47 protein-coding genes and 1 pseudogene (1 of these 48 only partly in view) are annotated in these 57,432 nt (G+C 74.4%); 15 read left to right on the top strand and 33 right to left on the bottom strand.

Features of this window, described 5'->3' with window-relative positions:
* From ACWDBB_RS22990 to ACWDBB_RS22970, 5 genes and pseudogenes are all read right to left on the bottom strand, one after another.
* Positions 1–303, bottom strand: partial view of a SigB/SigF/SigG family RNA polymerase sigma factor gene (locus ACWDBB_RS22990; protein ID WP_449791387.1) — the 5' end (the start) only. It extends 633 nt beyond the left edge of the window; only the first 303 of its 936 coding nucleotides appear in the window; it begins with the start codon at positions 301–303; its stop codon lies off the left edge, out of view.
* Positions 304–583: 280 nt separating this feature from the next.
* Positions 584–844 carry a hypothetical protein gene (locus ACWDBB_RS22985; protein WP_449791386.1) on the bottom strand — a complete coding sequence of 87 codons (261 nt, stop codon included), beginning with the start codon at positions 842–844 and terminating at the stop codon, positions 584–586.
* 167 nt (positions 845–1,011) lie between these two features.
* On the bottom strand, positions 1,012–2,016 hold the full coding sequence (locus tag ACWDBB_RS22980) for an SDR family NAD(P)-dependent oxidoreductase (protein WP_449791385.1): 1,005 nt from the start codon (positions 2,014–2,016) through the stop codon (positions 1,012–1,014).
* Positions 2,017–2,082: 66 nt separating this feature from the next.
* A complete protein-coding gene (locus ACWDBB_RS22975; protein ID WP_449791384.1) occupies positions 2,083–3,267 on the bottom strand; it encodes an alcohol dehydrogenase catalytic domain-containing protein in 1,185 nt (394 codons plus the stop codon).
* A 637-nt stretch (positions 3,268–3,904) separates the two neighbouring features.
* Positions 3,905–4,123: pseudogene (locus ACWDBB_RS22970) on the bottom strand (hypothetical protein); the annotation flags it as partial.
* A 416-nt stretch (positions 4,124–4,539) separates the two neighbouring features.
* Between ACWDBB_RS22970 and ACWDBB_RS22965 the strand changes: the two are divergent.
* The 3 genes from ACWDBB_RS22965 to ACWDBB_RS22955 all read left to right on the top strand — a co-directional run bounded on the left by ACWDBB_RS22965 (position 4,540) and on the right by ACWDBB_RS22955 (position 6,376).
* Positions 4,540–5,487, top strand: coding sequence for an SDR family NAD(P)-dependent oxidoreductase (locus tag ACWDBB_RS22965; RefSeq protein WP_449791383.1), 948 nt, complete (start codon positions 4,540–4,542; stop codon positions 5,485–5,487).
* 153 nt (positions 5,488–5,640) lie between these two features.
* Positions 5,641–5,853, top strand: a complete 213-nt coding sequence (locus tag ACWDBB_RS22960) for a hypothetical protein (RefSeq protein WP_449791382.1) — start codon at positions 5,641–5,643, stop codon at positions 5,851–5,853.
* A gap of 43 nt (positions 5,854–5,896) precedes the next feature.
* Positions 5,897–6,376 carry a DUF5709 domain-containing protein gene (locus ACWDBB_RS22955; protein WP_449791381.1) on the top strand — a complete coding sequence of 160 codons (480 nt, stop codon included), beginning with the start codon at positions 5,897–5,899 and terminating at the stop codon, positions 6,374–6,376.
* 129 nt (positions 6,377–6,505) lie between these two features.
* Here the strand turns inward: ACWDBB_RS22955 and ACWDBB_RS22950 are convergent, their stop codons facing one another.
* Positions 6,506–6,964, bottom strand: coding sequence for a MarR family winged helix-turn-helix transcriptional regulator (locus ACWDBB_RS22950; protein ID WP_449791380.1), 459 nt, complete (start codon positions 6,962–6,964; stop codon positions 6,506–6,508).
* A gap of 102 nt (positions 6,965–7,066) precedes the next feature.
* Between ACWDBB_RS22950 and ACWDBB_RS22945 the strand changes: the two genes are divergently transcribed.
* Positions 7,067–8,338, top strand: a complete 1,272-nt coding sequence (locus ACWDBB_RS22945; protein ID WP_449791379.1) for an alpha/beta hydrolase — start codon at positions 7,067–7,069, stop codon at positions 8,336–8,338.
* Positions 8,339–8,611: 273 nt separating this feature from the next.
* On the opposite strand, the gene ACWDBB_RS22940 is transcribed toward ACWDBB_RS22945, so the two are convergent.
* The 3 genes from ACWDBB_RS22940 to ACWDBB_RS22930 form a co-directional block, all read right to left on the bottom strand.
* Complete coding sequence (locus ACWDBB_RS22940; protein WP_449791378.1) at positions 8,612–10,105, bottom strand: SDR family oxidoreductase; 1,494 nt, start codon at positions 10,103–10,105, stop codon at positions 8,612–8,614.
* A gap of 411 nt (positions 10,106–10,516) precedes the next feature.
* Positions 10,517–11,380 (bottom strand): serine hydrolase, encoded by an 864-nt coding sequence (locus ACWDBB_RS22935; protein ID WP_449791422.1) that lies wholly within the window; start codon positions 11,378–11,380, stop codon positions 10,517–10,519.
* Between the two features lie 101 nt (positions 11,381–11,481).
* The gene (locus ACWDBB_RS22930) at positions 11,482–12,429 is read right to left on the bottom strand and encodes a LysR family transcriptional regulator (protein WP_449791377.1); all 948 of its coding nucleotides are present in this window, start codon (positions 12,427–12,429) and stop codon (positions 11,482–11,484) included.
* Between the two features lie 140 nt (positions 12,430–12,569).
* On the opposite strand from ACWDBB_RS22930, the gene bla reads away from it, so the two are divergent.
* Positions 12,570–13,529 (top strand): class A beta-lactamase, encoded by a 960-nt coding sequence (gene bla, locus ACWDBB_RS22925; RefSeq protein WP_449791376.1) that lies wholly within the window; start codon positions 12,570–12,572, stop codon positions 13,527–13,529.
* Positions 13,530–14,033: 504 nt separating this feature from the next.
* Here the strand turns inward: bla and ACWDBB_RS22920 are convergent.
* Positions 14,034–14,792: a hypothetical protein gene (locus tag ACWDBB_RS22920; protein WP_449791375.1), complete on the bottom strand. Its 759-nt coding sequence runs from the start codon at positions 14,790–14,792 to the stop codon at positions 14,034–14,036.
* 182 nt (positions 14,793–14,974) lie between these two features.
* Here ACWDBB_RS22920 and ACWDBB_RS22915 point away from each other — a divergent pair, with 182 nt between their 5' ends.
* Positions 14,975–15,475: an HIT family protein gene (locus tag ACWDBB_RS22915; protein ID WP_449791421.1), complete on the top strand. Its 501-nt coding sequence runs from the start codon at positions 14,975–14,977 to the stop codon at positions 15,473–15,475.
* 113 nt (positions 15,476–15,588) lie between these two features.
* On the opposite strand, the gene ACWDBB_RS22910 is transcribed toward ACWDBB_RS22915, so the two are convergent.
* Positions 15,589–18,951: a hypothetical protein gene (locus ACWDBB_RS22910; protein ID WP_449791374.1), complete on the bottom strand. Its 3,363-nt coding sequence runs from the start codon at positions 18,949–18,951 to the stop codon at positions 15,589–15,591.
* A gap of 172 nt (positions 18,952–19,123) precedes the next feature.
* Here ACWDBB_RS22910 and ACWDBB_RS22905 point away from each other — a divergent pair, with 172 nt between their 5' ends.
* Positions 19,124–19,738, top strand: coding sequence for a TetR/AcrR family transcriptional regulator (locus ACWDBB_RS22905; protein ID WP_449791373.1), 615 nt, complete (start codon positions 19,124–19,126; stop codon positions 19,736–19,738).
* A gap of 50 nt (positions 19,739–19,788) precedes the next feature.
* Here the strand turns inward: ACWDBB_RS22905 and ACWDBB_RS22900 are convergent, their stop codons facing one another.
* Together ACWDBB_RS22900 and ACWDBB_RS22895 are read right to left on the bottom strand one after the other, a co-directional pair.
* Entirely contained in the window at positions 19,789–20,019 is a 231-nt protein-coding gene (locus ACWDBB_RS22900) for a ferredoxin (RefSeq protein ID WP_449791372.1), read from the bottom strand.
* The gene (locus ACWDBB_RS22895) at positions 20,016–21,224 is read right to left on the bottom strand and encodes a cytochrome P450 (RefSeq protein ID WP_449791371.1); all 1,209 of its coding nucleotides are present in this window, start codon (positions 21,222–21,224) and stop codon (positions 20,016–20,018) included. The genes ACWDBB_RS22900 and ACWDBB_RS22895 overlap by 4 nt, the downstream gene beginning before the upstream one ends.
* Before the next feature lie 356 nt (positions 21,225–21,580).
* On the opposite strand from ACWDBB_RS22895, the gene ACWDBB_RS22890 reads away from it, so the two are divergent.
* A complete protein-coding gene (locus ACWDBB_RS22890) occupies positions 21,581–22,141 on the top strand; it encodes a hemerythrin domain-containing protein (RefSeq protein WP_449791370.1) in 561 nt (186 codons plus the stop codon).
* Between the two features lie 200 nt (positions 22,142–22,341).
* Entirely contained in the window at positions 22,342–22,866 is a 525-nt protein-coding gene (locus tag ACWDBB_RS22885; protein WP_449791369.1) for a hypothetical protein, read from the top strand.
* Between the two features lie 128 nt (positions 22,867–22,994).
* On the opposite strand, the gene ACWDBB_RS22880 is transcribed toward ACWDBB_RS22885, so the two are convergent.
* The 4 genes from ACWDBB_RS22880 to ACWDBB_RS22865 form a co-directional block, all read right to left on the bottom strand.
* Complete coding sequence (locus ACWDBB_RS22880; protein WP_449791420.1) at positions 22,995–24,173, bottom strand: cytochrome P450 family protein; 1,179 nt, start codon at positions 24,171–24,173, stop codon at positions 22,995–22,997.
* Positions 24,174–24,595: 422 nt separating this feature from the next.
* Positions 24,596–26,704: a xanthine dehydrogenase family protein molybdopterin-binding subunit gene (locus ACWDBB_RS22875; RefSeq protein WP_449791368.1), complete on the bottom strand. Its 2,109-nt coding sequence runs from the start codon at positions 26,702–26,704 to the stop codon at positions 24,596–24,598.
* Positions 26,701–27,705, bottom strand: a complete 1,005-nt coding sequence (locus ACWDBB_RS22870) for an FAD binding domain-containing protein (RefSeq protein ID WP_449791367.1) — start codon at positions 27,703–27,705, stop codon at positions 26,701–26,703. The genes ACWDBB_RS22875 and ACWDBB_RS22870 overlap by 4 nt, the downstream gene beginning before the upstream one ends.
* Positions 27,702–28,256 carry a (2Fe-2S)-binding protein gene (locus ACWDBB_RS22865; RefSeq protein WP_449791366.1) on the bottom strand — a complete coding sequence of 185 codons (555 nt, stop codon included), beginning with the start codon at positions 28,254–28,256 and terminating at the stop codon, positions 27,702–27,704. The genes ACWDBB_RS22870 and ACWDBB_RS22865 overlap by 4 nt, the downstream gene beginning before the upstream one ends.
* Positions 28,257–29,061: 805 nt before the next feature.
* Here ACWDBB_RS22865 and ACWDBB_RS22860 point away from each other — a divergent pair.
* Entirely contained in the window at positions 29,062–29,982 is a 921-nt protein-coding gene (locus tag ACWDBB_RS22860) for a Rieske 2Fe-2S domain-containing protein (RefSeq protein ID WP_449791365.1), read from the top strand.
* 218 nt (positions 29,983–30,200) lie between these two features.
* Here ACWDBB_RS22860 and ACWDBB_RS22855 read toward each other — a convergent pair whose 3' ends face one another.
* The 7 genes from ACWDBB_RS22855 to ACWDBB_RS22825 form a co-directional block, all read right to left on the bottom strand.
* Positions 30,201–30,743 carry a hypothetical protein gene (locus ACWDBB_RS22855; protein WP_449791364.1) on the bottom strand — a complete coding sequence of 181 codons (543 nt, stop codon included), beginning with the start codon at positions 30,741–30,743 and terminating at the stop codon, positions 30,201–30,203.
* Entirely contained in the window at positions 30,740–31,333 is a 594-nt protein-coding gene (locus tag ACWDBB_RS22850; RefSeq protein ID WP_449791363.1) for a hypothetical protein, read from the bottom strand. The genes ACWDBB_RS22855 and ACWDBB_RS22850 overlap by 4 nt, the downstream gene beginning before the upstream one ends.
* Before the next feature lie 398 nt (positions 31,334–31,731).
* On the bottom strand, positions 31,732–34,005 hold the full coding sequence (locus ACWDBB_RS22845; RefSeq protein ID WP_449791362.1) for a helicase C-terminal domain-containing protein: 2,274 nt from the start codon (positions 34,003–34,005) through the stop codon (positions 31,732–31,734).
* 342 nt (positions 34,006–34,347) lie between these two features.
* Positions 34,348–35,121 (bottom strand): SDR family NAD(P)-dependent oxidoreductase, encoded by a 774-nt coding sequence (locus ACWDBB_RS22840; RefSeq protein ID WP_449791361.1) that lies wholly within the window; start codon positions 35,119–35,121, stop codon positions 34,348–34,350.
* A gap of 167 nt (positions 35,122–35,288) precedes the next feature.
* The gene (locus ACWDBB_RS22835) at positions 35,289–37,190 is read right to left on the bottom strand and encodes a gamma-glutamyltransferase family protein (RefSeq protein WP_449791360.1); all 1,902 of its coding nucleotides are present in this window, start codon (positions 37,188–37,190) and stop codon (positions 35,289–35,291) included.
* A 157-nt stretch (positions 37,191–37,347) separates the two neighbouring features.
* Positions 37,348–37,536, bottom strand: a complete 189-nt coding sequence (locus ACWDBB_RS22830; RefSeq protein ID WP_449791359.1) for a hypothetical protein — start codon at positions 37,534–37,536, stop codon at positions 37,348–37,350.
* Positions 37,537–37,570: 34 nt separating this feature from the next.
* Positions 37,571–37,909 carry a VOC family protein gene (locus ACWDBB_RS22825; RefSeq protein ID WP_449791358.1) on the bottom strand — a complete coding sequence of 113 codons (339 nt, stop codon included), beginning with the start codon at positions 37,907–37,909 and terminating at the stop codon, positions 37,571–37,573.
* Between the two features lie 88 nt (positions 37,910–37,997).
* Between ACWDBB_RS22825 and ACWDBB_RS22820 the strand changes: the two genes are divergently transcribed.
* Complete coding sequence (locus ACWDBB_RS22820; protein WP_449791357.1) at positions 37,998–38,276, top strand: ArsR/SmtB family transcription factor; 279 nt, start codon at positions 37,998–38,000, stop codon at positions 38,274–38,276.
* Positions 38,277–38,477: 201 nt separating this feature from the next.
* Positions 38,478–39,155, top strand: a complete 678-nt coding sequence (locus ACWDBB_RS22815; RefSeq protein ID WP_449791419.1) for a CatB-related O-acetyltransferase — start codon at positions 38,478–38,480, stop codon at positions 39,153–39,155.
* 104 nt (positions 39,156–39,259) lie between these two features.
* Here the strand turns inward: ACWDBB_RS22815 and ACWDBB_RS22810 are convergent, their stop codons facing one another.
* From ACWDBB_RS22810 to ACWDBB_RS22795, 4 genes are read right to left on the bottom strand one after another with little or no spacing between them, the layout of a single operon-like run.
* A complete protein-coding gene (locus ACWDBB_RS22810; protein ID WP_449791356.1) occupies positions 39,260–39,760 on the bottom strand; it encodes a universal stress protein in 501 nt (166 codons plus the stop codon).
* Positions 39,761–39,810: 50 nt separating this feature from the next.
* Complete coding sequence (gene adhP / locus ACWDBB_RS22805; RefSeq protein WP_449791355.1) at positions 39,811–40,824, bottom strand: alcohol dehydrogenase AdhP; 1,014 nt, start codon at positions 40,822–40,824, stop codon at positions 39,811–39,813.
* Positions 40,821–41,564: a thioesterase domain-containing protein gene (locus tag ACWDBB_RS22800; RefSeq protein WP_449791354.1), complete on the bottom strand. Its 744-nt coding sequence runs from the start codon at positions 41,562–41,564 to the stop codon at positions 40,821–40,823. The genes adhP and ACWDBB_RS22800 overlap by 4 nt, the downstream gene beginning before the upstream one ends.
* Entirely contained in the window at positions 41,525–43,105 is a 1,581-nt protein-coding gene (locus ACWDBB_RS22795) for an SDR family NAD(P)-dependent oxidoreductase (protein ID WP_449791353.1), read from the bottom strand. Before ACWDBB_RS22795 ends, ACWDBB_RS22800 begins: the two co-directional genes overlap by 40 nt.
* A gap of 29 nt (positions 43,106–43,134) precedes the next feature.
* Here ACWDBB_RS22795 and ACWDBB_RS22790 point away from each other — a divergent pair, with 29 nt between their 5' ends.
* Positions 43,135–43,641: a pyridoxamine 5'-phosphate oxidase family protein gene (locus tag ACWDBB_RS22790; protein WP_449791418.1), complete on the top strand. Its 507-nt coding sequence runs from the start codon at positions 43,135–43,137 to the stop codon at positions 43,639–43,641.
* Entirely contained in the window at positions 43,638–44,204 is a 567-nt protein-coding gene (locus ACWDBB_RS22785) for an HAD family hydrolase (protein ID WP_449791352.1), read from the top strand. The genes ACWDBB_RS22790 and ACWDBB_RS22785 overlap by 4 nt, the downstream gene beginning before the upstream one ends.
* A 201-nt stretch (positions 44,205–44,405) precedes the next feature.
* On the opposite strand, the gene ACWDBB_RS22780 is transcribed toward ACWDBB_RS22785, so the two are convergent.
* The 4 genes from ACWDBB_RS22780 to ACWDBB_RS22765 all read right to left on the bottom strand — a co-directional run bounded on the left by ACWDBB_RS22780 (position 44,406) and on the right by ACWDBB_RS22765 (position 52,187).
* Complete coding sequence (locus ACWDBB_RS22780) at positions 44,406–48,755, bottom strand: hypothetical protein (RefSeq protein WP_449791351.1); 4,350 nt, start codon at positions 48,753–48,755, stop codon at positions 44,406–44,408.
* Positions 48,756–48,812: 57 nt separating this feature from the next.
* Entirely contained in the window at positions 48,813–50,348 is a 1,536-nt protein-coding gene (locus ACWDBB_RS22775) for a lipase/acyltransferase domain-containing protein (RefSeq protein WP_449791350.1), read from the bottom strand.
* Between the two features lie 276 nt (positions 50,349–50,624).
* Entirely contained in the window at positions 50,625–51,044 is a 420-nt protein-coding gene (locus ACWDBB_RS22770; RefSeq protein WP_449791349.1) for a VOC family protein, read from the bottom strand.
* 447 nt (positions 51,045–51,491) lie between these two features.
* Entirely contained in the window at positions 51,492–52,187 is a 696-nt protein-coding gene (locus tag ACWDBB_RS22765; RefSeq protein WP_449791348.1) for an alpha/beta hydrolase, read from the bottom strand.
* A 471-nt stretch (positions 52,188–52,658) separates the two neighbouring features.
* On the opposite strand from ACWDBB_RS22765, the gene ACWDBB_RS22760 reads away from it, so the two are divergent.
* Entirely contained in the window at positions 52,659–55,052 is a 2,394-nt protein-coding gene (locus ACWDBB_RS22760) for a virginiamycin B lyase family protein (RefSeq protein ID WP_449791347.1), read from the top strand.
* Between the two features lie 157 nt (positions 55,053–55,209).
* On the opposite strand, the gene ACWDBB_RS22755 is transcribed toward ACWDBB_RS22760, so the two are convergent.
* Complete coding sequence (locus ACWDBB_RS22755; protein ID WP_449791417.1) at positions 55,210–57,018, bottom strand: S8 family peptidase; 1,809 nt, start codon at positions 57,016–57,018, stop codon at positions 55,210–55,212.
* Positions 57,019–57,432: the final 414 nt, after the last annotated feature.

Below are 57,432 nucleotides of genomic sequence, written 5' to 3'. Positions count from 1 at the left end.
GTCCTCCATGTCCTCGGCGCGGTGCCGGAACCGGGCCGCGATGAAACGCACCAGCGGCATGTTCAGCTCGATGATCGTGCCGCGGACGTAGCTGTAGGCGTGGCTCTCCCGGGCCAGCCCGGCCAGCCGCTCGAACAGGGCGTCGCTCAGCTCCCTGGCCTCGGACTTCCCCATGCGGCGCAGTGCGGCCGCCGTCGGCCGTCCCGGCAGGTCCGCCGGCAGCCCCGCGGGCACGGCTTCCCTGTCGGTGGTTTCCCTGTCGGTGGTTTCCAGGTGGATGGACACGTGATCGCTCCTGGGCATCGGGGTGAACGCCCGGCGACGTGTGCTGGAGCCGCACCTCGTGCGCCCCGGGCCTCTTCCCCCAGGACCTGTGCCTGGCTTCTTCAAGCGCGGTCCCGGTGCACCCCAACCGGGGTGCGGGACGACCGGACCGTCGACACGGTCGCCACAGGAGGGTTGTACCCGACATACGACATTGAATTCACGTTTAGCCTGTCTTGTTGCATTTCATCCCGAGTGCACGCACTCGCACCACCGCTCCGGAACGAACACGCCGGCCGGCGCCGGTGCGCCCGGGACCTCAGGCCAGGTCGACGACGAAGCCGCTGCGGGGCCGGGCGATCACGCGGCTGAGCGCGATGGTGGGGTCCTGGTCGGGCACCGTGTAGTCGAGCCGTGCCAGCCGCGGCGCGAGGAGTTCCTGCAGGGCGACCACGACCTCCTCGCCCGGGCAGCGGTGGCCGGTGGCCGCGTCGCCGCCGCCCTGCGGGATCAGATGCTGCGGATCCGGTGGTGCGTCGAGGAAGCGCTGGGGGCGGAAGTCGTAGGGACCGCGTGTCACCCGGATGCGCGTGCGCGTGTCACGGGCTCGGCGCGCGGTGCCCGAGCCCGGCTACGCCCCCTTTCGGAGGGCTGGGGCTCCACGCTGTGGACGGCGGAAGCGGACCCGCGTCCTCACCGGCGACTCACCGCCGAGGCATCAGGGTCGCGCATTGCCGGCGGGCGGGGTCACCGGTCGGGTCGCGGCTCGTTGAACCGCCGTCCGGCCCGGTCGCCGAGTACGGTGACCCAGGCCGGGAGCCGAGCGGATCCGGCGGCTCGGCTGCCGACCACCCCGTGCGCCGGATCGGCGCCGGGGCCGGGGAGGAGGCGGGCGACCAGACCCATCAGTCGGGCGGTCGTCGCCGGAGCCAGGCCCTGCACGCGGGCACCGATCTTGGCCGCCGGGGTGAGGACGAGTTCCGGTCGGCCGCGGTCGGCCGCGCGCACGATCGCTCGGGCGGCGCGCTCGGCGTCCATCGACAGCAGCGGCAGGCCGGCCGCGGCGGCGAACCAGGAGTACTCGGCCCCGGGGCGACCGTGGAACCGGGCTGCCGTGTGCGAGCCCGTCCGCATCAGGCCCGGGATCACGGTGGTCACCCGCACACCGTCGGCCGCCAGCTCGGCCCGAAGGCCCTGGGAGAGCCCGGTGGCGGCGAACTTCGCGGCCACGTACGGCAACAGGTGCGGAGCCGGGACGCGGCCACCGACCGAGGTGACGTTCACCAGCGTCCCCTCGTGGGCCCGCAGGTCGGGCAGCGCGGCGGTCGTCAGACGCAGCGGGGCGAACAGCATGGTCTCCATGGCCTCGCGGAAGTCCTCCTCGCGCAGGGCCTGGAAGGGGCCGACCTGGATGACACCGGCGTTGTTGACGAGGATCTCGACCGGCCCGAAGCGTTCGTGCGTGGCGGCCAGGAGGCGCCGGGGCGCATCGGAGTCGTTCAGGTCGCAGGCACAGGCGGCGACGGCGGCTCCCTCGTCGCGCAGGTACCGTTCGGCCCGGGCCAGTTCGGCCGGGTCGCGGGCGCAGAGCATGACCCGGCAGCCACGGCGGACCAGTTCGCGCGCGATGAGCAGGCCCAGGCCCCGGGACGCGCCGGTGACGACGGCGGTGCGGTCGGCGGTGCGGGCCGTCCTGGCGCCGCCACGTCCTCGGTCCGGCGGGCGGTGGTGCTCGTGTCGGCGGTACTCCACGGGGAACTCCTTCCGGGTTCGCGAGCGTGGCGTCTTCGGGACGCCGTCGGGCCCGGTCCTGGCTCGTCAGGGCCGGAAGAGCACCTTCACCGCGCCGTCCTGCTTCTGCTGGAACATCTCGTAGGCGCGCGGCGCCTCCGTCAGCGGCAGGTGGTGGCTGGCGAAGCCGTCGACGCCGAGCGGATCGCCGTCCAGGAGCAGCGGGAGGATGTCGGGCACCCAACGGTGGACGTTGGCCTGGCCCATGCGCAGTTGGATCTGTTTGTCGAACATCGTCAGCAGCGGCAGCGGGTCGGTCATGCCGCCGTAGACGCCGGACAGGGAGATGGTGCCGCCACGCCGGACGATGTCGATCGCCAGGTGCAGTGCGTGCAGGCGGTCGACGCCGACGTGCTCCATGAGGGAGGCGGCGAGCCGGTTGGGGAGCAGCGTGGTCATCCGCTGGGCGAGTGCGGCCGCGGGCGAGCCGTGCGCTTCCATGCCGACGGCGTCGATCACCGCGTGGGGGCCGCGGCCGTCGGTGAGGTCGCGGATGACGTCGGCGAGGTCCTTGCCGTGCTCCTCGAGGTCGAGCGCGGTGACCCCGTGGGCGCGGGCGCGTTCCAGGCGTTCCGGCACCAGGTCGACGCCGATCACCCGGGACACGCCGAGGTGGGCGGCGATCCGCGCGGACATGTCGCCGATCGGTCCGAGTCCGAGGACGACGAGGCTGCCGCCCTCGGGGACGTCGGCGTACTTCACGGCCTGCCACGCGGTGGGGAGGACGTCGGAGAGGAACACGAAGCGGTCGTCCGGCGGCCCGTCGGGCACCTTGATCGGCAAGGTGTTGCCGAACGGCACCCGGAGCAGCTCGGCCTGTCCTCCCGGGACCCGACCGTAGAGCTTCGTGTAGCCGAACAGCGCTGCGCCGGTGCCGAATTCACGGACCTGGGTCGTCTCGCACTGGGAGTGCAGGCCCTGTCGGCAGGTGAAGCAGGTGCCGCAGGACACGTTGAAGGGGACGACGACCCGGTCTCCCGGTGCGAGCGCCGTGACCTCGCGGCCGGTGTCGCGCACGATGCCCATGGGTTCGTGTCCGAGGATGTCGCCCTCCTCCAGGAACGGTCCCAGCACCTCGTACAGGTGCAGATCGGAACCGCACAGGCCGCTGGAGGTCACTTCCACGACCACGTCGGTCGGGTCCTCCACCACCGGGTCCGGCACCGTGTCGATGCGCACATCCCGTTTGCCGTGCCAGGTCAGGGCCTTCATCACGTCACCTCGCCTTGCTCTTGTTCCGGACGGGCGCCCGGGTCGCCGACGCGGGGCCCGGGGACGGCCGCGGCTGCTCCGACGGGAAGCAGGGTGGGCGCCGAGGGCACCGGGCTCGGCGCCCCAACGGATCAGGCGCCCACGTCCCGCGCCGCCGTCCACCGGCGGCTGCCCGGTCCCCGGCCGGGGAAACGGCGTACGGGCCCGGCGGGTGGCTTCGCGGCCGAAGCGGGGGTCGGGCAGACGGTCGGGCAGGCTCCGGGGCTCGGTCCGCGAGGCCCCGGACCGACGCCGCGGACCGGGCTGCCGCTCCTGGACGACCGGCCGAGGCCGGACGGGGTTCGCCCGGCCGGGCGGCGGCGCCCGCCCTGCACCCCGGGCACGGCGACGGGTACGGAAGGCCGGGCCACCACGGCAGCCCGCCCTGCACCGTCCGCGATGCCTACGGGGTCGTCGGGTCCTGCGGCAGATCACCCGCACGGCTCTCGGACGCCGGTGTGTCACCGGTCCGGCTCCCTCCGTCGGCCGGGAGGTCGCCGGCGTTCCCGCCGGCACCCCCGAGTGCGTCCCCGGCGGTGCGCACCGGAGTGCCCGCGGCGGCGACGCGGTCCGAGTCACCGCGGGCCCCCGCCGGGGCCAGGCGGGCCGCGAGCAGCTCCTTGCCCAGCTCGGCACCCTTGCGGCTGTCCGCCTGCGCCTTGCGGAAGAGCTCCACCACCTCGTCGTCGCCGTCGCGTTCGGCGTCCCGCAGGTAGCTCTCCAGTCGCAGCGCGTTCTTGAGGCACGCCTCGACGTACCAGATCAGGTTGTAGTCCTTGTCCTTGGTTCCGGTGATGTGACCGGTCTCCTCGCCCATGGTTCCGGCGCTCCTTCCACGCCCCTGACGGGCCCGGCCGGTGCCGGTCCTCTCGGGCGCACCCGTGCGCCTACCCGACGCCACGGACGCAATCCCGGTACGGCGGCCCTGCGGCGGACGGGTCCACACGCGAGCGGCCCGTTCCTCGTCGGAGCGGAGGCGGAACCCGAGTCCCTCGGCCGGTGTCATGCCGGCGACGCTTCGGGGCACGGCCAGGCGACCGCCCTCGGCGGGTTCCGCAGCCCCGGAGCGACGTCATCGTCCGAGCGGGCCGTCGAACCCGGGCGGCGGGCCGACCCGCTGTCAGCGCGGGGACAGCCGACTGCCGGTGAGTTGTGAGCGGCGCCTGGGAGCGTACGGACCGCGCGAACCGCACCGCGCCGAACCGAACGACGCCGAACCACCGGGAGCACGCCATGCCCTCCGTATCCGAGACCCGTCCGTGGAACGTCCACCGGCTGCCCCGCGCCGAGGGGCGGCGCTTCCTGGTCACCGGCGGAAACGCGGGCATCGGGTACTTCGTCGCCGAGCAGCTCGCCGCCACCGGGGCCACGGTCGTGCTGGGCAGCCGCGACCCGGCGAGGGCGCGGGCGGCGATCGCGTCCATCGGCTCGCGCGTCCCCGGCGCCGACGTGCGGCACCTGCCCCTGGACCTGGCCGACCTCGGCTCGCTCCGCGCATCCGTGGACGCGCTCGGGCCGGACCGGCTCGACGCCGTGGTCCACAACGCCGGCGTGGCGCTCGACCACCCGCCGCGCCGCGAGAGCGCCGACGGGCACGAGCTGATGCTCGCCACCAACCACCTCGGCCACTTCGCGCTGACCCACCACCTGGCGCCCCTGCTCGCGGCCACTGCCGGCAGCCGGGTCGTCACCACCGGCAGCTTCGCCGCCAAGTCCGAGCGCCTGGACCTCGACGACCTCCAGAGCACCCGCGACTACCGGCCCAAGCGCACCTACGCGCGCTCCAAGCTCGCCCAGATGCTCTTCGCCCTCGAACTCGACCGCCACCTGCGCGCCGCCCGCAGCAGCACGCTGAGCGTCCTCGTCCACCCCGGCGGCGCGCTCGACGCCCTCACCCCCTCGCGCCCGCCCCTCCACGTCCGCACCGCCGGCGAACGGCTGCGCCACCTGCCGCTCGGCCTCGTCGTGCAGGGCAAGGACGCCGCCGCGTGGCCCGCCGTCCGGGCCGTGCTCGACCCGGGCGTTCGCGGCGGCCGGATGTGGAGCCCCCGGGCATTCGGACTGCGCGGCACCCCGCGAACCGAACCCGTCTGGGACCACCTCAAGGACACCGCCACCGCCGCCCGGCTGTGGGCGGCCAGCCGCGAACTGACCGGCACCGATCCGTCGTTCGCCGGGTAGCCGCCCGGCTGGTCAACCCCGCGGACGACTCGCCGCCACGGGCGAGGGCCGCTCCGCGCCGCCGGGTCCAGGTGGTTTCGCCGAGGTCGGCCGGGTACACGCGCGGAGGCGCGGTCCGGGACCGCCCGTACTCGAGCAGAACGAGGAGGAGCCGTGGAGGACATCCCGCAGGGCGGAGCCGGTGGTGTTCCGCTCGACGACACCGACCAGAAGCACCCGATCCACCCGCCCGGCGGCGACGGTGCACAGGACGACGGCGAGGACGGCAACGCCACCACCGTCGAACCGGGCAGAAGCCGGCACCTCGACCGGCAGGAGACGGCCGAGGGGACCGAGGGGAAGACCGAACAGCCGAGCGAGAGCTGAGGCCGGCGCGCGAAGGCGCGCCGGACAACGGAGAGGCGGGGACATGAGCGACCAAGCCAGGGGGGACGACGTCTACCAGCCGACCGGGAACATGGAGGAGCAGGCGGACGCCGCGCCCCTGGACATGGACGACGCGGTGGACGAGCGCGACTACGACGACCTGCTCGACGAGGGCTACTCGCCGCCGGAGAAACCGCTGGGCGTCGGCAAGGTGGGGGTGACGGCCGCCGAGCAGCGAGACGGCGAGACGCTGGACGAACGCCTCGCCCAGGAGGAGCCCGACGTCCGGCCCGACGAGGACGACGGAATCGGCGACCTGCCCGACGGAGAGGGCGAGCCGGTCGACCCCCGGGCCACCGGGACCCGCCGCGCCGGGCGGCTGGTGGCCCCCGACGAGGGCACCCGCCCCGACACGGAGAAGGGCCTCCCCGCGTCCGACGTCGGCGTCGACGGCGGCGCCGCGGGCGCGGAGGAAGCCGCGGTGCACGTCGTCCCGGACGGGCAGGAAGAGACCGCCCGGTAGCACCCGGTGCCGTCGGGCCCGCGGCACGGCGCCGGGCCGGCGGTGCCCGCAGGCGCCCGCGAGGCCCCGTCAACCTCGTCCGCCGACGGAGGACTTGACGCCCCGGGTGCGATGGCGGGCCCGGTGGACTCAGAGCCGGTCGTAGACGGCGGACAGCCGCTGGAGCACTTCGGTGGCCTGGTCGAGGGCGACGTCGTCGTAGTCGTCCAGATCGGCGTGCAGGGCCTCGGTCAGCACCTTCTGGCGCTGGCCGTGCCGGGCCCGGCCGGCGTCGGTGAGGGCGACCAGGACGGAGCGCTTGTCCTCGGGCTGGCGGGTGCGGGTGACGTAGCCGGCCGCGACGAGGCCGTTGACCAGCTGGGTGGTGGCGGCGCCGGTGGTCTCGGTGCCGGCGGCGAGCCCGCCGATGGTGAGGGGGCCCTGCTCGGCCAGGACGCGCAGGGCCCGGGCGTGGGTGAGGGAGAGTGCGCCCGGGGTTCGGGTGGCGCGCCCGCGCAGCCGGGCGTCGGCGGCGCTGAGGCGGTAGGCGGCGCGGGCCAGGCGGTCGAGTGCTTCGGCACGGTCCTCGGTGGGCGGTGTGCTGCTCATGGTGGTCCTTTCGTCGGGTTGACAACCAGCCTAACTTAAGTACTTAATGACTAAGTACTTACTCATTAAGTACTTAAACAAATGGACCCCAGGAGGAGACCCATGACCATCCGATCGACCGGCCAGAGCTGGGCCCTGGACACCGCCCTCGCCCAGGGCGGCTTCGACGCGCTGCACCCCGAGGCCGTCGGGACCATGGAGCAGCTGGGCCACGACCACACCGACTTCGCCAAGGTCTTCGCGCTGGTCAGGAGCGGTGCGATGCTGCCCAAGGCGTGGGCGACGGTGGCCGGTCAGACCGAGGAGCGTGCCGCCCACCACGAGCGCGGCGGCTTCGCCCAGACCGCCGCCGACCTCTACCTGAGGGCGGCGGTGATGTGGGGCCGGGCCCAGTACTCGATCTTCGACGCCGCGGACCCGCGCAAGACGGCCATGCGTGCGCGCGCCAACCACTGCGTGGAGCGCCTGGGCGCACTGCGCGACGGCCGGGTGCGGCGGGTGGAGCTGGACTTCGAGGGCTCGCGGATCCACGCCCTGCTGCACCTGCCGGCCCGGCCGGTCGAGAACGCGCCGGCCGTCATCCTCGGCCCCGGGATGGACATGATCAAGGAGGACTACATCTGGGCCGCCGAACGCTACTACACCTCGCGCGGCATGGTCGCGCTCTCCATCGAGGGGCCCGGCCAGGGCGAGAGCCGCGCCGGCGGACTGACCGTCGACCTCGGCAACTACGAGCGGGCGATAGGCCGTTACCTCGACCACCTGGCCGCGCTCCCGGAGGTCGACTCCGAGCGGATCGGCATGTTCGGCATCTCGATGAGCGGCTACTGGGGATCCCGGGCCGCCGCCGTCGACGGACGCCTGGCCGCGCTCGCCGCCTTCGAGGCCGTCACCGGCGACTTCGCGACCATCTTCGAGCGCGCCCAGCCGACCTTCAAGAACAACTACATGTACATGGCCGGGTACACCGACGAAGCGGCCTTCGACCGCGACCTGGCCCACCGGATGCCACTGGGCGACCTGGTGGCCGACATCACCTGCCCGGTGCTCTACGGGATCGGCGAGTTCGACGAGCTCACCGACCTCGGCCAGGCGCTGGAGAGCTTCGAGCGCGTCCGGGCGCCGAAGGAACTGCGGGTCTACGAGGACGAGTTCCACCCGCTCGGGGGCGTGGCCGCCGAGGTCTTCCGGTTCGGCGCGGAGTGGCTGCAGCGGGCCCTCGCCGGCGAGTTCGCCGAGCCCGGGCGGGATGTGCGCCACTACGTCCACCGCGACGGCCGCACCACCGACGGCAGTGCCGACCCCACCTGGTGGCTCGGCGGCGCCCCGACCGCGCTCACCGACGTCCGGCTCGCCCGGCGCCCCCGGAGCTGACGCCCGGTCCCCCTGGGAGCCGGCCCGCGAGAGCCGGCCACCGCCGGGCGGGAGGACCGCGTGGGCCCGGGACGGCCTGGTCCGGCGGAAGGCGGGGCCGACGACGCCGCCCCGGGTCGCCTACGGCTCTCCGAGTTCGGCCGGGACGTCAGCGAGGCGCTGACGGACCTGTTCGACCGGATCACCCGGCGGCCACCGCCCCGCCGCGCGGGACCGTGCGATGGTGGTCGGCCTCGACGGCGGGTCCGGCGTGACCGGGTGGTCCGGGCGGTGTCACGGCTCCTGGCGGGCGCGTTCGGTGATGTTGCGGGCCATTCCTCCGAACACCACCGTGTGGAACGGCGCGACCGACCACCAGTAGGCGTGGCCGGCCAGGCCGTGCGGGTGGAAGAGCGCCCGCTGGCGGTAGCGCGTGCGGTGCTCACCGTCCGGTGTGACGGACAGTTCGAGCCAGGCCAGGCCGGGCAGCCGCATCTCGGCGCGCAGCCGGAGCAGCCGGCCCGGCTGGATCTCCTCGACCCGCCAGAAGTCGAGCGAGTCGCCGACCCGCAGCCGGGCGGGGTCGCGCCGGCCCCGGCGCAGGCCGACGCCGCCGGCCAGCCGGTCGAGCCAGCCGCGCAGGGCCCAGGCGAGCGGGAAGGAGTACCACCCGTTGTCGCCGCCGATGCCTTCGATCACCCGCCAGACGGCGGCGGGTGACGCGGTCACGGTGCGTTCCCGGAGGTCCTGGTAGAGGCTGCCGCCGGCCCAGTCGGGGTCGGTGGGCAGCGGGTCGCTGGGGGCGCCGGGCAGGGAGGCCGAGGACCAGCGGGTGGCGACGTCGGCGTCCTTGATCCGGCGCAGGGCGAGGGCCACGGCCCGGTCGAAACCGGTCAGGCCCTCCGGCGGGTCGGGCACCCACCGGGCGATGTCGTGTTCGCCGCAGACGACCTCATGGCGCAGGGACTCGACGAGCGGACGGGCAATGGAGTTCGGCACCGGGGTCACGAGGCCGACCCAGTGGCTGGAGAGGCGGGGGGTGAGGACCGGCACGGGGACGATGAGACGCCGTCGCAGTCCGGCGAGCCGAGCGTAGCGGTGCATCATCTGCGCGTACGTCAGGACGTCGGGGCCGCCGATGTCGAAGGTGCGGTTCACTCCGGGTGGCAGACCGGCGGCGCCGGCCAGGTAGCGCAGGACGTCCCGGACGGCGATCGGCTGGATCCGGGTGGAGACCCACCGCGGCGTGACCATCACGGGCAGGCGTTCGGTGAGGTGTCGGAGCATCTCGAACGAGGCGCTGCCGGAGCCGATGATCACGGCCGCACGCAGTTCGGCCGTGGGCACACCGCTGCCGCGCAGGATCCGACCGACCTCGGCGCGGGACCGCAGATGGGGCGAGAGGTCCGCTTCGGGCACCCCGGCGGGGACGAGACCGCCCAGGTAGACCATCCGGGTGACGCCCGCGGCCGCGGCGGCGGCTCCGAACGCACGGGCCGCCGCCCGGTCGGTGGCCTCGAAGGCCGGTCCGGTGCCGAGGGAGTGCACCAGGTAGTAGGCCACGTCGACGCCGTCGAAGGCCGCTGCGAGGGTCTCGGGCCGGCTCACGTCGCCGGGGGCGATGTCGACGTCCGCCCGCCACGGCTGGTCCCGCAGCCGGGCGGGGTTGCGCACCAGGCAGCGGACGCGGTGTCCCCGGGCGAGCAGCTCGGGCACCAGGCGGCCGCCGATGTAGCCGCTCGCACCGGTCACCAGGCAGTGCCTCGCCACGGCCCGCTCTGTGTCCATCTCGACTCCTCGTCCGAAGGCCGGCCCGGCCCGCCGGGTCCTGTAGTGGACCGGAGCAACAGGATCAGGATCACCCGTCCTCTTCGGAGCCCGCGACCCGGCCGGCACCGCCGAAGCGTGCCGTGGCGGGCGTCAAGGACTCGGCGGCCGAGGCCACGGCGTGGCGTGGCCTCGGCCGAGGACCCGGGCGGCGCTGCCACCGGGCACGCAAGGGCGCGGGGGACTCCGACAGGGCCGCCAGCGCTGATCACCACGCTGCGGACGGCCCGGACCCACGCCGCCGAGAACGCCGACGGGACGACGGGACTCGTCGCGGTCGCGCGACGGCCTCAGGACCGGGCAGGCGCCGGCACCGGCGTTTCGGCGGTCCGCGATTCACCGGCGGGCCCGTGCCCGGCACCTCCGCCGCGGTCAGCCCGTCGCGCCGCTTGCCGCCCGTGCCCGGAGGGCGTCGACGGCGAGGCGGGCGGTGGTTCCGATGGCGGCGTCGGCGGCGGGCAGCGTGATGGCGGTGGCGGCGGCGCGGGTGAAGACGGCGAGCGCGTAGCGGCCGCCGTCGGGGTACTCGACGACACCGACCTCGTGGCGCAGCGTGCGAAGGGTGCCGGTCTTGCCGTGGACGCGGACGTCGTCGAAGGGGAAACCGGAGGCCAGGCGGTGCGGCCAGACCTGGAGGCCGAGGAGACGTCGCAGCGCGGCGCCGTGGTCGCCGGGGCAGGCGTCGCCGTGCCAGAGGGCGGCGAGCAGTGTGGTCATGTCGCGGGGGGTGCTGTGGTTGGTGAAGGCGGGGTCGAGGACCCTGAGGCGGGCGACGACCGCGGGGTCGACCGGGGAGTCCGGGCCGGTGTCCTCGGCGAGGGCGGCGATCAGGTCGCGGAGCTTGTGGACGGCGACGGTGCGGCTCAGGCCGAGGTCGGCCATGGTGCGGTTGACGGTGTCGAGGCCGATCTCGTCCCACAGGGTGTCGGCGGCGGTGTTGTCGCTGACGGCCGCGGTGAGGTAGGCGAGGTCGCGCAGGGAGAGGCGGGCCGGGTCGAGCATGGCGCCGAGGCCGGTCCCCCCGGGGGTGCGGCCGGCGGCGGGCACGTCGACCTGCCGGGTCAGGTCGATCCGTCCGGCGGCGGCCTCGCGGTACAGCGTCACGAGCAGGCAGACCTTGTGGACGCTGGCGGTGCTGACGACGGTGTCCGCGCCGAGGGCGATCTCGGCGCCGGTGTCGAGGTCGCGCGCATGCAACCAGCCGGTGACGCCCGCGTCGGCGAAGGCCGCGGCGATGCGGGTGCGCGCGGCCCGGCTGTGCGGGGCCCGGTCGGCTCGGGTCCGGTCGGCTGCGGTGCGGTCGGCAGCCGTGCGGTCGGCTGCGGTGCGGTCGCTGGTCACAGCGGGAACTCCATTGCGGGCCGGGGGTAGAGCGGGCGGTTGGGCGGCTGGGGCAGCAGGCCGCCGGGTCCGGTCAGCGCCTCGTGGGCGGCCTGGGCGAACAGCCGGACGGCGGGCCCGCCCCGCCCGGCCGGCCAGGCCGTGGAGGTCCGCCAGGCCAGCGGGGTGCCGGTGAGCGGACGCCAGACCGTACCCGGTGGTGGTGTGGTGCGCGGCACCAGGGCGATGGCGCTGCCGGTCAGCACGAACGCGCCCGCGACGTCCGGTCCCGGCGGATCGACGACGGCCTCGGGGGTGCAGCCGTGCCTGGTCAGCGTGGTGAGGACCTCGTCGTACAGGGCCGGGGCCGCGGCGCGTGGGAAGAGGACCAGGCGCAGGCCGGTCAGTTCGGCCACCGCGAGCTCCGGGCGGTCGGCGTACGGACTGCGGGCGGCGAGCAGGACGCCGAGCGGCTGGTGCAGGACGGGGCCGAAGGCCAGTCCGTCGGCCGGGCAGGGGTGGCGGACGACGGCGACGTCGACGGTGTGCTGGGCGAGTTCGCGCACCACGGCCGCGACCGGCAGTTCCCGCAGTTCGAGCCGGGTGCCCGGGGAGGCGGTCTCGAAGCCGGTGAGCAGCGCGGCCAGGGCGGCCGGCCCGAGTTCGGGCGGGACGGCCGCGCGCAGGGTGCCGGCCCGTCCGCTGCACAGGTCGGCGGCGGTGGCGAGGAGGCGGGCGGCGCTGTCCAGCGTCTCCTCGGCCTCGGCGAGCAGCAACCGGCCCGCCGGGGTGAGGTCGACGCCGCGCGGGCCGCGGTCGAACAGGGTCACACCGAGTTCGCGTTCGAGGCGCTGGATCCGCTGGGAGAGCGAGGGCTGGGCGATCCGCAGGCGCTCGGCGGCGCGGCCGAAGTGCCGTTCCTCGGCGACGGCGCGGAAGTGGCGGAGGTGCCCCAGCAGGTCCATGGCCAGCAATCATAGGTGTTTTCCTATCGTCCGCTTCACGATTGCGGTCTTGGACTAGGGGGTCGGCGGCCTGTTTAGCTGAGCGCGACGGCGCGACGGCAACGTGACCGCGACGGCACGAACCACCTGGGAGACCACCGATGACGCACGCCCTCCACCGCCCCCGCACCGCGCTGCCCGCGGTGGCCCTGCTCGTGGCCGCGCTGATCGGCGGGTGCGGCCCGGCGGGCAGCGCCTCGACTGCGTCGGCCCCCGGCACGACGGCCCCGAGCGCGACGGCCCCGAGCGCGGCGGTGGCGAGCGCGCCCGCGACCGACTCGGCGGAAGCCTCCTTCGCGGCACTGGAGCAGCAGTTCGGCGCCCGGCTCGGCGTGTTCGCGGTGGACACCGGCAGCGGCCGGGAGATCACCCACCGGGCCGACGAGCGGTTCGCGTTCGCGTCCACGATCAAGTCGCTCGCCGCCGGGGCCCTGCTACGGAAGGCATCCGACGCGGACCTGGACAAGGTCGTCCCCTACCGCCAGGAGGACGTGCTGGCGTGGGCGCCGGTCACCTCGCAGCACGTGGCGACCGGCATGAAGCTGCGCGACCTGGCCGCCGCCTCCATCCAGTACAGCGACAACACCGCGGCCAACCTCGTCACCGCCGAACTCGGCGGCCCGGCCGCCGTCCAGCGGTCCCTGCGCGACCTGGGCGACTCGACCACCAACGTCGACCGCACCGAACCCACCCTCAACGAAGCCACCCCGGGCGACACCCGCGACACCAGCACGCCGCGCGTCCTCGCCGCCGACCTGCGCCGCTACGTGCTCGGCGACGCCCTCCCGGAGGAGCGGCGCGGACTGCTGACGGACTGGCTGGTCGGCAACACGACCGGCGGCCCGTACGTCCGCGCGGGGGTGCCCGCCGACTGGAGGATCGGCGACAAGACCGGCAACGCGGGCTACGGCACCCGCAACGACGTCGCCGTGGCGTGGCCATCGGGCGGGCGCAGCCCGATCGTGATCGTCGTTCTGTCCGACCGCGGCAAGGCGGGCGCCACCTCCGACGACGCCCTGATCGCCCAGGCGACGAAGACCGTCGTCAGCGCCCTCGGCTGACCCTCCCCGACCGACCAGGAGCCCCGACCCCCGCACCGGCGTCGGGCCGTCCGCGACCGAAGCATGAGGTGTCTCGTTGTGGGGGCATGAAACTGGATGACCGGTGACCGAGCGTTCCTCTCGCGCCAGGGGCGCGGCTCGCCGGGTCCGCCGGCCGGTGGCACGCGCCGGGACCGGCCGCGGTACCGGCGACACCGCGGCCGCCACCGAACCCGCGGCCAAGCCGCCGGACGACCGGAGCAAGGCGTTCCTGGAGAAGGCCGCCTACGTCGTGGCCCCGGATCTACTCCCGTTCCCTCATCACCCACGATGCCAGCGGCATCTACTTCACGGACCTCGGCGATTCGGGCGGGCCGTACCGCTACCAGTACCGGGGGTTCATCCTGCTCGCCAAGTCCAGCGCCCGCTACTACCTCGTCTCGTACGACCGCCGCCAGCCCGAGGACGTGACCGTGGTCCTGCGGGACGACGACGACATCCGCATCGAGACGCTCGGCTGACGCCTCAGCTCTCCGTTGCTACGGCCGAGGGCGACGTGGCGTGCGGCGACGTGGCCGCCGGCGACGTGGCGCGGGGCGACACAGCCGGGGGCGACGCAGCCGAGGACGTGCTCTCGGGCGTGGGCGAGTTCTCCGATGGCGAAGGTGAAAGCGAAGGCTCCAGCCCCTCACCGACCAGCTCGACGCGGTAGACCGCGTCGGCCGTCGTGTAGACGGTGAGTTCGGCGCTCTGCGTGCCGACGGTCGTCGGACGGAACGCGACCGTCAGAGTGCAGGTGTCCCCGGAGTGAAGAGTCCTTCCGGTACACGGGTTGTCGGCCACCGAGAAGCTTCCCGCCGACAGATGCACGGCCCCGATCGTCGTGCCGGCGGCGGAGGCGGCGGCAGCGGCGGCGGCCGTCGTGCCCGCGGCGGAGGCGGAGGCGGCGGCGGTGCCGCTTTCGGGGGTGCTGGGACGTCCGGCGAGCACCACGGGTTCGACGGTGTGCCCGCCGAGCTGCGTGGCGGGGAGTTGCGCCTTGGTCACCGCCGGGGCGCCATTGCTGCCGGGAAAGAGCGTGGCGATCGCGTTCGGACTCGGATTCGAGCCGGACGACGCCGTCGGCGCGGGCGTCTCCGCGGTCGACTGGGTCGACGCGGGCGTCGTGCCGGAGGACGAGCCGCCGCCACCGCCGCATCCCGTCGCCAGCGCCAGCGCCAGCAGCACAACCGGCGCGGCCACCCGAACCAGCCACCCCACACCAACATTCCGTCCGGCAGTCACGATCGCCTCCGCGTCCGCAAGAAAAAGTCGTGGCCGAACCCTTGCGCACTGGCGCGTCAGGACAGCCTCAGCTCGCTTCCACGCCACGAGTCGTCACTCGCACGAGCGTCGAGGGGGACCCGTTCGGAGTCGCCGGGCGTCGGAAGCGATCGACAGCGCGTGCCTGTATAGGCTGCGCCGTCATGGGTGGCGATTGGCGGGACGACAGGATCGGCAGCGCCCTGAAAGGCGTGAACCCCACTGTGCTCCGGCGGCTTGACGCCGGGTTCGCGGTGATCGGTGACGTGCAGTTCCTGCCCGGGTACTCCGTTCTCCTGGTGGACGAGCCCGCTGTGCGGCGTCTGTCCGATCTTCCCCGGACCAAGCGGATGGCCTTCCTGTCGGACATGGACCGGCTGGGTGAGGCCGTGGAGCGGGCCTGCCGGCGACTGGACCCGGAGTTCCGGCGCGTGAACCTGGAGATCCTCGGAAACACCGACGACTTCCTCCACGCACATGTCTGGCCCCGGTTCGAGTGGGAGAGCCCGGACCTCGTCGGCCACCCGGTGTGGCGGTATCCCCCGGAGAACTGGCGCGATCCCGCGAGCGTGCTCGGACCGGAGCACGACGCCTTGCGCGAGGCGATCGGCCACGAACTCGACGTGCTGTCCGCGCCGGCCGCCGGGGCGGCCGGCGCGGGGTGAGACACGTCGGGGAGGGCGACCTGACGGTCGACGGAGGACAGCCTGCTCGCCCGGTCCCGTCACAGCCCCGGGATCCCGGCTGGTGGCCGTACGTCGGGTGGGCCGGCCGTCGGTCACTCCCGGTGGATGACGGCCGCGAGGGCGCGCTCGCGGACGTCCGCCGAGGGGTGGCTGCGCAGTTCGCGCAGCAGGGCCCGCCATTCCCGGGGCCAGCCGAGGCGGTCCCCGAACGCCTCGGTCAGCGCCGTTGCGAACAGTCCGGCGGCCGGGTCGGTGTCGTCGCGGCGGGCGGTGTGCGCCAGCGCGTCGAGTGTCCCGGGCGGCGGCAGCGGGCCGGAGGCGTGCTCCCGCAGCAGCGTCAGCGCGGTGAGCGCGGCCGCCGCCGGGCGGCCCCGGTGGGCGTCGGCGAGGGTGCCGAGCGCGTCTGCCAGTGCCTGGGGGCCGGCCGCCGGGTCCACCAGGCGGCGCAGCGCGGCCGCTCGGACGCCCGCCAGGCCGGGTTCGGCCGCGAGCAGGTCGGCGGTGCCGGCGAGCAGTGGCCGGTAGTGGTCGTCGGCGGGGAGGTCGGCGAGGTGGGTGAGCCTCCGGCGGGCCGGGAGGTCCCGGTCGTCGGCGGCGTGGAGGTCGTCCGTCCGTGTGGCGGCGGCGAGTTCGGTGAGGGTGCGGTGCAGCAGGCTGCCGGGGGCGGCGCCGCCGAGCGGGTGCGGCAGGCCGGAGGCGGCGAGCGCGCGGACGGCGCCCGCGGCCTGCTGCCAGCCGCCGCGGTTCGCCGGATCGGTGACGGCCCGTCGGGCCACGTCGGCGGTCTCCGGGGCCCAGACGGCCCACCGCGGCAGTGCGGCCAGGGCCGGCGCCGCGACCTCCGGGTCGGCCGCGGCGGCGACGGAGGCCACCAGGCGGGCGTAGCGGGCGCGGTGGGCCTCGGGCAGGTGCGCCGGGTCGGCCCGCAGGACGGCGCGGCGCACGGGCGGCGGGGCCTGTTCGGCGGCTTCGGCGAGCAGGTCCCAGACCGGTTCGGCGTCCAGCAGGCCGGCCGCGAAGGCGACCGCGGCGGCGCGCACGTCGTGGTGCTGGCCCTCGACGCGGCACGCGGCCACCAGTAGGTCGGCGGCGGTCCGCGGCGGCAGGTGCTCGGCAGCGAGCCGCACCGCCTCCTTGCGGCTGGTCACCTTGCTGCCGTGGGTTCCGGACAGCAGGGCGCCGAGTTGCTCGGCGAGCTCGTGGGGCGGGGCGAACCGGGCGGCTCGGGTGGCCGCGTACATCGCGACCCGGGCGCGGTCGCCGCCCGCGTGGGCGAGCAGGTCGCGCAGCGCGTCGGCGGGCCGGTCCGTCCAGACCAGTGCGGCGAGCGCCGCCTCGGCGAGCACCACCTCGGCGGAGTCCAGCTGGGCGCGGACGACCGCCTCGCCGTACTCGGGTATCGCGGCGGCGGCGCGGACGGCCGCGGCCCGTGCGTGCAGCGGCAGGGTCGGGTCGCCGGCCGCCGTGGCGGCGAGCAGGGCGGTGGCCCGCCACTGGCGCGGGGTCCAGCGGCTCGCCGACCAGGTGGGGGGCAGGGCCGCCCGCTGCGGGTGCTTCAGGAACCTCCCGTACGGCGGTTCGGGGGCGAGGAGCGGGTCGAGGAGGTCGGTGCGCTGTTCGACCAGCACCTCGCACACCGGCGACAGGACGGCGGCGGAGGGCTCGAGTTCGAGGATCTCGGCGACCCGGGCGCCGCGGGTGCGCGGGTCGTCCAGCCACAGGCCGGCGGCCTTCGTGAACGCGGCGTCCGACCCGAACTGCAGGGCGTGCAGGAGGAGTTCCTGCAGCTCGGGGATGCCCCGGGCGCGGCGGCCGAGCGAGCGGGTCAGGGTGAACAGCAGCCAGTACTCCGCGGTGTCGGCCATGGTGTCCAGCCATGGCCGCAGGGTCGCGAACACGGAGTGTTCCTGGCCCCGGCGCAGCCGGTGCTCCAGTGGGCCGAGTTCGACCGTGCCGCTCTGCCCGGCGATCCGCCGCAGGCTCCGCAGTGCCCAGTCGACCAGTTCGGCCCCGTCGGCGAGGGCGTGCTCGCGCAGCACCTCGGCGACCAGCCGCTGCAGGGCGGCCCGGGTGGCGTACGAGCAGTCGCGGGCGTCCACCGCGTCCTGCACGGCGGCGTCGAGGTGGGGCACCGCCGCCGGGGTCAGTAACCGGGCGGGCACCTGGACCAGTGCGGTCAGCGCCGCGCAGCGCACCGGGTCCTGCTCGTTGCGCAGCCGCGGGAGCAGTGCGAGCGCGTCCTGGACGGCGGCCCGGTCGTCGGAGGCGGCCGCGTTGGCGAGCAGGCCCGTCCAGGCGGCGGCGCGGTCGTCGGCGTCCGGGCGGGACAGGGCCGCCCGCAGCTGCGGCTGGGCCTCCTCGGTGGGCAGGTAGGCCAGGACGGGGGCGATCCGGGCCCAGGGGCGGCCCTCGGCGAGGCGCGCGGCGGCCTGCCGCCGCGCCTCGGCGTGGCGGCGGGCGTGCGGGAACAGCGGTAGCAGGGCGGGCAGTTCGCCCTCCCGCGGCAGGGCACCGTCGTACACGAGGTCGAGGAACGCGTCGCGCCGGCCCGGCGGAAGGGTGCGCAGCAGGGCGACGAAGCAGCGGGGCGCGGCCAGCCAGTGGCGGCCGAGGGCGGGCAGCGAGGGCGGGTCGGCGCGCACCAGTCGGCGCAGTGTGCCGCTCGTGGGCGGTGCGGTGTACGGCCCGAGTGCGCCGCGCCGCGGGTCGGCGAGGATGCGGACGGTGCGTTCGGCGTCCGCGGCGGCCAGTGCCGGCAGGTGGTGGCGGCGCAGCGGGAGGTCCGGGCCGAACCGCTCCAGGAGGCCGAGGAGCCGTTCGGGGCGGGTTCGCGCGATCGTGCCGAGGACGTCGGCGAGCGCGGGCCACTGACCGAGCCGCAGCGTCTCGGGGCGCTCGGCGATCACCTGCTCCAGGTGGTCGAGGACCTCGTCCGGGAAGCGTGCGGCCAGCGGTGCGAGCGGCGCGGCGTGCGCGAGGTCGGGCAGCGTCCGGGCGACGAACGCGGGGCTGCAGGCGGAGAGCAGCCGGGCGGCCTCGGCGTCGCCCCACTCGGCGCGCAGACGGCCCACCAGCCGCTCGGCGAGCCGGTGCCGGCGGCCCTGCCGCACCACCCGGGCCAGCTGCCGGCGCAGGGTGCAGGAGGCCCCGGTGAAGGCCGCCTCGATCGCCTCGTCCGGGATGCCGTGGGTGCGGGCGGCACGCAGGGCGTACCCGCGGACCACCGGGTCGGGGTCGGTCAGCCGCTCGGTGAGGTAGCCGGTGGCGCGACCGGCCGACGCGGCGAGCGCGGCCAGCCGACGGCCGTACACGCCGGAGCGTTCCAGGTCGGACAGCAGCCCGGGGAGCTCGCCGTCGGAGGCGAGCTGCCGGGCCGTGCGGGCGACGAGCTGTTGGCGTTCCGGGTGCGAGAGCAGGTCGAGGTCGGCGAGGAACTGATCGGCTTCGTGCGGCATGCGGTCAGTGTGGCTGCTCGGGGCGGGTGTCTCCCAATGGATTTCCGCTGCCGTGGTCGGACGTGGCCGCGGGCCGGTTCGCCCGGCAGCTCGACGGCTCGGCAGCTCCACAGCTCGACGGCCCGGCGGCTCCACGGCGAGCCGCCCGGCGGCCCTTGGATAGGGTGCGGGGATGGTCCCCGACGCTCCCCGGCTGCTGCGCGCCGACGCCGCCCGCAACGCTGAGAAGATCATCCGGGCTGCCCGGGAGGTCTTCACCGAACAGGGCCCCGAAGCCCACCTCGACGAGGTGGCGCGCCGGGCCGGTGTCGGGCCCGCGACGCTCTTCCGACGCTTCCCCGACAAGGCCGCGCTCCTGCGGGCCGTGCTGGAGCAGCGCTTCGGCGAGAACGTCCGTCCCGTCATCCAGGCCGCCGCCCACGACCCCGACCCCGCGTCCGGGCTGGCCCGCGTGCTGGCGGCGGCCCTGGAGTCGGTGGCCGGCGACTTCAACGTCCTGGCCGCCGCCCGGGCCGCCGGCGTCCTGACCCCGGCGACCGGCGAGGAGTTCTTCGCCGCCCTCGACGACCTGCTGGCGCGCGGTCAGGGCGCGGGCGCGATCCGCGCCGACCTCGTACCCGACGACCTGCACCGCATCGTCGTCATGCTGGTCTCGGTGCTGTGGACGATCGGCCCGGGCGAGGACGGCTGGCGCCGGTACCTGGCCCTGGTCCTCGACGGCCTCTCCCCCGCCGGGGCCCGTCCGCTGCCCTGTCCCGCCCCCGCGCTGCGCCCCCGCACGCCCTGACGTCGAGGCAGGTGCCGGCCGCCCCGCCGGGCGGCCGGCACCGCCGCCGCTCAGCCCGCCGGATGCCACCGGAGCGCCGTGACCGGGCACCTGGCGGCCGCCTCGCGGGCCTGTTCCGCCGCCCGCCCGACGGGCTCGGCGGCCAGCACCACGACCTGCCCGGCCTCGTCCTGGTCGAACACCGACGGCGCGGTCACCGCGCACTGCCCCGACGACACGCACCGCGAGGCGTCCGCCGTCACCCGCGCGGCCGGCCGCTCTCGCGGCTGATCCCCGTTCACCACAGGACCGGCACCTCGCCGATGCCGCCCGCCAGCCGTTCGGAGTGGTCGCGCAGGCTGCGCGCGTCCACCGCGAGCCGCAGGCCGGGGAAGCGCCGGAACAGCCCGGTCAGCGCGATCTGCATCTCGGTACGGGCCAGCGCGTTGCCGATGCAGTAGTGGCCGCCGTACCCGAAGGCGAGGTGCGCGTTGGGGGAACGCGACGGGTCGAAGGCGTCCGGCTCCTCGAACGCCCGCCCGTCCCGGTTCGCGGCGTTGATCGACACCAGCAGCGCCTCGCCCCGAGCGATCGCCGCCCCGCCGACGGTGACGTCCTCGCGGGCGTAGCGGGTCAGGCCCAGGGCGCCGGGCGCGGCCATCCGCAGGACCTCCTCCACCGTGGCGCGGGCCGACCCGTCGGGGTCGGCGGCGAAGCGGTCGCGGCGGCCGGTGTCGCTGAGCAGGAACAGGACCCCCAGGTCGATCCGGGTCGACGTGGTCTCGTGGCCCGCGAACAGCAGCCCCACCGCCAGGCGGGTCATCTCCTCCTCGGTGAACGAGGGGTCCTGCGCCTGCACGGCCAGGATGTCGCTGATCACGTCCTGCCCCGGGTGCCGGCGCTTCTCCTCGGCGATCGCGGCCACGTACTCCTCGAACTCGGCCATGGCGGCGGCCCCGTCGGCGCCGCCGTACAGCGCGGCGATCCGCTCCGACCAGCCGCGCAGCAGGCCCCGGTCCTCCACCGGCACGCCCAGCAGCTCGCAGATCACCATGACCGGCAGCGGGAACGACAGGTGGTCGTGCAGGTTGACGGCGCGTCGCGGATCCCGGGAACGCTCCTCCTCCATCGTGTCCAGGCAGGATGCGGCGAGTTCCGCGATCCTCTCCCCCATCCGGCGCATCCGCGGCGCGCTGAACGCGGGCGCCAGCATCCGGCGCATCCGCGCGTGCTCGCGGTCCTCCTCCTCGGGGGTGGGGGCGGGGCGGGTGTGCAGCGCCGAGGCGGAGATCCTCGGGGCGCCCTCGACGTCGGGGCGCAACCGGGAGAACCGGGTGTCGCTCAGGATCTCCCGGGCTTCCTCGTAGCGGGTCACCAGCCAGGCCGGGTCGCCGGCGGGCGTCGTCACCCGCGTGATCGGGCCTGCCTCGCGCAGGCGCGCGAACAGCGGCGCCAGGTCCAGGGCGTTGGGACGCTCGAAGGGTAACTGCGGTGCGGGGGCGGTCATGGTCTCTCCTCACCGGCCGAAGGGCCGCAAGAGCAGCGAACGCTGGGCGGAACCGTTCTCCCCTGCGGGCCCGGGCCAGGACGGGCGCCATGGCGTCCGGCCGACAAGTGAGAGTCAGCTCTCTTTTAGGAGAGTAACACCACCGGCACGCACAGTCAGCTGGTCCTGCCCGTGCCCGCACCGGTACTCGAAGTGGGCACGTCCAGGCAGGAGCCGCTGCGGGCCGCATGTCCGAGGCGCGGTGCGGAGCCGATCGGGTGAGCTGCGTGCGGCTCACCCGCGTGGGCCCGCCCGGGCCGGGGATCACTTCGTTCCGGCCGGGTGCGGACCCGGCCACGACGAGAGGCGGAAACACGATGGGGCACGACGGAAACGTGATCGAGGAGCTGAAGGCCGACCACCGGGAGGTGGAGGAGATGTTCGGCCGGATCCGGGTGATGCCCGGGCACGGACAGGAGCTGCGGGACCTGGTGGACCAGGTCACCATCGAGCTGGTGCGGCACTCGGTGGCCGAGGAGCAGTACCTCTACCCGGCGGTGCGCGAGCACATCCAGGGCGGGGACGGGCTCGCGGACAAGGAGCTCGAGGACCACGCCCGGGTCGAGAAGATCCTCAAGAAGCTGGAGCGGATGGATACGGCCGACGCGCAGATGAGCCCCGTACTGCGGCAGCTCATGGACGAGGTGTCCGCCCACGTCCAGGACGAGGAGGACAATCTGTTCCCCAGGCTGGCCCAGGCCTGTACGCCCGAGCAGCTGAACGACCTCGGGGACAAGATCCGCCGCGCGAAGGCGATGGCCCCCACCCGCCCGCACCCGGCCGCCCCGAGCAGCCCGGGCGCCAGCAAGCTGCTCGCCCCGGGCGCGGGGCTGGTCGACCGGGCCCGCGACTTCGTCACCGGCCGCGGCAAGTCCTGAGCCGCACCGCCCGACCGCCCGACCGGACGGCCCCGCACCGTCCGGTGGGGTAGGGCGTGACGCCGGTCATGCCGCCGGCCGCGCCGTCCCGCCTACACTGGTCGGCGAGCAGCAGGGCAGCGAAGCCCCGCACACCGAGCAGCTCGCTTCGGCCCCGACCCACGGACACCGGCGAGCCCGCCCCCGAGGGACCGATCGCCGTGCCCACCGACCTCGCCCCCGTCATAGCCGCCTCCAGCCGCTGGCTACTGATCGCCTACCCGCCACCGGCAGGCGCGCTCAACGCCGCGCTGGCCGAGGCCCAGGCCGTTCAGGCCACCACCGTCGCGGCCCACCTGCGCTACCCCGGCGACCTCGACGTACAACTGCTGCACCTGCTCGGCCCCGGCGGGTCGGACCGGCTGGACTGGCTCACCGGCAACGACGCCGAACCTGCGGACGCCGCCTGGCGCACCTGGGTGGACGAGACCGTCGTCAGCTGGGCCGCATGCCTCCTGGCCGAACCGGCCCTCGCCGCCCGCGCCCACCGGATGCTGACCGCTGCCATGCTCCCCGCCCAGGCCCGGGCCCACGACCAGGGCCTGCGGCGCCTGATCGACCCCGGAGTCGACGACGGCGAAGCCGCCGTGCTGCTGCGCCATCCCGACCTGCTCGAACCCGTCACGGCCCTGCACCGGGCGTCGCTCACCGAGCTGCTGGACGCCGAAGGCGCCACGGCGGCGTAGCTCCCGGTCGGTGCGCCGTCCAGTGGGCGGCGGCTCCGGGTGACGCGCCCGTGGGCGAGTGGTTCCGCACGCGGGGGTGTGGCGATCGGCGCCGGAAGCCCCGCGACCGGCGCGCCCACGGGAGCGTGTCAGCCTGCGGCGTCGCTCGCGTCGTGGAAGCGCACCGGCAGGCTCGTCAGTCCCCTCAGCATGGTGCTCGGCCGCCGCACGAGGTCTGCCGGGTCGGCGTCGAGGGCGAGGTGCGGGCGACGCTCGATCAGGGTGCGCAGGGCGATGGCGGCTTCGAGCCGGGCGAGGGGGGCGCCGAGACAGTGGTGGATGCCGTGGCCGAACGCGAGGTGGCCGGCGGGCTTGCGGTGGACGTCGAACCTGTCCGGATCGGGGAAGTGGCGCGGGTCGCGTGAGGCCGCGGCCAGGGAGACGAGGACGCTGTCGCCTGCCGGGATGGTGGTGTCGCCGACCCGTACCGGTTCGGTGGCGTAGCGGAAGGCCGCGGACTCCACCGGGCCGTCGTGCCGGAGGGTCTCCTCGATCGCGCCGTCGACGAGGCCGGGATCGGCGCGCAGGGCGGCGAGCTGCTCGGGGTGGGTGAGCAGGGAGAGGACCGTCCCCGAGATGAGGTTCACGGTGGTCTCGTGCCCCGCGACGAGGAGGAGGAAGGCCATCCCGAGCAGTTCCTCGGCGGAGAGCCCGTCGGCGGCCGGGGTGACGAGCGCGCTGAGCAGGTCCTGGCGCGGGCTGGTCCGGCGTTCCTCGATGAGGGCCGTGAGGTGGCCGGTCATGGCGCCGGCCGCCGCGCCGGCGGCCTGCGGGGAGCTGGGCGCGACCAGTTCGGTGGACCAGGCGTGGAAGTCGGCGCGGTCCGCCTCCGGTACGCCGAGCAGTTCACAGATGACGGTCATCGGCAGCGGCAGGGCGTAGGAGGCGACGAGGTCCACGGAACCCGCTTCGGGCAGGGCGTCGATCAGGGTGTCGGCGATCTCCCGAATGCGGGGGCGCAGCGCCCGGATCCGACCGGCCGTGAACGTGCCGGCGACCAGTTCGCGCAGCCGGGTGTGCTGGGGCGGGTCACTCTGGAGCATGTTGACCCCGAGGGCGTGGCCCCCGTCGTCGGTCCAGGAGGAGGAGTGCCGGATGTCGTTGCTCAGCCGGGGATCCGTGAGGGCGGCGCGGGCCTCGTCACGGGCGACGACGAGCCACGCTTCGCCGGATCCCGGGACGAGCACCCGGTGGACCGGCCCTTTCTCGCGCAGTGCCGCGTAGGCGGGGTACGGGTCGATGGTGACGTCGAGGTCTGCGGGAGACAGGTCCTGAAGCGTCGGAGCAAGTGTCGGAGCCGGCACGTTCTTCCCCCCTGGAAAACGGGGACTACCCCCCGGTGGTGGTCCGACCCTACCAAACCGGGGACATCACCCCACTTTGGCCGTGTTGCTGGGGCGTACCGGCCGGGGCGACGGGCAGGGCGGCGGAGCTGCCGGGCCGCCCCCGGTCAGAGGGCGAGGTGCTCGATGTCCCGTACCGCGGCCTCGTCGGGGTGCAGAGATGTGTTGTCGACCACGATCGTGACCGCCCGGCGCCCAAGGAGCCGGGCCGGCCGGGCCGTCACGACGGTCCAGGCGGGCCGGGCCGCGACAGCCCGGCCCGCCTGGAGGAGCAGGTCCGCCTGCGGACCTGCTCCAGCGGCTGACCCCCTGCGAGCCCGGGCCGGCTGTGACGGCGCCCCGCGGCGTCACCGCCCGGCCCGCTCCTCCAGCGCGGGCAGGACCTTGTCCAGCGTGATCGGCAGGTCCCGCACCCGCACCCCGCAGGCGTGCCACACCGCGTTCGACACCGCGGCGGCCGTCCCGACGATCCCGATCTCCCCGATGCCCTTGGACCCCACGGCGTTGACGTGGGGATCGTGCTCGGCGAGCCAGTGCGCCTCGATCCCGTCGACGTCCGCGTTGGTCGTGATGTGGTAATCGGCGAGGTCGTGGTTGACCACGTGGCCGGTTCGCGGGTCGAGCACTCCGTTCTCGTGCAGGGCCATGGACAGCCCCATCGTCATCCCGCCGACGAACTGCGAACGCGCCGTGCGGGGGTTGATGATCCGGCCGGCCGCGAACACTCCCAGCAGGCGCGGCACCCGCACCTCGCCAGTGTCCGCATGGACGCGCGCCTCGGCGAACTGCGCCCCGAAGGCGTGCATCGCGTAGCGCTCGTCCGGCGGTCCGACGCTGCCGGAGGCCCGCGCCCCGTCCGGCGGCTCGGCCCCGTACCGGCTGCGCAGGGCGCGCGCGGCCTCGACCACGGCCGAGCCCCACGTCGTCATGCCCGAGGAGCCCCCGGCCACCGACGCCACCGGGTAGTCCGTGTCGCCGATCCGCACCTCCACCCGGGCCACCGGCACGCCGAGCGCGTCCGCGGCGATCTGCGCCAGCGTGGTCCAGGTGCCGGTACCGAGGTCGGCCGCACCGATCTCGGCCACGTAGCCCCCGCCCTCCCGCCGGATCGTCGCCGTCGACTTCGGCATCCGGCTGACCGGGTAGGTGGAGGCCGCCACGCCCGTACCGACCAGCCAGTCACCCCGACGGCGCACGCCCGGCCGGGGATCGCGCCGCGACCAGCCGAACCGCGCCGCGCCCTCCCGCAGGCAGCCGACCAGGCCGCGACTGGAGAACGGCTTGCCCGAGCCGGGTTCGACGGCGGGCTCGTTGCGGATCCGCAGGTCGACCGGGTCCAGGCCGAGGCGCTCGGCCAGCTCGTCCATCGCCACCTCGGGGCCGAACATCCCGGGGCACTCGCCCGGGGCGCGCATCCAGGACGGCACCGGCACGTCGAGGGCGGCCAGCCGGTGCGTGGTGCGCCGGTTCGGCGAGGCGTACATCATGCGCGCGGGGACGCCGGTCTGCTCGGCGAACTCCTTGATGCGCGACGTCTGTTCGACGGCGTCGACCGCGACGGCGGTGAGCCTGCCGTCCCGGTCAGCCGCGAGCCGGCAGCGCTGGATGGTCGGGGTGCGGTAGCCGGTCAGGGCGAACATCTGCTGCCGGGTCAGCGCCAGCCGCACCGCCCGGCCGGGCACTGCCCGCGCGGCCAGCGCGGCGAGCACCACGTTGACGTGAGGCTGCCCCTTGGAACCGAACCCGCCCCCGACGTACGGGCAGACCACCCGCACCCGTGCCTCGTCGAGACCGAACAGCGATGCCAGCGCGGACCGCGTCGGATGGACCCCCTGGGTGGAGTCCCACAGGGTGAGGAAGCCCTCACCCGCCGGATCCCACAGGGCCGACGTGGCGTGCGGTTCCATCGGGTTGTTGTGGTACATCGCGGTGCTGTACGTCTCGTCGACGCTCACCTGCGCGGCCGCCATCGCGGCGTCCACGTCGCCCTCGACGGTGTCGGTGGGAAGATCCGGGTTCACCTTCCGCGGTGCGTACAGGTCCTCGCGGTCGGCCCGCAGTTCGGCGTCGTGCGCCTGCTGCGCGTAGCCGACCCGGACGAGCGCGGCCGCGTGCCTCGCCACCTCGGAGCTGTCCGCGACGACGAGCGCGACGACCTGGCCGCGGAAGGCGACCTCCGCGTCCTGCAAAACCGCCAGCTCCCGGTCCGCGGTGGACGCCAGGCGCTCCGCGTTGTCGTGGGTGAGCACCGCGACCACCCCGTCGAGCGCCTCGGCCGCCGCGGTGTCCAGCTCCGTGACGCGTCCCCGGGCGACGGTGGCCTGGACGGCGTGCAGGTGGGCGGCGTCCGCCAACGGAGTCTCGTGGGCGTAGGTGGCGGTGCCCAGGACCTTGACGGCCCCGTCCCGGCGGGGCAGGTCGCGGCCGACGGCGGCCGGCTCGTGGGGGAACGTCACGGGGTGTCCTCTCCGGCCAGGCCGCGCAGAGTCGCGGCGAGGGTGCGGCGCAGCAGCGGGATCTTGAACGCGTTGCCGCCGCCCAGTCCTTCGGCCGGCCGGGCGGCGGCGAGCTCGGCGTCCGCGGCGGCCCGGAAGGCGTCTTCCGAGGCGGGAGCGCCCCGCAGCACCTCCTCCGCCCGGTACGCGCGCCACGGCACGTGTGCCACGCCGCCGAAGGCGACCCGCGCGTCCACCACCACCCCGTCCCGGACGTCGAGCGCGGCGGCCACGCTGACCAGGGCGAACGCGTACGAGGCCCGGTCGCGCACCTTGCGGTAGGCCGAGCGGCGGGCGATCGGCTGCGCCGGCAGGTCGATCGCGGTGATCAGCTGACCGTGCTCGAGCACCGTGTCGCGCTCGGGGGTGTCGCCGGGCAGCCGGTGCAGGTCGACGAACGGGATCGTGCGCTCGCCGTCCGGCCCGAGCACCCGTACCCGTGCCCCGAGCGCGGCCAGCGCCACCGCCATGTCGGAGGGATGGACCGCGATGCAGTGCTCGGACGCGCCGAGGATCGCGTGGTGGCGGGTCCACCCCCGGATCGCGGAACAGCCCGAGCCCGGCTCCCGCTTGTTGCACGGGGTGGTGACGTCCTGGAAGTAGACGCAGCGGGTGCGCTGCAGCGGATTGCCGCCGGTGGTGGCCATGTTGCGCAACTGCCCCGATGCCCCTGACAGCAGCGCCTGCGACAGCACCGGGAACCACTCACGGACCCGGGGATGCGCGGCGAGCGCGCTGTTGCTCATTCCCGCACCGATCCTCAGGGCTCCCCCGCCGAGTTCCTCGACCCCGGCCGGCAGGACACCGGCGAGGTCGACGACCAGGGCGGGCCGCACGACCCCCAGCTTGAGGTGGTCCACCAGGTTCGTCCCACCGCCGAGGAACACCGCGTCCGGGTCGCCGGCGACGCTGCGCACGGCGGCTGCGGCGTCGGCGGGGCGGTGGTGGTCGAACGGTCTCATCCGGACACCCCCGGCTCGGTGGCCCGCCGGGCCGGGGACTGCCCCGTCGGAAGCTGCCCGGCCGCCTGCAGCACGGCGGTGACGATGTTGACGTAGGCGGCGCAGCGGCACAGGTTGCCGCTCATCCGCTCGGCCACCTCGGCGCGCTCCAGCCGCGGTGCGCCCGGGCCCCGGGTGACGGCGCTCGGCCAGCCCCGCGCGAACTCCTCCAGCGCCCCGACCGCGGAGACCACCTGCCCGGGGGTGCAGTAACCGCACTGGAGCGCGTCGCAGTCGATGAAGGCCTGCTGCACCGGGTGCAGGCCACCGTCGGCGAGCCCCTGCGCGGTGACCACCTCGGCGCCGTCCTGGGTGACCGCGAGCGTGAGGCAGCCCAGTACGCGACGTCCTTCGGACAGAACCGTGCAGGCGCCGCACTGTCCGTGGTCGCACCCTTTCTTCGGGCTCGTCACTCCGAGCCGTTCCCGCAGCGCGTCGAGCAGCGTCGTACGCGTGTCGACGGTCAGCCGGTGCACGGCGCCGTCGACCCGTACGGTGATGTCCTTCTCCATCGCACGAGGCTCCCCCGGTCCGGCCGCCCCCACACGGCGCGCGGCGCTCCGTCACCCCCGTGGTGGCAGCCCGACGCTCCGGGAGGCCTGCCCGCCGAGGGTGCCCCGCGGTCCGGGCGGGCGCGGCGGCGCCGTAACGTTCGGCGGGCCGCCGTCGGCCGGGGGGCCGGCCACCGGATCCGACCTGGGGGGTTGCCCCCGGGGAAGACGGCAGTTCTCCCCAGCGCGCCGCGGCCCCGGCGACGCGAGGATCGACTCACCGAACGCCGAGGTCGGGCGTTCCGTCGGAGTGAGGAGTGACCGGGACGGTGGCAGGCAACGAACGGACCGGGCGGCGGGGACTGCTGACGGCGGCGGTCGCCACCGCAGCGCTGCTGGTCCCGGGCGCGGCGGTCGCCGCGCCGGTGGCCCCGAACGCCGGCGGCGCGGCCGCGGACCCGGGGACGGCGCAGCGCTCCGCCGTGGTGCGCGCGCTGGAGAGCGTCCCGGCCGCTGCGGACGACGGAACCCGGCGGCCGTACCACCGACCTGCGCGCCCTGGGCTCCATGATCGGCGACGCCGAGGTGGTCGGCCTCGGCGAGGCCACGCACGGCTCGCACGAGTTCTTCGCGATGAAGCCCCACCCCCGTCACACCGAGTCAACGCCGACCGGGCCGACACCGAGACCGCCACCACACCGTGCCGACGCGGTGACGACAGCTATCGGCGGGTCCGGGCCCCGCCGGGACGTCCGGCCGGCGGAGCTTGCTCCGCACGGCCCACGCCGCCGTGCCCGCGGCCGGACCCACCCGCAGGCTGGGGTCCATGACGAGGAGCCTGTTCACCTGCGTCGGCGACACCGCCGACCACCGTTCCCGGGGCGCCACCGAGCGCCTGCTGAAGGCGATCGACGCGCTCGCGGAAGCCGACGGACTCGACTCCGTGACCCAGCCGCTGAGACGGATCATCCGGGCGCTGCCGCTGGGCCGGGCACGCGACGTGCTGCACGGGCTCCCGCTCGGCCATCCCCTGCACCCCGCCCTGGTCCAGATCCCCATCGGCGCCTGGACCTGCGCGGCCGTCCTTGACCTGACACCCGGCGCCCGCCGGCCGGCCCACCTCCTGGTGGCGCTCGGTGTGATCACCGCCGTCCCGGCCGCCTGGTGCGGCTGGGTCGACTGGGCCGAACAGCACGAACAGCAGATGCGCACCGGCCTGGTGCACGCCCTCGGCGTCGGCGCGGCGATCGCCCTGTACGGCGGCTCCTGGGCCGCCCGGGGGCGGGGCCACCACGGGCTCGGCCGAGTGCTCGGCTTCACCGGCGCCGCCGCCGCGACCGCCGGGGCCTACCTCGGCGGCCACGTCGCCTACCGGCAGGGCGCGGGAACGAACAAGACCGAACCCGTCGCGCACCTGGTCGGGCCCGGCTGGCACCCGCTCGGCCGCCTGGCCGACCTCCAGGTGGGCCTGCCCGTCCGGCGCACCATCGGCGACGTCCCCCTGCTCGTGGTGCGCGAGTCCGAGGACACCGTCCACGTCCTGGCGGCCCGGTGCAGCCACATGGCCGGACCGCTCACCGAGGGCGAGGTCGTCGACGGGTGCGTGCGCTGCCCCTGGCACGGCAGCCTGTTCCGGCTCACCGACGGCTGGAACGTCGGCGGGCCCGCCACCGCCCCGCAGCCCCGCTTCGAGACCCGCACCGACGGTGACGGCGTCCTGCACGTCCGCCTGCCCGAGGCCGGCTGACCGGGTGCGTCGGTGTCCGCCGCGGCCTCGCAGGACCGGGGTGGTGGAGCGCCCGGCGGCGTACCCGAATCCCCCTGCCCGGGGCAGGAAGAGCGGGGACTGCTGGAAGCGGGAGCTCTCACACTCGCAGCCGGGAGCCTGCTCGCCGAGCACCTGCGCCACCGGATCAGCGCCTCTACGGGGAGGACACCGGTCCGGTGAAGGCCGCCGCCCGGTCCTCAATTGCTGAGCAGTCGGTCGAAGAAGGCGCGGTACTGCTTCAGCGCCACCCTCAGCTCCTCCGTGTCGGCCTCCCCGTCACGGTTCCACTGGCTCTCCAGCCCGTGCTTGCGGCCGGCGAAGTATTCGGCCAGACGGCGCATCAGATCGGCGACCAGCTCGTCCGCGTCGCGAACGGCCTCGCGGGGCGCGTCGACGAAGCGCGTCTGGACCTCCTGCCAGCGCGAACGCAGCTCGTCCGCCTCGTCCGGCGGCAGGAGGGACTCGCGCTCCTCCCGCTTGTGCTCCTCCCGCTCGCCCCCACCGTCGGTGGGCACCTCGCCCTCGGCCGTCCGGCCGGTCGTTCCTCCGGCTGCCCCCGCCCCTGCCGTCTCCGTTCCACCGGCCGTGTCGTCCGTGCCCGGCTCCTTCCCCGTCGCCTCGCCGGGGTATACGGCCCGCTCCTGCGTCTCCCGCGTCTGCGGCTGCTCGTCGGCCGTCGTGCCCGCGAGGATGTCCTCGGTCGACGTCCGTCGCTCGTCGTCGTGTTCCATCGGAGTCATCTCGGTCGCTCCGTTCCGTCTCGTTCCGTCCCGCCCCGTTCCGTCCCGCCCCGTTCCGGCTCGCCGTCGAGGAGCTCGTCGAACAGCGCGCGGTAGTGCACCATCGCCCCCCGCAGCTCCTCGGTGGTGGCCTCGCCGCGGCCGGCGTGGGTGTTGACGGCGTGCGCGGCGCGGTAGTGCTCCAGGGTGCGGCCGTGCTCGACCGACAGATCACGCAGCCGCTGTTCGTAGTCCTCCGTCGGGTAGCCGCGGTCCCGCATCAGCGTCGTGACCAGGCGGTCGGCGTCCTGGACCGCCGTACCCGGCCGGTCGACGAACTCCTGCTGCACCTGGATCCAGTCCCGGCTGTAGCGCTGCCTCGCCTCGGTCGGCAGCGGTCTGATGTCCAGCTCCCGGTGGCGCGTCTCGCGCTCCCGCAGCTCGCGTTCAGCCGCGATCCGGCTGTCCGACCGGTTCACGGTCCGTTCGTACTCGGGGCCGAATCGTTCCCGCAGCCGGCGGCGGCGGTTGACGAACCACAGCACCGCGGCAACGAGGACCACCACGACGGCGATCGGCACGATGATCGCGACGAGTTCTCCTGTCGACATCGGGCCCTCCTTACTTCTCCGTTGCCGAGCCGCTGCCCAGAACCCCGGAGTCGAAACGCCCGTCGACCTCGGAGTCCGCGACCGGACGAGGTGGCGGGCCGGGCCCGGGAAGGTCCCGTCCACCTCGCCGAACGACAACGCTTTCGCGCTTCCCGTCGCGTACACCGGGTGAACGTCCGGGCCGGATCCACATCGAGCAGCTCCACCGCAAGCTCGGCGTGCGTGCCTACAGGGGTGGATGGACAAGCCGAACCACCGTTACTACTGAGGCGGGTCCCTGCGGACCGCCGTCGCCGGGCATCGCCGAAGAGCCGGGCGCTCTCGCGGCGGACCACGCTGAGCGCACACCGGAACCGCACCCGGGCGCTTCTTCGGGATGGTGTCGATCCCGCCCGGGGCTACGCGGGCATCACCCCGTGGATGCGGGAGATGGTGAACATCCGCTCGTCGTTCCGCAGGTGGCACCAGGCGTGCAGGTAGGGGGCGTCCAGTTCGAGTCGGCTGAGGGTGCGGACCGTCGCGCTGCCCGAGGTCGCGACGTACTCGATCGTGACGGCCTGGCCGTCGTTGACGGCATGGGCCAACTGGCGGACGTCGGTGAAGGACAGATTGCGCGCGTGCCCCGCGATGATCTCCTCGGTGTCGCTGTCGTAGGGGCGGTCGTCCCACGGGTCCGGCTCCGGGATGTCCTGCGGGGCGCCCCGAAGCCGGACGGCGAGGGAGGGCAGGTCGACGGTCGTCCGGGCGTCCGTGGTGCGGGCGTCCGCCCGCTGGGTGCGGGACCCGCCACCGGACGGGCGCGGGGTTGGGAGGGTGCCCGCCGCGCGGGGGCGTTGGGCCCGCTCGATGCGGACGGACCCGTCGGGCTTCTCGGCGACGGGGGCGTAGCCCGCGGACCGTAGTGCCGCGAGCGTCTTGTCGAGCGGGGTCCGGCTGATCAGCACCGTCGGCGCCAACAGCCGCAGGCCCAGCTGGGTGAGCTTGCGGTGCGCTGCCAGTTCGGCCAGGAGAGCGGGCTCCTCACCGTGGATCACACAGGCCGCGGAGACGATGCGCACTCGACCGTGGCTGCGCGCGGTGTCGTGGATCAGGTACGAGAGCGGCTGGGGAAGCGAGTCGACGGCGATGGTGGCCAGGTCGGCTGTGAGGGAGTCGGGGGTGAGGCCGGCGTCGAGGGCGCGGCGGACGCTTCCCGGACTGAACCGCCATACGGACGCCGCACCGGCGGTCTCCCGGTCCGCGACGGAGTCCAGCAGCGCGAGGAGGGACGCCGACGGCGTGCCGGCGACCACTGCCGTGAGATCGCTGCCGAAGCGGGCGGTCCCGCTGGCGGCGGGCAACAGTCGCCGGCAGGCGTCGGTCAGGGCCTGGGTGTCGTCGGCGAGCAGGGCGGCCCCGATCGGGGACACGGCCCCGAGGGCGAGTGCGCCGAGCAGTTCCGCCTCCCGGATCAGGGTGGCGAACGGCGTGGTGTCCTGGGGGAGTTCGTCGACGAGCGGGCGGAGCCACCCGAGGAGCGCTCCCAGGTCCGCCGAGTCCGCCGCGCCTTCACCGACCGGGAGCTGCGACGCGGCCGTGAGCAGTCCGTGCCGGGCCTGCACGCAGCCTCCGCAGGGCGGAGCCGCGGCGAGCGCCGGTAGAGCCTTCCCGTCCTCGTCGCGGCTCCCGCCGGGGGTCAGCGGGAGCGCCCACCACGCCTGGAGCAGCACGGCGAGTTGGTCGGCCGGTTCCTGCTCGGCCCAGTTGTCGTAGGACGCGGTCGCCGCGACCCGGTCGCCGTCCCGGGCCAGTAGTCCGGCCGCGCTCGCCGCCTCCAGCACGACGCGTACCAGGATCTCGTCGCACTTCGCCGCTCTGCCGATCCGGGACAGCTCGCGGGCGCCGATCCCGCCGGCCTTGAGCCGGGCCGGCGGAGCGGCGGCGCACACCCCGAGGACGGACACGGCGTGGGCGGCGAACGCCATCGAGGCGGCTGCGGTTTCCCGGTCGATGTCCGAGACGGTGGCGGGCACCGACCGCACGCTGGGCGGGGCGGGTGCGAACGGGGCGTGCCAGTCGGAGCCGCGCAGTGCGAGTGCCACCTCCGCGGGCATGCGGGCCGGCCCGTACCGGTGCCGGTCCCGGATCAGCAGCCCCCGCTCCACCGCCCACTGTTCGCCGGGCTCGGAGCCGGCCCGCGGAGCCCCGAACACGATGAATCCGGGTCGCTCCGGTGCCTCATGTGCCCACCGCTCCAGGAGCTTTCGGACGGCCGCGGGCGCCTCGGCCACCAGCGCGGCGACCCGGGCCGGATCGCTGTGATGGTCGATCAGCGCCGCCAGGCGCATCTCCTTCCTGTTGGCGGCGGGTTTGATGCCCAGCTTCGCCAACATGCGGCCCAGCTCGTCGGAGTTCGAGCCCGCGAGCAGTTGTACGAGCGGTGCGTCGAGTCCCAGCGGCGCGCCCCACGCGTTCCGCAGCGGCGCGGCCATGTGCAGCAGCCCGTTGCCGGCCGGCCACACCAGAGCGCGATCCGCCAGCGCCTCCAGGACGGCGTCCAAGGCGTGGGCGCGGTCACCGTGCGTGGCGTCCAGGAGGACCGCCAGATCGTCCCGTTTCACGGCCGTCAGTGCGGCGACGGCCTCCGCGACCTGGAGGCACGGCAGCGCGAGCCGGGGCAGGACCAGCGCCACGGACGCCGGGCGCTGGAGCCGGTCCGCCAGTTCCCCTACCGACCGCGGTTCCGGACGCGACACGGCGTCCGGACGCGCCGCCAGGACCCGCTCCAACTCGGCCGCATCGAGACCGCGAAGCCATACGGCCAGCGTCGATCCGTTCTTCTTACTGATGGGACACCTCGCCGCGCAGAAGGATGACTGCCCTGCCGAAAGCAGGCCCGGTGCACAAGGATGGCCCACCAGAGGGGGTGAGTGCGACAAAGGCCCCGACGGAGGGGCCGAGATCACCACGCCGATCGCGAGCAGCCCGTAAGTCTGCGCGGCCTCGGGGAGGTACCGGTAGCCGCGGCCGGCGCCCTACTTGCCGACCAGCACCCGGGCGACGATCCCGCTGAGCGCCCCGGGCGCCAGGCGACGGGCCGTCCACAGGGCCCGGGTCCCACGCCCCGGGAACGCCCACGACCGGCCACGCGCCAGCGCCCGGTCCATCGAGTCCAGCACCGCCTCGGCACTCAATCCCCGGCGTGGGCCGAGGAGTTGCGGGGTCTCGACGCGGATCCGGTCCAGCATCGGAGTCTCCACGGCCGGCGGGCAGACGCACAGGACCCGGATGCCGTCCGCACGGTGTTCCGCCGCGACGATCTCGGCGAGGAAGTGCACCGCCGCCTTCGCCGCGCCGTACCCGCCGCCCAGCGGTACCGGCACCCAGCCACCGATCGACCCGAACAGCACCACCTCACCGCCACCCCGGGCCACCATCGACGGCACCACCGCGCGCACCACACGCAGTGTGCCGCCGTACACGACATCCATCACACGGAGGGTGTCCGCCGGATCCCGGTCGAGCAACCGCCCCATCACGGCGACACCCGCGCAGTGCACCAGCCGACGCGGCGGGCCCAACTCCCGCCCCACGTCGAGGACCACAGCGGCGACGGCAGTCCCGTCGGTGACGTCGCAGACGAACGGGCGCACCCCCGACGCCGCCGCGGCCAGGCGGTCGAGACCCGCCTCGTCCACGTCGACCGCCGCGACCACCCAGCCCGCCCGGGCCAGCCGCAGGGCCGCCGCCCGGCCGATACCGCCGGCAGCGCCGGTGACGACGGCGACATCTCCTCGCGAGAACGCCATACTCCTGCTCCTGGGCTCACATCGGGTCGGACACATCACCTCGGCCCGTACCCCGCACCGGAATTCGGGCCGTACCCCTGAGGATCCCTACCCGTCCCGCACCGCCCGCAAGTGTCGCCACGGCGACGGGTACGTCCTCGGGCCGCCGCGCATTCCGGCGGCGCCGGTCACCGTCCGGCCGCGTAGGCCTGCATGCCCCTCGGGTCCGCGGCGGCCGACAGGAGCCCGGTGCGTGGATCGCGGGCCACCGCGCAGACGCGGCCCTCGCTCCACGGCCCGGCGACCCGCACCCGGTGCCGGCGTCGGCGCAGCTCGGCGATGGCGGCGTCGCCGATCCGCGCCTCGACGACGACCCGGGCCGGGTCCATGGCGTGGGGGTGGAAGGAGGACGGGAAGCTCTCCTGGTGCCAGTTCGGGGCGTCGACGGCGCCCTGGAGGTCGAGGCCGCCGCGCACGGCCGGGCGGAGGGCGACGGCCAGGAAGAAGTGCAGGGTCCACTGGTCCTGGGCGTCGCCGCCCGGTGTGCCGAAGGCCAGCACCGGCTCGCCGTCCCTCAGTGCCAGCGAGGGGGACAGCGTCGTGCGCGGACGGCGGCCCGGGGTGAGGGAGTTGGGCAGTCCCGGTTCGAGCCGCGCCATCTGGAGTCGCGTCCCGAGCGGGAAACCCAGGTCCGGGACGACGGGGCTGGACTGCAGCCAGCCGCCGCTGGGTGTGGCGGAGACCATGTTGCCCCAGCGGTCGACCACGTCGACGTGGCAGGTGTCGCCGTTGGTGGCCCCGTCGGCTGCGGTGGTCAAACCACCCTGGCCCCGCAGATCGCCGGGGCCGCCAGGGCCGCCGGGGCCGGTGACGGTCGGCTCGCCGGGACCGCCGGGGCCGGAGACGGTCGGCTCGCCGCCGCCGAGCGCCATCGCCCAGTCACCGGCCCCCGGGGCGGAGACGGCGCGTCGGCCGATTCGTGGCGGCCGACCGCCGGGCCGGCCGGGGCGAAGCTCGGCGGAGGCGAACTCGCCGATCAGCGAGCGGCGTTCGGCGTTGTAGACGGGATCGAGCAGGTCGGCCACGGTGACGCCGGCGCGTTCGGGGTTGTCGCCGTACCAGGCCTCCCGGTCGGCCATGGCCAGCTTGCCGCCCTCGATCAGCGTGTGGAGGTACTCCGCCCCGCCGTACTGCGGTCCTTTCGACCCGAAGTCGTCCGGCAGCAGGGCGAGTTGCTGGAGGAAGACCGGCCCCTGGCTCCACAGCCCGGGCTTGCAGACCGTCCAGCCGCCCCACTCGTGGCTGACCGGCTCCTCGTACGTCGCCTCGAAGGCCGCGAGATCGTCGCCCGTGAGCACCCCTGCGTGCGGCACGCCGGAGGTGTCCATCGCCGGGCGCGCGGCGAACTCGGCCAGCGCGGCCGCGATGAACCCCTCTCGCCAGACCCGCCGCGCCGCGTCGATCTGCTGCTCCCGCCCCGCCCCGGCGGCCTCCGCCTCCGCCAGCAGCCGCCTCCAGGTATCGGCGAGACGGACGTTGCGCAGCAGCGTGCCCGCGGCCGGCGGACGGCCGTCCGGCAGGTAGAGCGCGGCCGAGCTCGGCCAGTGCTGCTCGAACTGCCCTCGGACCGCCGTGACCGCCGCCCCGATGGCCGGCAGCGCCGGGTAGCCGTGTTCCGCGTGGCCGATGGCGTACCGGAGCACCTCGGACAGCCGCTTGGTGCCGTGGTCGCGGAGCAGCAGCAGCCAGGCGTCGAAGGCGCCGGGGACGGTGGCGGCCAGCGGCCCGGTACCGGGCACCTCGTCCAGGCCGAGCGCGGTGTAGTGCCCGATGGTGGCCGCGGCGGGCGCTCCGCCCTGGCCGCAGAGCACCTGCGGACGTCCCCCGGCCGGCGCGAGGATGATCGGCACCTCGCCGGCCGGGCCGTTCATGTGCGGTTCGACGACCTGGAGCGTGAACCCCGCGGCCACGGCGGCGTCGAAGGCGTTCCCGCCGTCCTCCAGCACCGCCGTCGCCGCCGCGGTGGCCAGCCAGTGGGACGAGGCCGCCATGCCGAAGGTGCCCTGCAGGGTCGGACGGGTGGTGAACATGCGAGTCCTCCTTGGCTTCGGCCCGGCTGTCAGGAATCCCTACCCGGCGGCCGCCCCCTCGACAAGGGCCACTACTTCCACACCTCCGCCACCAGGGCCTGACCAGCCCCGGAGACGCCGCCTGTGCGAAGCCGGGACCGCGGACTCGTCAGGGCCGTCACCGCGCGTACGAGTTCGGCCCGGCCCGGATCCGCCGGAGAACCTCCCGGCGCCCGGCACGGTCGGCGGGGAGTCGGAGGCAGCACTTGATCGAGCCGGCCTGCCAGTGGGCCCCTCGCTGGAGCGACTCGGCGAGCTGGAGGCCGTGCACGGCCGAGGAGTCGATCTCGGCGTTCAGACGGGCCAACCGGACGGGTGGCCCGGGGGCGCGCGCGGGTCGGTCAGGCGGAAGCGAACTCCACGTACTCGATGATCGCGCCGCCCGGGTGCCGGAGGGTCGCGTTGCGGCCGGTGGGTACGGCGTTGGGGCCGTCGAGCAGGGTGCCGCTGCCGAGGACCTCGTCGAGCGAGTCGACCAGCACGGTGGCGTGGGTGTCCCGGTACGGCGCGAGCGCCTCGGGTGTGCCGGCGATCAGCAGGAAGCCGCCGACGCTGGCCAGTTCCAGGTCGCGGTACTCGAACCGCAACCGGGGCGGCTCGCCGGCGAGGGCGACGAAGGTGGGCAGGGCGGTGTCCAGGTCGTCCACGTAGACGCGGGCGAGGGTGTCGAGTGCAGGCATGACGAACGCTCCGGAGGGCAGACGTGATGGGCCACTGAAGATCGTTTCGACTTTCCCGAAATATCGAAACGATCGGCATACTACTGCCATGACAGACGATCTGGAACTGGCCGCCGTGCTGCACGCGCTCGGTGACCCGGTGCGCCTCGCGCTGGTCCGCTGGATGGCGGCCCAGGGCGAGAGCGCCTGCAGCCCCGACTGGCTCACGGTGCCGCGGTCCACCCTCTCCAACCACTGGCGCATCCTCCGCGAGGCCGGCGTCACCACCACTCGCCAGGAGGGCAAGAACCGCATCATGGCGCTGCGCCGCCCGGAACTGGATGCCAGCTTCCCGGGGCTGCTGGCCTCGGTACTGAGGGAGCACTGAGCCACTGGCTCGGTGCTCGGGGCTTGCTGAGTCACCGGCAAAGCCGCGGAGCCACACCCGATGCCGACGTGATCGAGCAGTACCTTCGTGTCGAGCCGATCCTCGGCGAAGCGATGACCCCCGGGGGCGGGTTCGGCGCAGCGGACATTCGCCGAAAAGCCGTGGGCGACCGTGCAGGCTGCGATCATGGATGCGTCGTCCATGTCTTCGCACGTGATCCGGAGTGGTGCTGCCGTGAGTTCCGTCCCGCCGGACCCTTCGACTCTTCATCCGATGCCGGAGCAGCCGCGCGTGGTCCTCCTGAAGCCGTTGGTGACATCGCCTCTGATCGAGGTCGGTGAGTACTCCTACTACGACGACCCGGACGGGGCGACCGAGTTCGAGACGCGTAACGTGCTCTACCACTACGGTCCGGAGAAACTGATCATCGGGAAGTTCTGCGCGCTGGGGACCGGGGTGCGGTTCATCATGAACGGGGCCAACCACCGCATGGACGGCCCGTCGACCTTCCCGTTCCCCATCATGGGCGGCGGCTGGGCCGAACACTTCGACCTCATCACCGGCTTGCCCGGCCGCGGAGACACGGTGGTCGGCAACGACGTCTGGGTCGGCCATGGCGCCGTGGTGATGCCCGGAGTCCGCATCGGCCACGGCGCCATCGTCGCGTCCGCCGCTGTCGTCGTCGACGACGTCCCCGACTACGGCATCGTCGGCGGCAACCCCGCCAGGCTCATCCGCACCCGCTACAGCGCGCCCGACGTCACCCGCCTGCTCGCGCTGGCCTGGTGGGACTGGCCGACCGAGCACCTCACACAGCACCTGCGCACCGTCATGTCCGGCACCATCGAGGAACTCGAAGCCGCAGCGCCCGGCGGGTGACGGTCCAAGGCTCACGGCAACGGCGCTGATCCCCTGACGCGGCCGGGCCGGCGGTACCCCCCGCCGGCCCGGCCGCCGGAGATCCCGTCGGCCGCGGGTACGGGTCACCGGCCGGCGGTCGGCCCGTCAGCTTGCTCGTCACGCCCGGCCTGCTCGGTCTGCTCGGTGTCCCGGACGACGACGACCGGGCAGGAGGCGTGCTGGACGCAGTGCTGACTGACCGAGCCGAGCAGCGCCCCGACGAAGCCCCCGTGGCCGCGGTTGCCGAGGACCAGGAGTTCGGCGCCCTCGGCGACCTCCAGCAGGACCTGGGCTGGGTTGCCGTACTCCACCCGTTCGCGCACCTCGACCGGGTACTGCGGGCCCGTCTCCTCCGCGACGGCCTCGGCGAGCGTCTTTCCGGCGTACCCCGCGACGACGCCGTCGTCCACGTCGGCCACGGGCACGCCCCAGTGGTAGACGGCCGGGTACTCCCAGGTGATCACCGCCTCGACCGCGGCTCCGACCAGGGCGGCCTGACGTGCCGCCCACCGCAGGGCGGCGCGGGAGGAAGCCGATCCGTCGACGCCCACCACGATCCGCCGCTGTTCCACCGTCTCGTTCATGTCGTTCCCTTCCTGTTCCCCCGGGTTGTGGATCGCGGACCGGGCCTCGGTCAGCGCAGGTCGAAGACCAGGCGGGCGGAGACCCTGCCGCTGAGGACCTCGTCGAAGCAGGTGTTGACGTCCTCCAGCCGGCGGGTTTCGCGGATGACCCGGGTGCGGCCGAGGGCGTGCAGGCGGAAGACCTCGGCGAGGTCCTCGCGGGTGCCGACGATCGAGCCGATCACCCTGGTGCCGTTCAGCACGGTCTCGAAGACGGGGAGTTCGAGCTTGCCGCCGGCCGGGAGGGCGACCAGGACGAGGGTACCGCCGCGGCGCAGGGCGCCGTAGGCGGCCTGGAAGGAGGCGTTGCTGACGGCGAGGGCGATCGCGGCGTGGGCGCCGCCGAGGGCCTGGACCTCGGCGGCGACGTCCTGGGTGCGGGCGTCCAGGACGTGGTCGGCGCCGAGCTCGCGGGCCAGGGCGAGCTTGTCGTCGGTGACGTCGACGGCGATGGTCTCGGCGCCGCAGAGTCGGGCGTACTGGAGGGCGAGGTGGCCGAGGCCGCCGATGCCGGAGACCAGGACGCGGGTGCCGGGGCGGGCGCCGGAGACCTTGAGGGCCTTGTAGGTGGTGACGCCGGCGCAGGAGAGCGGGGCGGCGTCCAGCGGGTCGATGCCGTCGGGCACGGGGACGACGTAGTCGCCGTGGGCGAGCGCGTACTCGGCGTAGGCGCCGTCGACGGAGTAGCCGCTGTTGTGCTGTTGGAGGCAGAGGGTCTCCCAGCCGGAGACGCACTGGTCGCAGCGCCCGCAGGCGTCGGCGAGCCAGGGGATGGCGACCCGCTCGCCCACCCGGACATGGCGGACCTGCGCGCCGACGGCCTCGACGATGCCGACGCCCTCGTGCCCGGGAACGAACGGCGGGCCGGGCTTCACCGGCCAGTCGCCGTGGGCGGCGTGGATGTCGGTGTGGCACAGGCCCGAGGCCTCGATCCGCACCCGGACCTGGTGCGCGGCCGGCTCCGGCACCGGACGCTCCTCGACGACCAACGGTGCGGTGAAATCACGGACGACGGCGGCCTTCATGCGCTGCTCCCTCGGACGGTGGCGAACGCGGTTCCGATGTCCACCGGTACCGCGCTGCCCTCATCCCAGCGTCTCGGCCCGGTGTCCGCTGGGGCCGGGAGGTACCTGTCTTCCAGGCCGAAGGTCCCCGGTCGCTGTGGTCGGCCGACGCGCTGTCCGGTCACCACGTCCGCGCCGATCCGCGCACGGGGGCACCAGGGGACCGATCGCCGTGGCCGAGCCGGTCCGCGACAAGCGCGACGGCGGCGACGACGGCGGCCCGGTGCTGATGCCGGTGCCCACCCCGTGCAGCGTGTCACCGGCGAAACGCGCACTGTCGGTGGTGACACCAAGGGCTTCACGACCGGGACGGGGCCGCCCGAGGAGTAGCCGACCAGCACGACCGGCTGATGGCCCACGCTGCGCTCGATGGCCGTGGCGTGCGCCTCGATCAGCGCCTCGACGTCCCCGGGCAGGTCCTCCCCCGGGGCGAAGCCCGGCTCGGGCAGCGCCCAGATGCCGCGCCGGCCGCCGAACGCGGCGGCGAACCGGGCGTACTGGTGGACTCCCGACGGCGCCATGTACGGGCCCAGGCAGACCAGCGCCGGGCCGTCCTGGCCCTGCGGGAACTGCACCGGCTCGGGCAGGTGGTCGGCGGCGGACCCCGCGTCGAAGACCGGCCGCAACCGGGCGGCGGCGGTGACCAGTTCGATCCCCTCCGTCAGCCGGCCGAGTTCACCGGCCCGGCGGTAGAGCGACACGATGAGGTCCTGCGACTCCGCCGGCTCCGGCGAGCCCGTGCCGGCGCCCGCTCCCGCGGCCGGGGCCCCGGGGCCGCCGCGCTCCGCCAGCAGGGACTGCAGCCGCCGTCCGACCTCGACCGGGGTGCGGTGGTCGAAGAGGAGAAGAGCACGAAGGCGTCCAGCGGGCGTTCGCCCAGCAATTCGTCCAGGTGCGCGGCGCCCAGTGCCTTCGCGCCCAGCAGGGCGGCGACGTCCGTCTCGGTGGTGTCCGCGAGCATCGCGGGCGCGCCGCCCACTCCGGCGGCGTGCACCACGGCGCTCAGCGGCGCCAGGTCGTCCAGCGTGGCCACCAGTTCGGCGACCGCCGCCCGGTCGGCCAGGTCGCACGCGGTGATCGTCACCTTGGCGCCCAGCGCCTCCAGTTCGCCGCGCAGCTGCTCGGCGCCCTCGGCGGCGGCGCCGGCGCGACTGGCCAGCACCAGGTGTTCGGCACCGTCGGCCGCGAGCGCGCGGGCCACCCGGCCGCCGATGAAGCCGGTGCCGCCGGTGACCAGCACGGTGCCGCGCACCTGCCAGGGCCGCGGCGCGGCGCCGGCCGGGCGCGGGGCCCGCACCATCCGCCGGGCGTAGGTGCCCCCGGCCCGCACCGCGACCTGGTCCTCGGCCGTGGCGCCGCAGAGCACCACGGCCAGGCGGCGGGCGATCCGGCCGTCCGCGGCCGACACGCCGTCGGGCAGGTCGACCAGGCCGCTCCAGCGGGCGGGCAGTTCCAGGGCGGCGACCCGCCCCAGGGCCCAGACCTGCGCCTGCGCGGTGCCGCGCAGCGGGTCCTGGGCGCCGGTGGAGACCGCCGCCCGGGTGGCGCACCACAGCGGGGCGGCGATTCCGGCGTCGCCGAGCGCCTGCACCAGGGTCAGGGTCCGGCCGAGGCCCAGCGGCAGGCCCGGGTGCTCGGGGTGGGGCCGCTCGTCGAGCGCGAGCAGCGACAGCACGCCGCCGGGGCCGACCTCGCCGAGGCCGGCGAGGGCCTCGGCCAGCCGCCCGGCCAGCGCCTGCCGGTCCTCGCCGTCGGACACGGTCAGCCGGACGACGTCGGCTCCGTGCGTCGCCAGGGCGTCCAGCGCCAGTTCGACGGCGGGGTCGGCGGACGGCTCCTGCGGCAGGACCACCAGCCAGGTGCCGGCCAGGACGGGCGCCGCGGGGTCCGGGACGGACTGCCAGGTGATCCGGTAGCGCCAGCCGTCCGCCACGGACTCCTCACGGCGGCGCCGGTGCCAGGAGGAGAGCGCGGGCAGGGCCGAGCGCAGCGTGGCGTCCTGCGCCAGGCACAGGTCCCCGGTCAGCGCCGTCAGGTCCTCGCGTTCGACGGCCGCCCGGAACTCGGCGTCCACTTCCGAAGCCGCCACCGGCCCGGCGGGCCGCTCGGCCGTCTCCAGCCAGTACCGCCGGCGCTGGAACGGGTAGGTCGGCAGGTCGACCTCCCGGGCGTCCCGACCGGCGAAGACCGCCGGCTGGAGAGCATGTTCCGTGCTCTCGGGCCGCGCACTCGGTCCCGTCATCAGCTGCCTGGAAGCCGAACACGCTCTACCTGCACGGCTCCACCGGCTCACGGTCGTTGCACACCGGCGGCGAGGTCTGCGTGCCGGTCACGCACCTGGACGGGATCGTGCTGGCCCGCTCCGTGTTCCACCACTCGGTCAACTACCGGTGCGCCATGGTCTACGGCACCCCCTACCCGGTCACCGACCCGCAGGAGCGCCTGGCCGGCCTGCGGGCCATCACCGAGCAGCTGGCCCCCGGCCAGTGGGACTCCGCCCGGCTCCCCACCGCCAAGGAACTCGCGGCCACCACCGTGCTCGCCCTGCCGCTCGCGGAAGCCTCCGTGAAGATCCGCACCGGGCCGCCCGGGGACGACGAGGAGGACTACGCCCTTCCCGTCTGGGCCGGCGTTCAGCCCCTGTCCGTGGTCTGGGGAGCCCCCGAGCCCGACCCCCGGATGCAGCCGCCGAGGGCCGTCCCCGACCACGTCGCTCTCCGGGGACGTTCCCGGGAGTCCGCCACCACCGCCCACCAGGAACGGAACTCATCGTCATGACTGTGTCCGCCGCCATCTTCGGCTTCGACGGCACTCTGGTCGACTCCCACGAGGCGCACTTCCTCGCCCGCCGCCAGACCCTCGGCGAGCTCGGCCTGACCCTGGACCAGGCGTGGTACGACGCCCACGCCGGCGCCTCGTTCGACGAGGCCGTCGCCATGCTCGCCGCCGAACAGCAGGTCGTCGTGACCACCCCGTTCCAGGAGATCGACAACCGCTGCAGCGCGGCCTACCTCGAACACCTCGACCGGGTGAAGCCGATCCACTGGGTCAAGCAGCTCGTCGAGTCCTTCAGCGGGCACCTGCCCCTCGCCCTGGCCTCCGGGGCGTCCGCGGACACCGTCCTGCCCACGATGAAGGCGACCGGCCTCGACGGGATCTTCTCCGCGGTCATCACCCGCGAGGACGTGTCGCGCGGAAAGCCCTCCCCCGAGCTGTTCCTGACCGCTGCCCGGCGGCTCGCCGTACCCGCAACCGAATGCCTCGTCTTCGACTACAGCGCCGAAGGCATCGAAGCCGCTCACCGGGCCCAAATGCCGGTCGTCAACGTCCGCGGACGCTGACCCGCCCAACCCGTGGTGGATGACCGGCGCCGACCGGCGATTCGCTCCGGCACGACAGCTGAGCCCGCCCGGCACTCCCCGAAGCACGGAGCCTCCCGACCCGGCGTCCTGCGGGTCAGGAGGCTCTGCGCATGCGCCCGGGCCGAGGACCGACCGCTCGGATCCCCGCCGCCGGTGCCGCGGTGCGGGATGTCGGGGTGGTCACAGCGGGGCGTCCGGGGTGCCGGTGCCGGCGGGGTCGGTGGGCAGGGACGAGATGTCGATCGCGAGGTAGCCCGACCGGGTGCCCGCGATGAGCAGCCCGTGGCCCACCGCCAGTGCCTCGACTCCGTCCGCCAGGGACAGCGTCTGCCCGGTCCGGGTGTTCGGGTCCCAGATCCGCACCGTCTTGTCGATGCTGCAGCTGGCCACCCGCGCCGTGCCGTCTGGCGCGTCGAACGCCACCACCGCGCTCACCCAGTGGTCGTGGCAGGTGAGGGGTGCGCCTTCCAGGGCGCCGGTGGCCGGGTTCCAGACCCGCACCGTCCCGTCACCGCCGCCGACGGCCAGGCGCGCAGTGCCGTCGGCCGCGGCGAACACCGCCGCTTTCCGCGCCCCGCTGGTGCTCCCGGTGAGGGGGCCGCCCTCCTGGGTGCAGGTGACCGGGTTCCAGACCCGCACGTTCCCGTCGCCGTCACCGACGGCCAGGCGCGGCGTGCCGTCGGCCGGGGTGACCACCATCAGCGAATCCACCCCCCTGCCGTTCCCGGTGAGGGGCACGCCTTCCTGGGCGCGGGTGGCGGGGTTCCAGATCCGCACCGTCCCGTCACCGTCGCCGGCGGCCAGGCGCGGGGTGCCGTCGGGCGCGGTGAACACCGCCACCGCACGCAGCCAGCTGGTGTGGCCGGTGAGGGGCGCGCCTTCCTGCCTGCCGGTCGTCAGGTTCCAGATCCGCACCGTCTTGTCGTGGCTGCCGGTGGCCAGGCGCGGGGTGCCGTCGGGCGCGGTGAACACCGCCACCGCCATCACTCCGTAGATGCCGTCGTCGACGGGTTCGCCGTTCTGGGGGCGGACGGCCGGGTCCCAGATCCGCACCGAGTGGTCCTCGCCGCCGGTGGCCAGGCGCGGAGTGCCGTCGGCCGCGGTGAACTGGACCACCGCGCTCACCCAGTGGTCGTCGCTGGTGGCGGGTACGGCTTCCAGGGTGCCGGTGGCCGGGTTCCAGACCCGCACGGCCCCGTCGTAGCTGCCGGTGGCCACGCGCGGCGTGCCGTCGGCCGCGGTGAGCACCACCATCGCCGCCACTCCGAAGCTGTGGCCGGTGATGGTGTCGCCCTCCTGGGCTCCGGTGGCCGGGTTCCAGATCCGCACCGTCCCGTCGCCGCCGCTCGTGGCCACGCGCGCGGTGCCGTCGGGCGCGGTAAACGCCACCACGGCGAGCACGACGCCGCTGTGGCCGGTGAGGGTCCGGCCCTCCTGGGCGCCGGTGGCCGGGTTCCAGATCCGCACCGTCTTGTCGTCGCTGCCCGTGGCCACGCGCGCGGTGCCGTCGGGCGCGGTGAACACCGCCACCGCGTTCACCTCGTCGGTGTGGCCGGTGAGGGTCCGGCCCTCCTGGGCGCGGGTGGCCGGGTCCCAGATCCGCACCGTCCGGTCCGCGCCGCCCGAGGCCAGCCGCGGAGTGCCGTCGGGCGCGGTGAACACCGCCACCGCGGCGACTGCGCTGCCATGGCCGGTGAGGGGTACTCCGTCCTGGGTTCCGATGGTCGGGTCCCAGATCCGCACCGCCCCGTCGTCGCCGCCCGTGGCCAGCCGCACGGTGCCGTCAGGCGCGGTGAACGCGGCCACCGCACGCACCTTGTCGGTGTGGCCGGTGAGGGAGGGGCCGTCCTGGGCGCGGGTCGCCGGGTCCCAGATCCGCACCGTCCGGTCCGCGCCGGCCGAGGCCAGCCGCGGAGTGCCGTCGGGCGCGGTGAACACCGCCACCGCGGTCACCTTGTCGGTGTGGCCGGTGAGTTGCAGGTGGAGTTGACGTTGCCGGACTTCGCCGACGGTCAGTTCCGGAGGCCATCCGCGCGGGTTGCGGAGAGGTGCTTCGGGCGGGGGCGGGGCGCCTTGGATGTAGCTGGTGCCGAGCCGGCGCCACCAACGCCGCCAGCCGGCCGTACTGCCCGCCGACTGCTCGGTGGCGGCGGTGTCGCGGGCGCGGTGCTGGAGCAGGACGGTTCCGGCGATGGCCGGGGGCAGTTCGTGGGAGGGCAGGCCGTGGTCGAAGGCCGCGGCGGTGATGCTCGTGAGGTCGAGGGCGTCCAGGACCTCGGTGTGGTCGGCGAGGGCGTGGAGGGCCCCGGCGGCGTGGCCCAGGCGGGCGTGGGCGGCGAGGTGGTGGTGGATGTAAGGGCTGACGACCGCGGCCGGCGGGGCGGTGGCGTCCTCCTGTGCGCCCAGGCTCTGCCGGCCGTGCCGGGCGAGGGCGGCGGTGAGGAGGGCGTGGCCACGAGCCGTGTCCGGGGCGGCGGTGAAGTGTTCGGTGAAGGTGCGGTGGGCGAGGCGGTAGACGCTCTGCTCGTGTTCGTGGTCGACGGTGAGGTAGGGAGCGGCGTCCCGTAGCAGTTCGGGGATGCCGGCGCCGGTGTCGGTGCGGCCGTCGAGGGCGTCGGCGGCGAGGGCTTCTGCGGCAAGGGCGGCGGCGGCGAGGGCTTCTGCGGCAAGGGCGTCGGCGGCGAGGGCCCAGATGCCGTCCTGGGCGGGCAGGCCGCGGCCCTGGGCGAGGCCGAGGGCGCGCAGGAGCGGGGCGTAGTCCGGGTTGGTGCGGTGGAGTCGCTGGAGGGCGCGGGTGAACAGGTGGCGGTGGGTGCGGCCGATCAGGGGGGTGGGGTCGGCGAGCAGGCCCGGGTCGTTGAGGAGTTCGTGGGCGGCAAGGCGGACGTAGAGGAACTGCTGTGGTTCGGCGCCGTGTTGCCGGTGGTCGGTGACGAGCCGGTGGACGACGTCCTCGATGGTCGTGTCGTCGGCGTCGAGGGCGCCGCGCTGTCTGGCGGCGGCGAGCTTGGCGCGCAGGTATCCGGCGAGGGCCTTCGGGTCCTGCTTCACCTCGACGCGTTCGACGTCGGCCCACGGTTCGACGTCAGCCCACGGTCCGGCCTCGCGACGGGTCGGCCGGGGGCGGAGCGCGTCGAGGATGTCGGTGTCGGTGGGGGCGGGCTGGTCGGGGCCTTCGTGGGTGGAGCGGCGGGTGCCGATGACGACCCGGACGGCGGGCAGGGCGGCGAGGGGGCGCAGGAGGAGGTCGGCGATGAGCAGCGGCTGCTCGGCTTCGTCGAGGGCGTCGAACAGCAGCGTCAGCCGGGTCGGCCGGGCGCGCAGCCGGGCGACGAGTCGGGCGGCGAGGACGGCGGGTGGCTGGCCGTCGTCGGCCTGCCGGGCGAGGTCGGGCAGGCCGGCGGCTTCGGCGAGGAGCCGGACGGTGCGGGCGAGGCTGAGGCCGGAGAGGTGGGCGACGAGGTCGAACGGGTCGTCCGGGCACGGCACTTCGGCGGGCAGCGCGGTCAGGTGGCCGTGGCGGACGAGGACGTCGCGCAGCCGGGCACGGGTGTGCAGCAGGACGTGGCCGAGGAGGGCCGACTTGCCGGAGCCGGCGGGACCGGTGACGACGAGGGCGCCACGGGTGGCGGTGGCCAACCAGCGCAGGATGTGGTCGCGTTCCTCGGTGCGTCCGTGGAAGTACCAGGCGAGTTCGCCGAGTTCGGCGCCGGACGCCTTGGGGAGGAAGTGGCGTTGCTCGTCGGTGGGCAACCGGTCGATGACGGCCTGGAGTTCGGCGAGCTGGTCCAGCGGCGCGGACACGGAGGTGGCGGCATCGGGGGTGAGCCGCACCAGCCGGTCGCCGGGCACGGCCCGGTCGCCGCGGTAGCCGCCGCGGAGTTCGCGGTTGAGTTCGACACCCAGTTCGGCGAGGCCGATGTCGGGCTTCCCGCGGAAGGTGACGGTCAGGACGCGGCGGAGGGCGCCGGTGAAGGCGCCGAGTTCGGTGTAGCCCTCGGCCGCGGTGGACAGCAGCAGGTAGCGGCCGGCGTCGCGGTACTTCCTGTCGAGGAGGATCCGGTGCACCTCCTGGGCGAAGTCCCGGGAGAAGCAGGCGTCGATGACGACGATCGCCCAACTGTCCTCGTTCTCGGGGTGGATCTGGCGGCTGCCGATGGCGCGGGCGACCTCCTCCGGGGAGATCCCGTCGTCGATGGGGGCCGGGGTGCGGTGATGGGCGAGGTGTTCGGCGCTGCCGTGGCCGACCCAGTAGAGCACCGTGTTGCCGCCGCGGGAGGCGGCGGGCCGCTTCCACTCGCCGAGCCGGTCCTCGACGGCCTGCCGGTCCCGTTCGTCCTCGGGGGTGGTCCAGCTGTTGACGCGCGGACCGTAGGGGGCGAGCAGGTCGGCGATCGCCCGGACGTGGGCCTCGGTGTCCAGGGCGGGGTGCTGCCGGTAGGCGGTGAAGTTCACCGGGAACAGCTCGATCCCGCCGCCCTCGGGGGGCGGTTCGGTCGGGTTCCGGTCGGTGCCGACGGGTGTGGCCAAGGCGGGGTTTCCGATTCAGGCGTCGGGCGGGGTCGGGCGTCGGGCGGGGTTTGCGGCTCAGGCGTCGGGTGGGCTGACGAGGACGAGCTGGGTGATCGGTACGTGGTCCTCGACGTCCAGGGTCACGCGGTACAGGTCGGGCGCGTCGGCGGTGAAGCGGGCGGCGAGGGCGCCGTCCGTGCGGTCGGGGTCGCGGCGGAGGGTGAGGGGGTGGCCCATGCGGCCGGTGGTGGCGCTGCGGACGGTGAGGCTCCCCCTGGCCGGGGTGTCGAGGCCGGTCGCGTGGAGGGTGAGCGGCTGCCCGAACCTCCCGCCGAGCTGCGGGGTCTCCAGGCCCGGCCCGGCGCTGGTGCCGGAGAGGCGAGGCCCCTGGGGGCGTTCCAGCGCGATGTTGCGGAGCTGGCGCAGGACGTCGTCGTGGCGCATCAGGGTGCCGTGCTGGCCGAAGACGTAGGTGCGAGCCTCGGTGCCGCCGGCCTGGGCGGACGGCGTGTGGACGGTGCCGTCGCCGCGGGAGTCTCGGCGGGCGGGGATGCCGGTGGCCGGGTCGCGGACGAGTTCGCCGTCCTCGCCGGCGTCGAAGGAGTGGTGCCGTCCGACGGCGACCGCCTGCCCGGCGCGCTGCTGTTCGTCGAGGGTCTGCACGGTGGCCTGCGCCTCGCCGACGATCGCGCGGTGCCCGGGCATCGCGAACGGATGCTCCCAGCGGCGGGTGTGCTCGTCGAGCGAGCGGGCGGCCAGGTGTTCGTCGCCGCCGAGCCGGGCGACATCGGAGGGGGTGAGGCGGTCGACGTCCAGTCCGCGGTCCAGGCAGCGGTAGCCGGGCAGCAGGTCGTGGACGCCCGGCAGGGTCGCCGCCATCGCCTGCACCTGTCGCAGCAGCCTGGCCGGTTTCGCCCCGGCGTGCAGGAGGTTGAGGGTGAGGACGGACTTCACGGATCCGAGGAACGGGGTCCCGACGGTGACCACCGCCCGGGTGTCGGCCGCGAGTTCGGGGTCCTGCTCCATCGCGGCCCGCACCACCAGCCCGCCCATCGAGTGCGCGGCGAACAGCAGCCGCGGCTGCCGCCCACCGGCGGCCCGCCACTCGGGCCGGGCGGCGACCCGCTCCCGCCAACCGGTCAGGTGCGCGCGGGCCGCGCGGGCGAGCACCGCCCCGTTGTAGGCGACGGTGAGGCGCCAGTCGTACGGGAACGGCGCCACCGCCTCCGGCGCCAGCGTGACCTGCCGCAGGCTCTTGACGGCCTCGCCGTAGGGGTCCAGGCCCTCCAGGACGGGCAGCCACCACGGCTTCGCCAGCAGCCCGGTCGCCCGAACGCGGGTCAGCGGCGCCCGCCGGAAGGTGTCCGCGTCGGCGGCCCGCTCCGACTCGTCCGCCCGCAGCGCACCGAACAGCCCCTCACCGGCCGACGCACCCGTCAGCATCCCGAGGTCCACACCCCACAGCGGGCGGCCCGTCGCGGCGTCCTCCAGGACGCTGCCCATGATGCCCGGCACCACGACGCACGCGTCCGGCGTCCGGTCCTCGAACACCGGCGGCACGCCCGAGTAGGGCACCGCACCGCCGAACCCGCCGTCCCCCAAGCTCCCCATGCCACCCGACGATAGGGGAGCAGACCCGCCACGCGTGCGGCTTCGTCAAGAACGGCCGCGAGCCGTGGACGACCGCTGCCGGGCGTGCGGAGCCGGTGTCGTGGCTCGTCCCGGTGTCGCAAGCTCCCACAACTGCACCGTGGTTCCGTCCTTCGACACCGGGTACCAGGCGCCGCCTCCGGCCGCGCATGCAAGCCCCCGGACGGGGACCGGGCAGGAGAGCCGGCCCGGGGAGGCGGGGCCTGTCGTCCGGACCTGTGGCTGGGGTGATCGTCGTCAGTCCGGTTCGTGCGGGTTGACGGCGACGAGTTCGACCTCGAAGCCGTCGGTGTTCTCCAGGTAGGCGGCGTAGCTCTGTTCGCCGCCGGCGTGCGGGTGGCGGTCGGGGAACATCAGGTTCCAGCCGTGCCGCGGCGCCTCGGCGGCCAGTGCCTCCACGGTGTGGTGGTCTTCGACGTGGAACGCCAGATGGTTCAGCCCGGGCCGGCACCGGTCGTGCCGGCCGGCGGTGAGGGCGGGAGACTGCTCGAAGACCAGGTACGTCGCTCCGAGCTTCCAACTGCGGCCGTTGCTCCAGCTCTGGAAGAGCGTGTAGCCCAGGGCCTCCAACAGCCAGCCGAAGGAGACGACGGCCCGCTCCAGGTCCGGCACCCAGATCTCGACGTGGTGCAGTGCCCCGTTGGTCGGCCTGTTCATGCCGCCACCGCCGGGGCCGCCACGGCCGGGCGGCCCGCACCGGCGAACGTCGACCCGATCGGACCGGTCGAGCGCGGGTGGGCCCGGCACTCGGCCGGGAAGTCATGGAACGTCAGCAACTCGTCCTCGTCGTGGGTGTTCTCGCAACGGCTTCGGGGAACATCGCCCATACTGCCCGACGAACGCCTTGACGGCCCCGGCCGCGTGCTCGCGGAGCACCGACGACTCCCCGACCCAGACCTCGACCACGCTCGCCACCTCGCTCACAACCTCGCTCACCACGTCCGCCGAGACACCGCCCCGAGCTTGGCAAGCCACCGCGGACCGGCCGGAGCACCGGCGTGCCCTCGGGCACGCAGGTCCCGCAACCGACCCAACGGCCGCCGAGACTGGCCTCCTCCGGTTTCTTCCTCCGATCGCCGGCCCGGTTCTCCCCCACGGCTGTCGTCACAGGCTCAGCAGCAGGTCCCGGACCGCCGCGGGCTGGGACAGGAACGGGTGGTGGCCGGCATCGAGCTCGACGACGCGGCCGGCGCGGCGGGCGAACTCGCGTTGCAGCCGCGGCGGGGTGCCCCGGTCCTGAGCGCAGACGAGGTAGGTGGAGGGCAGTTGCCGCCATGCGGCCGCGCCGACCGGCTGCCCGGTCGCCTGGAGACTCTGCCGGGCGAGGTGGTCGGCCGCCTGCTCCTGGACCTCCGGGTCGCAGTCCTGCAGGAAGGTGCCCGCGAGCGACTCCGGGCGGACCCCGAACGTGCCGCTGTCGGGGTCGACGTCGAGGTAGGGGGCGGGGTGGCCGTCGCCGAACTGCGACAGGCTCTGCCCGACCTCGGGCAGGTAGCTGGAGACCAGCAGCAGGTGGCGCACCGACCCGACTCCTGCGGCGGCTTCGGCGGTGACGATACCGCCGTAGCTGTGGGCGACCACGACGGTCGGCTCGTCGCTCGCCCTCAGCATCTCCCGCACCGCGGCGACGTCCTCCGGGAGACCCGGCCCGCCGAGGCCGCCGGGCACGCCCGTCTCACCGCAGCTGGGCAGCGCCGGGGCCGCGCTGGGCACTCCCCGTTCCCGCAGCAGCCCGGCGGTGCGGTGCCACCACCACGACCCGTCCCGAACGCACGCCCCGTGCACGAACACAACTCTCATCGCCACCTCCACGTCGGCCTCGACAGATCACGTTCACCATCCGGGCCGGCGGACGCCGCACGACGCGCCGGTGGCGACCGGACCTGCTCGCCGCGGCACTTCGGCTTCCTCATCGAGTGCGCTCGGGGCTCCGTTCAGCGGCCCCGGGAACGCGCAAGTTGCGATCACCCACACGGGGTAACAGGCTGAAAGCGGAAGCAGGACGGGTGTCGATCCCCGCCGTGCTCGCCGCACACGGTGCGGGCAGGGGGCACGCGGGGCGGGCCGGGGATGCGACCACGAACGGATCGTCCCGGATCGGCCCCGCCGTTCGGCACCGAGCCCGGCTCGGCCACTCGGTTACCCGGTTGCTCGACCACTCGGCCACTCGGCCACTCGGTTACCCGGCCACTCGGCCACTCGGCCACTTGCGCCGCGCCGACGTCCCCGTACCGGGGCCGGTGCCGCATTGGACGCGGATGAGGTTTTCCCATGCCCACACCCACACCCTTCACCCTGCGCGGCCTTCGTCGAGGTCGTCTGCCGCACTCCTTCCGGGCGGGCGCGCCGGCCGCGGCGCTCCCCGGGGTCCTCACGGAGTACGCCCTGTCCACCCCGGGCAGCTCCTCCTACCCCTGGGACCTGGCGGTCGGGCCGGACGGCAATCTGTGGTTCACCGAGTACGACCGGGGGTTGGTCGGGCGGATCACCCCGGGTGGGGCCGTCACCGAGTACCCCCTGCCCACTCCGGACGGCGGGCCGACCGGGATCACGGCCGGCCCGGACGGGAACCTGTGGTTCACCGAGTACGACGGCGGCATGATCGGACGGATCACCCCGGCCGGTGCCGTCACCGAGTACCGCGTCCCCGGCCCGAACAGCTTCCCGTGGGGCATCACGGCCGGGCCGGACGGCAACGTGTGGTTCACCGAGTACAACAACGGTGTGATCGGGCAGATCACCCCGGACGGGTCCATCACCGAACACCCGCTGACCGACGCGGGCAGCGGCCCGACGGGGATCACGGCCGGGCCGGACGGGAGCCTGTGGTTCGTCGAGTCCACCGGCAACCGGATCGGACGGATCACCACCGGCGGGAACATCACGGAACACCCCGTCCCCACCTCGGACAGCTCCCCGTGGGACATCACGGCAGGGCCGGACGGCAACCTGTGGTTCGTCGAGGGCGCCGGGAACCAGATCGGACGGATCACCCTGGGCGGGGACATCGCCGAGCACCCCGTGCTCACCGCGGGCGGCCAGCCCTCGGGGATCGTGGCGGGACCGGACGGGAACCTGTGGTTCACCGAGTACCTCAGCGGCAAGATCGGGCAGATCACCCCGGACGGGTCCGTCACCGAATTCCATCTGCCCCCCGCGGACAGCGGGCCGACCGGGATCGTCGTGGGGCCGGACGGCAACCTGTGGTTCAGCGAATACGACAACGGTGTGATCGGGCAGATCACCCCGGGCGGGTCCATCACCGAATACCCCTTGCCCGTACAGAACAGCCATCCGCTCGGGATCGCGGCCGGGCCGGACGGCAACCTGTGGTTCACCGAGTCCACCGGCAGCCGCATCGGACGGATCACCCCGACGGGATCCGTCACCGAGTACCCGCTGCCCACCCCGGTCAGCCTCCCGTTCGGCATCACGGCCGGGCCCGACGGCAACCTGTGGTTCACCGAGTACTTCGGCGGTGCGGTCGGGCGGATCACCCCGGCCGGGGACATCGCCGAATTCCGCGTGCCCCATTCGGATGCCTTCCCGTTCGGCATCACGGCCGGGCCCGACGGCAATCTCTGGTTCACCGAGTACTGGGACGGCACGATCGGGCGCATCACCCCGGCCGGGGACATCGCCGAATTCACCCTGCCCACCGAGGGCGGTCGCCCGCTGGGGATCGTGGCGGGACCGGGCGGAAACCTCTGGTTCACCGACTACTGGAGTGGCACGATCGGGCAGATCACCCCGACGGGATCCGTCACCGAATTCTCCCTGCCGACCCCCGACAGCGGGCCGACCGGCATCGCGGCCGCCCCGGACGGAAGCCTGTGGTTCACCGAGTCCAGGGCCGACCGGATCGGGCGGATCACATCGAAGGGATCCGTCACCGAACACCCACTGCCCAACCCGGGCAGTTCCCCGTACGCCATCGCGTTCGGCTCCGACGGGAACATGTGGTTCACCGAGTCCACGGGCAACCGGATCGGGCGCATCACCCCGACGGGATCCGTCACCGAGTACCCGCTGCCCACCGCGGACGGCCACCCGTACGCCATCGCGTCCGGACCGGACGGGAACCTGTGGTTCGCCGAGTACTTCAGCGGCATGATCGGACAGATCACCTCGGGAGCCGGTCCCGCGCCGGATCCGCTGGAGCAGGAGCTCTTCGACCTCGTCAACCGGGCACGGACCCACCCGGAGTTGTACCCCCTTCTCGAACCGGACCCGCAGGGAGAGGCGAAGACGAGCGCCTGCCCCAGCCCCTTCCAGTTCTCCCAGCAGCTCAGGAACACCGCGTACGACCACAGCAGTTACCTGTCCACCGTTCCCAGCGCCCAGGTCCAGCTGGACACGAACATGCATCGGGGGCCCGACGGGAAACTGGTGTGGGACGACGGCGAACCCATGGACCTCGCGGGCTACCACACCTACCGCGGGGAGAACGTCTACTTCCAGCAGGGGCAGCCCGAGCCCGCCCCCAGTCCCGCCCAGGCCGTGGAGTACTGGATGCAGCGGGACTCGACATGGCACTGGGCGCACCGCAACCTCATCCTCAACTGCGCGGCCCTGGAAGCCGGCGTGGGCTACTACCACCAGGCCCGGCCGACGGGCAGCACCGAGTTCCAGCACTACTGGACGCTGGACGTGGGGACCCGCTGAAACGCGCTGAAACGCGCTGACTCGACGCGGCGTCGCCGGGTACGCCACCCAGGTGGCCGTCGGCGTCCCGCTCGCGGCACCGGCCGCCCGACGCCGTGGGGCGTCGGGCGGCCGGGACGGTTCGCATGGTTCAGAAGGTTCAGACGGTTCAGACGGTTCAGAAGGTGAGGTTCCAGGCGTCGATCGTGCCGGTGTCGCCGGCGGCGCCGTCCTTCACCCGGAGCTTCCAGGTGCCGTTCGCCGCGCTCGCGGCGGCGTTGACGGTGTAGGCCTTGGCGACGTTGTCGGTGCTGTCGCTGTCGACGAAGTCCTCCAGGAGGTAGACCGTGCCGTTCGGGGCGACGAGGGAGAGGACGAGGTCACCTCGATAGGTGTGCTTGATGTCCACGCCGACCTTGAGCGTCGCGGGCGCGTTGCCGGTGACGCCGGTGACGGTGATCGGGCTCTCCACCGTGGTGTTGTCGGGGATCGCCACGTCGGCGGTGTTCTCGAAGTACGTGCCGGTGGGCGGGGTGGCGCCGCCGACGGCCTTCAGCGCGTCGACCTGGCCCTCGCCGAAGAAGCTGTTGTTGGCGGTGGTGCCGGTGCAGCGGCTGTCGGAGGCGGGGCAGGCCAGGTCGTTGGCCTGGCTCGCGAGGCGGGCACGGATGTCGGCCGGGGTGAGCGTCGGGTCGGCGCTGGCGATCAGCGCGGCGACGCCGGTGACGTGCGGGGAGGCCATCGAAGTGCCGCTCTTGGTGCCGTACTTGCCGCCGGGCAGGGTCGAGTAGACGCCGGTGGCGCCGTCGCCGCCGGGCGCAGCGACGTCGATGACGCCCCGGCCGAAGTTGGAGTAGGAGGCCTTGCCGCTGCCGCTGCCCGTGGCAGCGACGGTCACCACGCCGGGGAGTTCGGTGGGGATGTCGAGGCAGGCGTTGCTGATGGTCCGGGTGGTCGGGGTGGAGTCGTTCGGGCTCGCGGTGTCGGTGGTCTTGTTGGCCAGGTCGTAGTTGGAGTTGCCGGCCGCCGCGACCTGCAGCGAGCCCTTGCCCTCGGCGTACTCCTGGGCGCGCTTGACGCCCTCGATGAGGGCCGCCTGGTCGAGGTCGTTCGGGCAGTTGAACTGCCACGGGTCGGTGTAGTAGCTGTTGTTGGTGACCTTGAAGCCGTGGTCACCTGCCCAGACGAAGCCGCAGACGGTGTTCTCGGCGAAGAAGAGGGTGCTGGTCGGCTCGGCGATCCGGACCGAGGCGATCTTCACGCCCGGCGCGACGCCGATGACGCCCTTGCCGTTCTTCGCGGCCGCGATGGTGCCGGCGACGTGGGTGCCGTGGGTGTCCACGTCGCGCCAGGCGCCGCTGCGGGTGTCGGGCTTGCCGTAGGCGCAGGAGACCGAGTCGGCGGCGTCGAAGTTCGGCGCGAGGTCCTGGTGCTGGTCGTCCACGCCGGTGTCGAGCACGCCGACCTTGACGGACGGCGAGCCGGTGGTGACGTTCCAGGCCTGGTCGGCCTTGATCTGGGTCATGTCCCAGCGGTTGGACTCGGTGAGCGTGGTGACCGCCTGGGCGGGGTTGGCGGGCAGGGCCGGGCTGTAGGCATCGGCCGGCACGTCGGAGGTGCGGGTCGCGCCAACCTGCTGGATGCCGGTGACCGTCCGCAGCGCGGCGGCGAAGCCGGTGCTGGTGGAGTGGGCGACGATGACGCCGATCTGGTCGTAACTCGCGAAGACGGTACCGCCCTTGGCCGCGACGGCGGCCTTGGCGGCGGCGACGTCGGCCGGGGCGCTGATCACCAGGTAGGCGCGGGTGCCGACGGCCCAACCGACCGCGGTGCCCGCGACGGCGGGGGTCTGGGCGCCGGGGGCCTGGGCGCCGGACGCTTGGGCTCCGGACGCTTGGGCGCCGGGTGCGGAGACCGCGCCGGGGACGGTGGGGGTGGTGGTCGCGGTGGCGGCGGTCGCGAACGCGGTGGGGGTGGCGAGCGCCATGGCCGAGAGTACGGCGAGGGCCGCGGCCGGGCGGCCGAGCCGCCGGGATATCAGGGGTGACACGTGTCCTCCGATTCGGCCCGTGCGTGAGGGGGATCGCGCGGGATTTGAAGGAAACATGCCAGATTGAACAGGAGTTGGGGAAGGCTTTACGCCTGACGACTTTTCACGGAAGCGTTACGTTTTGATGTCATGGCATCCCGGCGCCCCGAGCGGGGCGCTTGCGGCAGCCGGCGGGGATGCTGCGAGCCGGCCACCGGTTCGCCGGCGGTCGGCGAATGCCGGCAGTAGAGCATGATGTGCCCGGACGGCTGCGTCCCGGCCGGTCGGGAACGGGGCGAGGGCCCGTGTCGCGCGGTTGCGCGGCACGGGCCCTCGTGGGTCACTCCGGTGGTCCCTGTCCGGCCCCCGGGG

It is taken from the genome of Kitasatospora sp. NPDC001095 (assembly GCF_053598615.1).
This window is presented reverse-complemented; position numbering and strand designations above follow the sequence as displayed.

Coding starts and splice junctions, on each gene's coding strand:
- ACWDBB_RS22770 (WP_449791349.1), bottom strand. CDS start 51,044: ATGAACAGGCCGACCAACGGGGCACTGCACCACGTCGAGATCTGGGTG.
- ACWDBB_RS22775 (WP_449791350.1), bottom strand. CDS start 50,348: ATGGGGAGCTTGGGGGACGGCGGGTTCGGCGGTGCGGTGCCCTACTCG.
- ACWDBB_RS22940 (WP_449791378.1), bottom strand. CDS start 10,105: ATGGACACAGAGCGGGCCGTGGCGAGGCACTGCCTGGTGACCGGTGCG.
- ACWDBB_RS22825 (WP_449791358.1), bottom strand. CDS start 37,909: ATGCCTGCACTCGACACCCTCGCCCGCGTCTACGTGGACGACCTGGAC.
- ACWDBB_RS22905 (WP_449791373.1), top strand. CDS start 19,124: ATGGTCCCCGACGCTCCCCGGCTGCTGCGCGCCGACGCCGCCCGCAAC.
- ACWDBB_RS22820 (WP_449791357.1), top strand. CDS start 37,998: ATGACAGACGATCTGGAACTGGCCGCCGTGCTGCACGCGCTCGGTGAC.
- ACWDBB_RS22915 (WP_449791421.1), top strand. CDS start 14,975: ATGGGTGGCGATTGGCGGGACGACAGGATCGGCAGCGCCCTGAAAGGC.
- adhP (WP_449791355.1), bottom strand. CDS start 40,824: ATGAAGGCCGCCGTCGTCCGTGATTTCACCGCACCGTTGGTCGTCGAG.
- ACWDBB_RS22945 (WP_449791379.1), top strand. CDS start 7,067: ATGACCATCCGATCGACCGGCCAGAGCTGGGCCCTGGACACCGCCCTC.
- ACWDBB_RS22855 (WP_449791364.1), bottom strand. CDS start 30,743: ATGACTCCGATGGAACACGACGACGAGCGACGGACGTCGACCGAGGAC.
- ACWDBB_RS22890 (WP_449791370.1), top strand. CDS start 21,581: ATGGGGCACGACGGAAACGTGATCGAGGAGCTGAAGGCCGACCACCGG.
- bla (WP_449791376.1), top strand. CDS start 12,570: ATGACGCACGCCCTCCACCGCCCCCGCACCGCGCTGCCCGCGGTGGCC.
- ACWDBB_RS22955 (WP_449791381.1), top strand. CDS start 5,897: ATGAGCGACCAAGCCAGGGGGGACGACGTCTACCAGCCGACCGGGAAC.
- ACWDBB_RS22865 (WP_449791366.1), bottom strand. CDS start 28,256: ATGGAGAAGGACATCACCGTACGGGTCGACGGCGCCGTGCACCGGCTG.
- ACWDBB_RS22760 (WP_449791347.1), top strand. CDS start 52,659: ATGCCCACACCCACACCCTTCACCCTGCGCGGCCTTCGTCGAGGTCGT.
- ACWDBB_RS22950 (WP_449791380.1), bottom strand. CDS start 6,964: ATGAGCAGCACACCGCCCACCGAGGACCGTGCCGAAGCACTCGACCGC.
- ACWDBB_RS22810 (WP_449791356.1), bottom strand. CDS start 39,760: ATGAACGAGACGGTGGAACAGCGGCGGATCGTGGTGGGCGTCGACGGA.
- ACWDBB_RS22965 (WP_449791383.1), top strand. CDS start 4,540: ATGCCCTCCGTATCCGAGACCCGTCCGTGGAACGTCCACCGGCTGCCC.
- ACWDBB_RS22930 (WP_449791377.1), bottom strand. CDS start 12,429: ATGGACCTGCTGGGGCACCTCCGCCACTTCCGCGCCGTCGCCGAGGAA.
- ACWDBB_RS22765 (WP_449791348.1), bottom strand. CDS start 52,187: ATGAGAGTTGTGTTCGTGCACGGGGCGTGCGTTCGGGACGGGTCGTGG.
- ACWDBB_RS22815 (WP_449791419.1), top strand. CDS start 38,478: ATGTCTTCGCACGTGATCCGGAGTGGTGCTGCCGTGAGTTCCGTCCCG.
- ACWDBB_RS22895 (WP_449791371.1), bottom strand. CDS start 21,224: ATGACCGCCCCCGCACCGCAGTTACCCTTCGAGCGTCCCAACGCCCTG.
- ACWDBB_RS22840 (WP_449791361.1), bottom strand. CDS start 35,121: ATGGCGTTCTCGCGAGGAGATGTCGCCGTCGTCACCGGCGCTGCCGGC.
- ACWDBB_RS22835 (WP_449791360.1), bottom strand. CDS start 37,190: ATGTTCACCACCCGTCCGACCCTGCAGGGCACCTTCGGCATGGCGGCC.
- ACWDBB_RS22910 (WP_449791374.1), bottom strand. CDS start 18,951: ATGCCGCACGAAGCCGATCAGTTCCTCGCCGACCTCGACCTGCTCTCG.
- ACWDBB_RS22795 (WP_449791353.1), bottom strand. CDS start 43,105: ATGACGGGACCGAGTGCGCGGCCCGAGAGCACGGAACATGCTCTCCAG.
- ACWDBB_RS22785 (WP_449791352.1), top strand. CDS start 43,638: ATGACTGTGTCCGCCGCCATCTTCGGCTTCGACGGCACTCTGGTCGAC.
- ACWDBB_RS22860 (WP_449791365.1), top strand. CDS start 29,062: ATGACGAGGAGCCTGTTCACCTGCGTCGGCGACACCGCCGACCACCGT.
- ACWDBB_RS22850 (WP_449791363.1), bottom strand. CDS start 31,333: ATGTCGACAGGAGAACTCGTCGCGATCATCGTGCCGATCGCCGTCGTG.
- ACWDBB_RS22755 (WP_449791417.1), bottom strand. CDS start 57,018: ATGGCGCTCGCCACCCCCACCGCGTTCGCGACCGCCGCCACCGCGACC.
- ACWDBB_RS22870 (WP_449791367.1), bottom strand. CDS start 27,705: ATGAGACCGTTCGACCACCACCGCCCCGCCGACGCCGCAGCCGCCGTG.
- ACWDBB_RS22975 (WP_449791384.1), bottom strand. CDS start 3,267: ATGAAGGCCCTGACCTGGCACGGCAAACGGGATGTGCGCATCGACACG.